The organism is uncultured Corynebacterium sp. (genome assembly GCF_947253065.1).
Classification (GTDB): Bacteria; Actinomycetota; Actinomycetes; order Mycobacteriales; family Mycobacteriaceae; genus Corynebacterium.
Window position 1 is genome coordinate 115217 of the sequence record NZ_CAMXWS010000001.1, and the last position, 57671, is coordinate 172887.

Annotated in this window: 50 protein-coding genes and 4 tRNA genes (1 of these 54 cut by a window edge); 21 read left to right on the forward strand and 33 right to left on the reverse strand. The window is 58.4% G+C overall.

Annotation, left to right across the window (positions count from 1 at the left end):
* The 7 genes from Q0X21_RS00535 to Q0X21_RS00565 all read left to right on the forward strand — a co-directional run.
* Positions 1–792, forward strand: the 3' portion of a protein-coding gene (locus Q0X21_RS00535; protein ID WP_297849739.1) for an ABC transporter permease. 156 nt of this gene lie to the left of the window's left edge; the window shows 792 of its 948 coding nt (coding positions 157–948); its start codon lies off the left edge, out of view; the stop codon is at positions 790–792.
* Positions 792–1832, forward strand: coding sequence for an ABC transporter permease (locus Q0X21_RS00540; RefSeq protein WP_297849740.1), 1041 nt, complete (start codon positions 792–794; stop codon positions 1830–1832). Before Q0X21_RS00535 ends, Q0X21_RS00540 begins: the two co-directional genes overlap by 1 nt.
* Complete coding sequence (locus tag Q0X21_RS00545; RefSeq protein ID WP_297849741.1) at positions 1829–3553, forward strand: ABC transporter ATP-binding protein; 1725 nt, start codon at positions 1829–1831, stop codon at positions 3551–3553. Before Q0X21_RS00540 ends, Q0X21_RS00545 begins: the two co-directional genes overlap by 4 nt.
* 65 nt (positions 3554–3618) lie before the next feature.
* The gene (locus tag Q0X21_RS00550; protein WP_297849742.1) at positions 3619–5382 is read left to right on the forward strand and encodes a choline/carnitine O-acyltransferase; all 1764 of its coding nucleotides are present in this window, start codon (positions 3619–3621) and stop codon (positions 5380–5382) included.
* A gap of 32 nt (positions 5383–5414) precedes the next feature.
* Positions 5415–6011: a dephospho-CoA kinase gene (coaE, locus tag Q0X21_RS00555; protein WP_297849743.1), complete on the forward strand. Its 597-nt coding sequence runs from the start codon at positions 5415–5417 to the stop codon at positions 6009–6011.
* Between the two features lie 61 nt (positions 6012–6072).
* Entirely contained in the window at positions 6073–6426 is a 354-nt protein-coding gene (locus Q0X21_RS00560; protein WP_297849744.1) for a DUF4259 domain-containing protein, read from the forward strand.
* Positions 6427–6495: 69 nt separating this feature from the next.
* Positions 6496–7620: a TRIC cation channel family protein gene (locus tag Q0X21_RS00565; protein WP_297849745.1), complete on the forward strand. Its 1125-nt coding sequence runs from the start codon at positions 6496–6498 to the stop codon at positions 7618–7620.
* Here the strand turns inward: Q0X21_RS00565 and Q0X21_RS00570 are convergent.
* Together Q0X21_RS00570 and rpsA are read right to left on the reverse strand one after the other, a co-directional pair.
* The gene (locus Q0X21_RS00570) at positions 7617–8675 is read right to left on the reverse strand and encodes an HNH endonuclease signature motif containing protein (RefSeq protein ID WP_297849746.1); all 1059 of its coding nucleotides are present in this window, start codon (positions 8673–8675) and stop codon (positions 7617–7619) included. The genes Q0X21_RS00565 and Q0X21_RS00570 overlap by 4 nt on opposite strands.
* Positions 8676–8772: 97 nt before the next feature.
* Positions 8773–10245, reverse strand: a complete 1473-nt coding sequence (rpsA, locus tag Q0X21_RS00575; RefSeq protein ID WP_297849747.1) for a 30S ribosomal protein S1 — start codon at positions 10243–10245, stop codon at positions 8773–8775.
* Positions 10246–10611: 366 nt separating this feature from the next.
* Here rpsA and Q0X21_RS00580 point away from each other — a divergent pair, with 366 nt between their 5' ends.
* Positions 10612–11907: a hypothetical protein gene (locus Q0X21_RS00580; protein ID WP_297849748.1), complete on the forward strand. Its 1296-nt coding sequence runs from the start codon at positions 10612–10614 to the stop codon at positions 11905–11907.
* 54 nt (positions 11908–11961) lie between these two features.
* Here the strand turns inward: Q0X21_RS00580 and polA are convergent, their stop codons facing one another.
* Together polA and Q0X21_RS00590 are read right to left on the reverse strand one after the other, a co-directional pair.
* Positions 11962–14628 carry a DNA polymerase I gene (gene polA / locus Q0X21_RS00585; protein ID WP_297849749.1) on the reverse strand — a complete coding sequence of 889 codons (2667 nt, stop codon included), beginning with the start codon at positions 14626–14628 and terminating at the stop codon, positions 11962–11964.
* Positions 14629–14733: 105 nt separating this feature from the next.
* Positions 14734–14807 (reverse strand) — tRNA-Leu (locus Q0X21_RS00590).
* 92 nt (positions 14808–14899) lie between these two features.
* Here Q0X21_RS00590 and Q0X21_RS00595 point away from each other — a divergent pair.
* Positions 14900–15352: a MarR family winged helix-turn-helix transcriptional regulator gene (locus Q0X21_RS00595; protein ID WP_297849750.1), complete on the forward strand. Its 453-nt coding sequence runs from the start codon at positions 14900–14902 to the stop codon at positions 15350–15352.
* Between the two features lie 17 nt (positions 15353–15369).
* The gene (locus Q0X21_RS00600) at positions 15370–16566 is read left to right on the forward strand and encodes an MFS transporter (protein WP_297849751.1); all 1197 of its coding nucleotides are present in this window, start codon (positions 15370–15372) and stop codon (positions 16564–16566) included.
* On the opposite strand, the gene Q0X21_RS00605 is transcribed toward Q0X21_RS00600, so the two are convergent.
* Complete coding sequence (locus Q0X21_RS00605) at positions 16563–18125, reverse strand: sodium:alanine symporter family protein (protein WP_297849752.1); 1563 nt, start codon at positions 18123–18125, stop codon at positions 16563–16565. The two genes, Q0X21_RS00600 and Q0X21_RS00605, sit on opposite strands and share 4 nt — an antisense overlap.
* A gap of 280 nt (positions 18126–18405) precedes the next feature.
* Here Q0X21_RS00605 and Q0X21_RS00610 point away from each other — a divergent pair, with 280 nt between their 5' ends.
* Positions 18406–19275, forward strand: a complete 870-nt coding sequence (locus tag Q0X21_RS00610; RefSeq protein ID WP_367172604.1) for a phytoene/squalene synthase family protein — start codon at positions 18406–18408, stop codon at positions 19273–19275.
* 2 nt (positions 19276–19277) lie between these two features.
* A complete protein-coding gene (gene crtI / locus Q0X21_RS00615; RefSeq protein ID WP_297849753.1) occupies positions 19278–20849 on the forward strand; it encodes a phytoene desaturase family protein in 1572 nt (523 codons plus the stop codon).
* A 41-nt stretch (positions 20850–20890) separates the two neighbouring features.
* On the opposite strand, the gene Q0X21_RS00620 is transcribed toward crtI, so the two are convergent.
* Positions 20891–21799: a cutinase family protein gene (locus Q0X21_RS00620; protein WP_297849754.1), complete on the reverse strand. Its 909-nt coding sequence runs from the start codon at positions 21797–21799 to the stop codon at positions 20891–20893.
* 197 nt (positions 21800–21996) lie between these two features.
* On the opposite strand from Q0X21_RS00620, the gene Q0X21_RS00625 reads away from it, so the two are divergent.
* From Q0X21_RS00625 to Q0X21_RS00640, 4 genes are all read left to right on the forward strand, one after another.
* On the forward strand, positions 21997–22362 hold the full coding sequence (locus Q0X21_RS00625) for a hypothetical protein (RefSeq protein WP_297849755.1): 366 nt from the start codon (positions 21997–21999) through the stop codon (positions 22360–22362).
* Between the two features lie 87 nt (positions 22363–22449).
* Positions 22450–23349, forward strand: coding sequence for an ABC transporter substrate-binding protein (locus tag Q0X21_RS00630; protein WP_297849756.1), 900 nt, complete (start codon positions 22450–22452; stop codon positions 23347–23349).
* Between the two features lie 2 nt (positions 23350–23351).
* Positions 23352–24290, forward strand: a complete 939-nt coding sequence (locus Q0X21_RS00635; protein WP_297849757.1) for an amino acid ABC transporter permease — start codon at positions 23352–23354, stop codon at positions 24288–24290.
* A gap of 2 nt (positions 24291–24292) precedes the next feature.
* Positions 24293–25075 (forward strand): amino acid ABC transporter ATP-binding protein, encoded by a 783-nt coding sequence (locus tag Q0X21_RS00640; RefSeq protein WP_297849758.1) that lies wholly within the window; start codon positions 24293–24295, stop codon positions 25073–25075.
* Between the two features lie 6 nt (positions 25076–25081).
* Here the strand turns inward: Q0X21_RS00640 and Q0X21_RS00645 are convergent, their stop codons facing one another.
* Genes Q0X21_RS00645 through Q0X21_RS00675 form a run of 7 tightly spaced genes read right to left on the reverse strand, consistent with a single transcriptional unit; the run spans position 25082 to position 32265 of the window.
* Positions 25082–25837, reverse strand: a complete 756-nt coding sequence (locus Q0X21_RS00645; RefSeq protein ID WP_297849759.1) for a sulfite exporter TauE/SafE family protein — start codon at positions 25835–25837, stop codon at positions 25082–25084.
* Positions 25834–26313, reverse strand: a complete 480-nt coding sequence (coaD, locus tag Q0X21_RS00650) for a pantetheine-phosphate adenylyltransferase (RefSeq protein WP_297849760.1) — start codon at positions 26311–26313, stop codon at positions 25834–25836. The genes Q0X21_RS00645 and coaD overlap by 4 nt, the downstream gene beginning before the upstream one ends.
* 30 nt (positions 26314–26343) lie before the next feature.
* Positions 26344–26928 (reverse strand): 16S rRNA (guanine(966)-N(2))-methyltransferase RsmD, encoded by a 585-nt coding sequence (rsmD, locus tag Q0X21_RS00655; protein WP_297849761.1) that lies wholly within the window; start codon positions 26926–26928, stop codon positions 26344–26346.
* 26 nt (positions 26929–26954) lie between these two features.
* The gene (locus Q0X21_RS00660) at positions 26955–29084 is read right to left on the reverse strand and encodes an ATP-dependent DNA helicase RecG (protein ID WP_297849762.1); all 2130 of its coding nucleotides are present in this window, start codon (positions 29082–29084) and stop codon (positions 26955–26957) included.
* A 3-nt stretch (positions 29085–29087) separates the two neighbouring features.
* Positions 29088–30632 (reverse strand): DAK2 domain-containing protein, encoded by a 1545-nt coding sequence (locus Q0X21_RS00665; RefSeq protein ID WP_297849763.1) that lies wholly within the window; start codon positions 30630–30632, stop codon positions 29088–29090.
* Positions 30633–30643: 11 nt separating this feature from the next.
* Positions 30644–31288 (reverse strand): uracil-DNA glycosylase, encoded by a 645-nt coding sequence (locus tag Q0X21_RS00670; RefSeq protein WP_297849764.1) that lies wholly within the window; start codon positions 31286–31288, stop codon positions 30644–30646.
* Positions 31285–32265 carry a thiamine-phosphate kinase gene (locus Q0X21_RS00675; RefSeq protein ID WP_297849765.1) on the reverse strand — a complete coding sequence of 327 codons (981 nt, stop codon included), beginning with the start codon at positions 32263–32265 and terminating at the stop codon, positions 31285–31287. Before Q0X21_RS00675 ends, Q0X21_RS00670 begins: the two co-directional genes overlap by 4 nt.
* Before the next feature lie 56 nt (positions 32266–32321).
* Here Q0X21_RS00675 and Q0X21_RS00680 point away from each other — a divergent pair, with 56 nt between their 5' ends.
* Positions 32322–33341, forward strand: a complete 1020-nt coding sequence (locus Q0X21_RS00680; RefSeq protein ID WP_297849766.1) for a DUF3515 domain-containing protein — start codon at positions 32322–32324, stop codon at positions 33339–33341.
* Here Q0X21_RS00680 and Q0X21_RS00685 read toward each other — a convergent pair.
* Positions 33313–34377, reverse strand: coding sequence for a D-alanine--D-alanine ligase family protein (locus Q0X21_RS00685; protein WP_297849767.1), 1065 nt, complete (start codon positions 34375–34377; stop codon positions 33313–33315). The genes Q0X21_RS00680 and Q0X21_RS00685 overlap by 29 nt on opposite strands.
* 20 nt (positions 34378–34397) lie before the next feature.
* The gene (locus Q0X21_RS00690) at positions 34398–35396 is read right to left on the reverse strand and encodes an NAD(P)H-dependent glycerol-3-phosphate dehydrogenase (protein ID WP_297849768.1); all 999 of its coding nucleotides are present in this window, start codon (positions 35394–35396) and stop codon (positions 34398–34400) included.
* A 119-nt stretch (positions 35397–35515) separates the two neighbouring features.
* On the opposite strand from Q0X21_RS00690, the gene Q0X21_RS00695 reads away from it, so the two are divergent.
* Positions 35516–36523 (forward strand): bifunctional NUDIX hydrolase/histidine phosphatase family protein, encoded by a 1008-nt coding sequence (locus tag Q0X21_RS00695; RefSeq protein ID WP_297849769.1) that lies wholly within the window; start codon positions 35516–35518, stop codon positions 36521–36523.
* On the opposite strand, the gene leuD is transcribed toward Q0X21_RS00695, so the two are convergent.
* Entirely contained in the window at positions 36520–37110 is a 591-nt protein-coding gene (gene leuD, locus Q0X21_RS00700) for a 3-isopropylmalate dehydratase small subunit (protein ID WP_297849770.1), read from the reverse strand. The genes Q0X21_RS00695 and leuD overlap by 4 nt on opposite strands.
* A 27-nt stretch (positions 37111–37137) precedes the next feature.
* The gene (gene leuC, locus Q0X21_RS00705; RefSeq protein WP_297849771.1) at positions 37138–38568 is read right to left on the reverse strand and encodes a 3-isopropylmalate dehydratase large subunit; all 1431 of its coding nucleotides are present in this window, start codon (positions 38566–38568) and stop codon (positions 37138–37140) included.
* A 145-nt stretch (positions 38569–38713) separates the two neighbouring features.
* Between leuC and Q0X21_RS00710 the strand changes: the two genes are divergently transcribed.
* Both Q0X21_RS00710 and Q0X21_RS00715 read left to right on the forward strand, forming a co-directional pair.
* On the forward strand, positions 38714–39430 hold the full coding sequence (locus tag Q0X21_RS00710) for an IclR family transcriptional regulator (RefSeq protein ID WP_297849772.1): 717 nt from the start codon (positions 38714–38716) through the stop codon (positions 39428–39430).
* Positions 39431–39444: 14 nt separating this feature from the next.
* Positions 39445–39879 (forward strand): carboxymuconolactone decarboxylase family protein, encoded by a 435-nt coding sequence (locus Q0X21_RS00715; protein WP_297849773.1) that lies wholly within the window; start codon positions 39445–39447, stop codon positions 39877–39879.
* A 70-nt stretch (positions 39880–39949) separates the two neighbouring features.
* On the opposite strand, the gene Q0X21_RS00720 is transcribed toward Q0X21_RS00715, so the two are convergent.
* From Q0X21_RS00720 to Q0X21_RS00760, 9 genes are all read right to left on the reverse strand, one after another.
* A tRNA-Glu gene (locus tag Q0X21_RS00720) sits at positions 39950–40022 on the reverse strand.
* A gap of 65 nt (positions 40023–40087) precedes the next feature.
* Positions 40088–41152, reverse strand: coding sequence for an ABC transporter ATP-binding protein (locus tag Q0X21_RS00725; protein WP_297849774.1), 1065 nt, complete (start codon positions 41150–41152; stop codon positions 40088–40090).
* The gene (locus Q0X21_RS00730) at positions 41152–42762 is read right to left on the reverse strand and encodes an iron ABC transporter permease (RefSeq protein ID WP_297849775.1); all 1611 of its coding nucleotides are present in this window, start codon (positions 42760–42762) and stop codon (positions 41152–41154) included. The genes Q0X21_RS00725 and Q0X21_RS00730 overlap by 1 nt, the downstream gene beginning before the upstream one ends.
* Before the next feature lie 39 nt (positions 42763–42801).
* Positions 42802–43860, reverse strand: coding sequence for an ABC transporter substrate-binding protein (locus Q0X21_RS00735; RefSeq protein WP_297849776.1), 1059 nt, complete (start codon positions 43858–43860; stop codon positions 42802–42804).
* An 82-nt stretch (positions 43861–43942) separates the two neighbouring features.
* Positions 43943–44500, reverse strand: coding sequence for a hypothetical protein (locus Q0X21_RS00740; RefSeq protein WP_297849777.1), 558 nt, complete (start codon positions 44498–44500; stop codon positions 43943–43945).
* A gap of 66 nt (positions 44501–44566) precedes the next feature.
* Positions 44567–44639, reverse strand: a tRNA-Glu gene (locus Q0X21_RS00745).
* A 46-nt stretch (positions 44640–44685) separates the two neighbouring features.
* A tRNA-Gln gene (locus tag Q0X21_RS00750) sits at positions 44686–44757 on the reverse strand.
* Positions 44758–44911: 154 nt separating this feature from the next.
* The gene (gltX, locus tag Q0X21_RS00755) at positions 44912–46402 is read right to left on the reverse strand and encodes a glutamate--tRNA ligase (protein ID WP_297849778.1); all 1491 of its coding nucleotides are present in this window, start codon (positions 46400–46402) and stop codon (positions 44912–44914) included.
* Positions 46403–46427: 25 nt separating this feature from the next.
* Positions 46428–47516 (reverse strand): PHB depolymerase family esterase, encoded by a 1089-nt coding sequence (locus Q0X21_RS00760; RefSeq protein ID WP_297849779.1) that lies wholly within the window; start codon positions 47514–47516, stop codon positions 46428–46430.
* A 224-nt stretch (positions 47517–47740) separates the two neighbouring features.
* Between Q0X21_RS00760 and Q0X21_RS00765 the strand changes: the two genes are divergently transcribed.
* Positions 47741–48856 (forward strand): isochorismate synthase MenF, encoded by a 1116-nt coding sequence (locus tag Q0X21_RS00765; RefSeq protein WP_297849780.1) that lies wholly within the window; start codon positions 47741–47743, stop codon positions 48854–48856.
* A gap of 3 nt (positions 48857–48859) precedes the next feature.
* Here the strand turns inward: Q0X21_RS00765 and Q0X21_RS00770 are convergent, their stop codons facing one another.
* From Q0X21_RS00770 to Q0X21_RS00800, 7 genes are all read right to left on the reverse strand, one after another.
* The gene (locus Q0X21_RS00770) at positions 48860–49651 is read right to left on the reverse strand and encodes a fumarylacetoacetate hydrolase family protein (RefSeq protein WP_297849781.1); all 792 of its coding nucleotides are present in this window, start codon (positions 49649–49651) and stop codon (positions 48860–48862) included.
* A 61-nt stretch (positions 49652–49712) separates the two neighbouring features.
* Positions 49713–51248, reverse strand: a complete 1536-nt coding sequence (locus Q0X21_RS00775) for a cell wall-binding repeat-containing protein (protein ID WP_297849782.1) — start codon at positions 51246–51248, stop codon at positions 49713–49715.
* Positions 51249–51258: 10 nt separating this feature from the next.
* Positions 51259–52305: a 3-isopropylmalate dehydrogenase gene (locus tag Q0X21_RS00780; RefSeq protein WP_297849783.1), complete on the reverse strand. Its 1047-nt coding sequence runs from the start codon at positions 52303–52305 to the stop codon at positions 51259–51261.
* A gap of 11 nt (positions 52306–52316) precedes the next feature.
* Entirely contained in the window at positions 52317–53924 is a 1608-nt protein-coding gene (gene serA / locus Q0X21_RS00785; RefSeq protein ID WP_297849784.1) for a phosphoglycerate dehydrogenase, read from the reverse strand.
* A gap of 49 nt (positions 53925–53973) precedes the next feature.
* Positions 53974–54897: a hypothetical protein gene (locus Q0X21_RS00790; protein ID WP_297849785.1), complete on the reverse strand. Its 924-nt coding sequence runs from the start codon at positions 54895–54897 to the stop codon at positions 53974–53976.
* Complete coding sequence (locus Q0X21_RS00795; protein ID WP_297849786.1) at positions 54894–56699, reverse strand: DUF262 domain-containing protein; 1806 nt, start codon at positions 56697–56699, stop codon at positions 54894–54896. Before Q0X21_RS00795 ends, Q0X21_RS00790 begins: the two co-directional genes overlap by 4 nt.
* A 25-nt stretch (positions 56700–56724) precedes the next feature.
* Positions 56725–57651 carry a cation diffusion facilitator family transporter gene (locus Q0X21_RS00800; RefSeq protein WP_297849787.1) on the reverse strand — a complete coding sequence of 309 codons (927 nt, stop codon included), beginning with the start codon at positions 57649–57651 and terminating at the stop codon, positions 56725–56727.
* Positions 57652–57671 lie beyond the last annotated feature (20 nt).

Below are 57671 nucleotides of genomic sequence, written 5' to 3' on the forward strand. Positions count from 1 at the left end.
GCAGAGATGAACCTGGATAAGAACCCAGTCGAGCGTTATTTCCTTTGGCTCGGCGGTGTGCTCACCGGTGACTTCGGTACCTCCACCACGACTGGTGGACCGGTTTCCGAGCTCCTCGGTGAACCACTAGTCAACTCTCTCGTCTTGATGGCGCTTGCCGCGGTCATCGCTATTCCGCTGGGCATCCTCGTCGGTGTCTACGCCGCGTGGTGGCGAGGATTCCGTCGCGACCAGGCGATCACCTGGGTGACCTTGGTTCTTGCAGCAATGCCGGAATTTGTCATCGGTATTTTGCTGGTCACCGTGTTCGCTACCTCGGTCTTCCAGGTTCTGCCTGCGGTGACGATGTCGCCTCCAGGTACCTCTGTGTGGTCGTTCCCGTCGCAGCTCATCCTGCCGACATTGACACTGGCTCTTGTGGTCAGTCCGTACATCGCACGCATGACTCGCGCCACCATGATCGAAACGCTTGATTCCGGCTACGTCGAAATGGCGCGCCTGAAGGGTGTGCCGGAGCGTCGCGTCATCTTCCGTCACGCTCTCCCCCACGCCATCGGACCGATCGCACAGGTCGTGGCCATCCAGCTGGCATGGCTCGCGGGCGGCATCGTCGTTGTCGAGTACCTGTTCCGTTACCCGGGCCTCGGTGTCGCAATGATCGACGCCGTCAACTACCGCGATGTCCAAGTCGTGCAAGCAGTGACGCTTTTGATCGCAGCGGTTTACGTCGTGGTCAACCTGCTTGCCGACGTCATCGGCATCATGGCCAACCCCAAGCTAAGGAGCAACTAATGACCCAGCCAACTAACACTGGTGCGGGGGCAAACGCGGGCGTCGATAAGCGTGCTCCTGAAGATGTGCGCACCGGCGACGAACTGAAAGCCTCACTGTCCAAGCCCGACCCGTTGCTCAAACGCATCTGGGCACAGCCCGAGGGCAAAGTGGGAATGGTCCTTTCCGGAATCGTCCTGCTCGTCGCTCTCGTCGGCTATTTCTTCGCCGAGCAGCTCACGGGCCACTCCACCACCGAATTCATCGGTCTGCCCTTCGTCAATGACGGCGTATTCGGCACCGACAACCTCGGCCGTTCCGTGACCTCGCGCTTCATCGGCGGCGGCCTGATCCTTCTGATCACCGCATTCCTGGCCACCGTCCTCGGCATGGTCCTGGGCGCAGTGCTCGGCATGATCGCTGGCTACACGGGCGGCAAGACTGATGCCGTAATCATGCGCATCAACGATGTTCTGCTCGCCTTCCCGCAGCTGATCTTCGCCATGCTGGCCATCGTGATCTTCGGCCCGTCCGCGACCGTGCTCGTCCTCGTCATCGGTCTGACCCACGCGCCGCGCATTGCACGTGTTGCGCGTTCCGCAACCCAATCCGTGACCAACGAGGACTACATCCGCGCCGCACAGATGTACTCCGTGCCGCACTGGAAGATTCTCACGCAGGAAGTCCTGCCCAACATCACGGGCCCGCTGTCCGTCGAAGCAGGTCTGCGTCTGACCTACTCCATCGGCGCGATCGCCTCACTGTCCTTCCTTGGTCTCGGCATCCAGCCGCCCGCAGCGGACTGGGGCCTCATGATCAACGAGAACCGCATCGCCCTGTCCATCCAGCCGTGGGGCGTGGTCTTGCCGGTCATCGCCATCGCGATTTTGACCATCGGCACGAACATGCTTGCCGACGCCACCGCCCGCGCCACCGCCACCACCGCCACCCCGATCAAACGCACCGGCCAAACCGTGCCGAGCGACCGCCAGGACAAGGTCGAACCCATCATCAACGAAGACACCCGCAGTCGCGGGACTTCCCCGAAGGAGAACGCATGACTACCTCGATGAATGCGGACGGAACGCAGCCGAAGAGAGACTCGCTGTGGTCAACAACCGGCGGCTCCGGTGAATATGTCCCGCCAGTGCGTAACGACGACACCCTCGTCCTCCGCATCCAAGACCTCCGCATGGCTACGTACAGCGGAACCGAGATTCTTCACGGTGTGGACATCGACCTGTACCGCGGTGAGATCGTCGGCCTCGTCGGCGAATCCGGCTCCGGTAAAACCACCGCAGGGCTTGCTGCTCTTGGCCACGTGCGCACCGGTCTGACAATCACCGATGGCACCGTCACGCTGCACACCCGCGACGGAGCCACCACCGATGTGCTTTCGCTTAGCGAAGACGATGTGCGCGACTTGCGCGGCGCCCGCGTCGCCTACATTCCGCAGGATCCGGCCCTCAGCTTGAACCCCGCCATGCGCGTCGGCGATCAAATCCGGGAAGTGCTGGACATCCACCGCTTCGGTGACAGTGCCGCTGAACGCGAAGAACGTGTCCGCGAAGTGATGCGCGACGTGGACCTTCCCGACACCGACGAATACCTTGCCCGCTGGCCGCACCAGCTCTCTGGTGGTCAGCAGCAACGCGTCGGCATCGCCATGGCGTTCGCCATGTTCCCCGACGTCCTGATCCTCGACGAGCCGACCACCGGCCTCGACGTGACCACCCAAAACCACGTGTTGAAGACCATCCGGTCAATGACCATGAAGAACGACGTCGCGTCGCTCTACATCACCCACGACCTCGCGGTCGTCGGTGAGCTCGTTGACCGAGTAATCGTCATGCTCCGAGGCGACATCGTCGAAGAAGGCCCCTACAACGCGGTGCTGTACAACCCGAAACACGCATACACCCGCAAGCTACTCGGGGCGATTCCGGACCTCGAAGGCCACAAGGACATCGCCGGAAACGACCGTTGGACAGATTCCTGGGGCGAGGTCTACGGCTCCGCAGCAGATGCCGACGTTCCTCTCCTCCAGGTCCGTGACCTCGGAATGGCTTATGGCGACAACAAGGTGCTGCACGGCATCGACCTCGCTATCGAAGCCGGTGAGTCTACGTTGTTGCTCGGCGAATCCGGCTCCGGCAAGACCACGCTCGCCCGCTCCATCGCGGGGCTCAACCCCGCCTACACAGGTGATGTGCTTTTGCGCGGCAACGAACTTGCACATTCGAGTCGCGACCGCACCCTCGAGCACCGCAAGGACGTCCAGTACATCTTCCAGTCACCCTTCTCCTCGCTCAATCCGCGACGCACCATCGGTGAGTCTATGAGCGTCCCGTTGGTCATGGCTGGCGAGCTGTCCAAGGACGAGCAGCGCCAGATCGTCGAAGAAACCCTCGAATCGGTCCAGCTGGACCGGAGTTTCTACGACCGACGCCCCGGCGACCTATCCGGCGGTGAGCGTCAACGCGCCGCGATCGGACGTGCCCTTGTGAACGCGCCGTCGGTACTTGTCTGCGACGAGATCACCTCAGCGCTTGACGTATCTGTCCAGGCGTCGATTCTGCAGCTCCTCGCCGAACTGCGCTATGAACGCGGGCTGTCTCTGCTTTTCGTCACGCACAACATCGCGCTGGCGCGACACATCTCCACGCGCGTAGCTGTGCTGAACAAGGGAGTCATTGTCGACGACGGTCCCGTTGACGACGTTCTCGAGAACCCCCAACACGAATACACAAGGAGCTTGCTCGCGAATATCCCTTCGCTCTAATCGCACACTCCGCTGGGTAGGGTGGGAAGTGTATATCCGCTGGCGAAACACAGGAGGAACACGCCGTGGCATTTCCCACCCCGCACCCCGCGACGACCGACCTCAAAACGCTCCCGGTCCCGCCACTCGACGACACGCTCGACGCGTACAGCCACGCGCTTGAAGCGGTGCTCGACAGCAGCGAATTAGCTCATGCCCGCAGCGTCGTCGAGGATTTCCGTACGGGCGCTGGCCCGCTTCTCGACGCCAAGCTGCGCGAACGGGCCTCCGAGCGCGAAGCCTCCGGCACCAACTGGCTTAACGACGAATGGTATTCCTCCTACCTCACCACCCGCGACCCTTTGACGTTGACTACAAACGTAGGTTTCCAAATCGCTCTTCCTGCAGCTGAGAACACCGGCCTGGACCGTGCTGTCGAGTTCATTCAGCGCGCCGCTACTGTCCATTTGGCCGCCGCAGCCGGCACGATCGAAGAGGATGTCGATGGCCGTGGCAACCGCATCACCATGAACCAGTGGTTCGTTTATGCCGGAGGAATCCGCCACCCGGAGAAGACTGAAGATACCGTCATCGCAACTGATCTAGGCGCTGAGAACCGTGAGATCGGTGTGTTCGTCAACGGTCGTCTCTTCGCACTGCCGATCAGTGACGCCAACGGCGCGATCCTTCCTGCCGCAGCTCTCCGCGCTGGACTCGAAAAGGCGCAACACCTCGCAGCCGGCAACCCTGCGGGTCTCGATTTCAACGCCCCGTCCCTCCTCGGCTCGGCTGCGCTCGCAGAGCTCCTTCCCACAATTCTCGAGCAGGGTGACAACCGCGCGACCTACGCACGTCTGCAGGACATGCTGTTCACCATCGACCTGCAAAACGGCCCGGGCACCCCGGACACTCCGGACAGCGACCGCATTCGCGAAGCCACCTTCTCCCCTCGCGGCGCATGGGTGTACAAGCCGCTGAGCTACCAGGTCGGCCTGAACAGCGACTGGATCGCAGTCCACGTCGAGCACTCCTGCCAGGACGGTGCGACCCTGGTCACGGCGATTACGCGGATGCAGAACGCCGACCTCGAGGTAGCCACAACGACTAACTCAGCTATCAGTCCGACAGAACTCACGTGGGATCTCGACGAGGCCACCACCCAGAATCTCCACGAACAGCTCGACGCATTCAACGCTGCAGCGCAGAAGCTTGAGACCGACATCATCACGGTTCCGCACAATCTCCCTGCCGACCTGCCTTTCAAAGTCAGCCGTGATGCTTCTGCACAGTTGACCATGCACATCGCTCAGCAGCTGACGTATGGGCACGTGCGGGCGGTGTACGAGGCCGTCGATATGCGCGAATACCGCGCGGGCCGCACCGAGTGCCTGCGCGCAGCCACCCCAGAAGCGGTCACCTTCGCAGAGAAGCTTATCGACGCCACCGCCACCCAAACCGACCTCCAAGCCGCCCTCGACGCCCACCGTGGCTGGGTCAAACGCTGCAAGTCCGGCAACGGCTTCGACCGTCACATCCAGATGATGGCCACCATCGAAGACCCAGAATCCGGCTCAGCTGGAACCGATGCGTTCTTCACCGACCGTCTCGCCACCGCAGCGCGCCGGGACTTCCTGTCCACGACATCCATCGGTGGACCAAACCAGATCGTGCGCTACTGCTTCGCACCGACGTTGCCAGAGGGCTTCGGCATCTCGTACACGCCCCTTCCTAGCGATGCTGAATACTGCGTCTCCTGGAACACCGACACTGCTGAAAAGCCCGCAGAGTTCCGCGCGAACCTCACGCGCGCCTCAAAAATGCTCTGGGACTTCTGCGCTGACTTGGTCTAAACACAACCGATTGCCACTAGCCTAGGTACACGATGAAGAAAATCGGACTAACCGGAGGCATCGGAAGCGGCAAATCAACGGTTGCGCGCCTGCTCAACGACGCAGGTATCGCAGTTGTCGACGCCGACCAGATCGCCCGCGAAATCATGGAGCCCGGCTCCCCCGTTCTCGACGACGTCGCAGAAGCATTCGGCGCTGATCTGATCCGCAACGATGGTTCGTTGGATCGGGCGGGATTGGCGGGAAGGGCGTTCGTCGATAAGCAATCAACTGAAAAGCTGAACTCGATCACCCACCCGGCAATCCGTGCAGAGTCCGAGCGTCGCTTCGCCGCAGCCGAGGAAGCTGGCGAGAAGGCGGTGGTCTATGACATGCCTCTGCTCGTTGAGCTCGGCATGCACAAAAACATGGACCTGACTGTCGTTGTTGATGTCGATGTCGACGAGCGTGTCCGGCGCCTTGTGTCCACGCGTGGACTCGATGAAGCTGACGCACGCGCCCGCATCGCCCAACAGCTCGACGCGGCAACGCGCAACGCTGCAGCCGACGTGATCATCGACAACAACGGCGATGAAGCTGCCCTGAAACCACAAGTCAAAGCCCTCATCGAGCGAATTTTCGCCCAATAGACCCATAACGTTCAAAAGCACGCCACACCCCATTAACCTGCCCACCATAATGTGACACGGCATGGGGACATGGGACATCGGGCCGTTCGACAACGACCCAGCAGTAGACGCCGTCGCAGCACTTGCCGACGGCTCCTTCCGCATGGACCAATTCCGCTTCGACTGCGGCCGCGGACCCCTCGGCACTGACGAAGCAGAATCCGTCATCGCTTTAGCCGCTGTCCTGAATGGACACGTTCCATCCGATGCCCTAGCCGCAGCTCTGCGTTACCCCTTCACCATCGACGACCGTCGCTGGATCCGCCACCGCGCAACCCAAGCGATCCGCCCTGGCGCATCTGAACTCTACGACCTGTGGGAAGACGCCGGCGAGCTGGACACGTGGCTCGCCGAAACGAAAAAATACGTCGCCTAACTCACGCGCACGCAGTCGGACCCCCTCCCGACACGGATTCGCAAAAGGCCCCTTCTACAATTTTGACTTATGTCTGTGGACCAGGTCGACCCGCTCATCACCTCTATCTACCAATGGATGGATGTCTCCGGTGTGCTGCTGATGGGCATCATCGGCGGCACCCTCGCCCGTCACCGTGGCTACGACATCGTCGGCTTTTTCTTCATCGCGATGCTCTCGGCGCTTGGGGGCGGCATGCTTCGCGACGTCCTCATCAACCAAGGCACCGTCGCCGCCATGAGCCAACCCGAGTACTTGATTCTCGCATTCACGGGCGCGATCATCGCTCGCTTCACCTACTTCAAAGGTCGTGCGTGGGAGTTCCTTGAATCGCACGGCGATGCGCTCGTTTCAGCTCTGTGGGCCGCGACCGGCGCCTCCAAGGCAATTCAGTACGGACTGCCGATCTTGCCCACGATCATGATGGGTGTTTTTACCGCAACAGGTGGTGGCATGATCCGCGATGTTGTCACCGGTCGCGAACCCAGTGTTTTCGGCGGTAACCAGCCGACAGTGATTCCAGCGGTCGTATGTGCGGTAATCGTCTTGATCGGTAATGCGACAGGCTTCCTCGCGGCCGCCATGGTCGCGGGGCCGATCGCCAGCTTCATTCTGTTTCTCCTCGGCTACTACGCTAATTGGAGAGTCAGCCAAGACCCAGAATTCGCCCCCGTCAATGCAACTGTCAATGCGACGGCAACGCAGGTCGCATATCTTGCTCGCAAGGCAGAAGACCGTTCTCGTGCCGTCGCACGTGGCTTGGAGCCGAAGAGCGTGCGGTCGTGGCGCCATAAGCAGATGGAAAAAGCACTGCAACGCCGCATCGAGGCAGAGATTCGAAAGGGCAAGCGTCCTGCGGAGGCCCGCAACGCTGCCGACGAATTCCTCGAAGAATTCACCACCCAGTTCCCTGCCATCGATTCTGAAATGGTCAACGCTGCCAACGCCGAGACCCCCACTGAAGACGAAGGCATCCTTGAAGGCATTGGTGTGGACCTCAGCGGTGATTCCTACGACGAGGACACCACCGAACCTGACCCAGCTGAGACCGAGGCCATGCATGCGGACATGCTGGATATCATCCTCTCGGACGCCAAACTAACCGACGAGCTCATCGATCGACTCATCGAACGCTACAAGCAGAAAGATGCCTAGCTGCCAAACAAAAGGTGCATGGCTCCGTACCGGTGGGTGTTATTCGGCACCGGTTTTCCGCGTGGTGATACCCAGATTGGGCTGCCGCGTCGCCTTCGTATGCGACCCCGGTGTTGTCGCCACGGGTCATCATCATTAGTCCGGTTGTGATACCTACACACCGGCGCCAAATTGGCCATATTCGTCTCACCACCATGCACCCAGGCAGTGATGTGGTGGATCTCGCAATGATCCGCAGCATGCCGGCACCCCGGCACCGGACACGTCGTCATTGTTGCCCGGGCTAGGTCTCTTTGCTTGCTGTTGGCAAAACGCTGCGTGCGGTACAGGTTCACCGCACCTTCCGCCGGGTGGAACAACGCCACCTCAAGCTCAGCACCATGGAGCTGCGCAAGGTATTCCGCACCAGTCATCGTGGTGCCATCCGACAACCCAAGGATCGTCTCATCGCCGCGGCCACCAAGGATGGAAATATGGTCTGCCAGCGGGACGACCACCAACGGCCGCGGCACCGCAGAGGCCACCCCACCACCAGAACGCAACAGGCGAGCAAACGCCTCATACATCTGCGGACCCTCCGGCCGGGTGGCATCCAGGTTCTGGCGCAGGGCGTGTTCAAGGGCAGCGATATCACGCTCAGAACCCGTAGCAGTAAACGACCGCTTACCTTTACGCGATTTGGTAAACCGCACCGATGTTTTCGGGGCAGGCTTGTCGGGGACTTCGACGATGTCTTTTGCGCGACGCTTCAACGTCGCGTAGTTCCCCTCCACCGACAACAGGGCCAAACGCGTCTTCCACGGATCCTTGGCCTTTTTGACCTGCTGCTCAATAAACACCAACTGATCCAACGACTTCGACGTCGAACGCGCAATACGTACAGCATGAGCCTGCTGCCGGGAGTACCTGGTTTTCCCGTAATAAGCCTCATGAACACTGGCCCACTCGGTAACACGGTTGGGGTTAGCACCGGCATCGATAAGCAGCTGGGCATCGAAACTGCCCAGCGAGTCGATGGCGTTGGTGGCACCAACATAAACCGCGAAATCGTTCATGCCCCAAAACCTAAACCGACGAGGACCCCCAAGAAAAGCGCACAACAAAACCCCTGTGGACAAACCGAAGTTATCCACAGGGGCAGTTTATGTGAGGTTAGTTACCTGCAAGCTTCTCGCGCAGAGCAGCAAGCTGCTCGTCGGAAGCCAGGGAGCCACCCTGCTCAGCCTCACCAGCGGACGGAGCTGCCGGAGCTGCAGCCTCGCCGGAGGTGGAGCTGTAGTTGGTCTCGCCCTCGCCGGCTGCCTCCGCCTCTGCAGCGGCAGCGCGGTGACGCTCGATCTGAGCTGCGTGAGCCTCGTGCAGGCGGGCAGCCTCAGCGTAGCGAGCCTCCCACTCCTGGCGAGCCTCGTCGTAGCCTTCCATCCACTCGTTGGTCTCCGGGTCGAAGCCCTCCGGGAAGATGTAGTTGCCCTGCTCGTCGTAGGAGTCGGCCATGCCGTAGCGGGACGGATCGAACTCTTCGGAGAAGTCCTCGTCAGCCTGCTTGAGGGACAGGGAGATGCGGCGACGATCCAGGTCGATGTCGATGACCTTGACCATGACCTCTTCGCCAACATTGACGACCTGGTCCGGGACCTCCACGTGGCGCTGTGCCAGCTCGGAGATGTGGACGAGGCCCTCGATGCCCTCTTCGACGCGAACGAACGCACCGAACGGGACGAGCTTGGTGACCTTGCCCGGGACGATCTGGCCCACAGCGTGGGTGCGGGCGAAGACGCGCCACGGATCTTCCTGGGTTGCCTTCAGGGACAGGGAGACGCGCTCGCGGTCGAGATCGACGTCGAGAACCTCGACGGTGACCTCGTCGCCAACGGTGACAACCTCGGACGGGTGGTCAATGTGCTTCCAGGACAGCTCGGACACGTGGACCAGGCCGTCGACACCGCCGAGATCGACGAACGCGCCGAAGTTGACGATGGAGGACACGACACCCTTGCGGACTTGGCCCTTCTGCAGCTGGTGCAGGAAGTCGGAGCGAACCGCGGACTGGGTCTCCTCCAGGTACGCGCGGCGGGACAGGACGACGTTGTTGCGGTGCTTGTCCAGCTCGATGATCTTTGCCTCGAGCTCCTGGCCGATGTACGGATCCAGGTCGCGGACGCGGCGCATTTCGACGAGGGATGCCGGCAGGAAGCCACGGAGGCCGATGTCGAGGATGAGACCACCCTTGACAACCTCGATGACGGTACCGGTGACCGGCTGGTCGTTCTTCTGCAGCTCTTCGATGGTGCCCCAGGCACGCTCGTACTGAGCACGCTTCTTGGACAGAAGCAGACGACCTTCCTTGTCCTCCTTGGTGAGGACCAGTGCGTCAATCTCATCGCCGATTTCGACGACCTCATCCGGGTCGACGTCGTGCTTGATGGAGAGCTCGCGGGTCGGGATGACACCTTCGGTCTTGTATCCGATGTCGAGGAGGACCTCGTCGTGGTCGACCTTGACTACGGTGCCGGTGACGATGTCGCCATCATTGAAGTACTTGATGGTGGCGTCAACTGCGGCGAGAAAATCCTCAGCGCTGCCAATGTCGTTGATGGCAACCTGCGGGGTAGTAGAAGTGGGCATAGGTTATGTTGCTCCGAAATGGATAGGAGATAGCAAATGGACATGAGCGCATCTCTCGAAAAGCCATGCTTAAGCTGGTATTTCGATCTCGCTTTCGGTGTGGGTTAGCCCTCCTATTACGGCCGCGCCCGCACTGGAAGCGTAGATACGCCTAAGCGAGATTAGTCCATTTGTGCAGCTCGAGCAAACTTTGGCCTGGGCGTGTTCCGTGGCGTGTCGCTGTGTGGGTTAGCGCGCATGACCGGCAGTTTTGCTGGGTGGAGGGGTACGGGGGGCGTCGGCAAGCGAGTACTCGATGCAACATCTCGCATGCATTGGCACTACCGTTATATACAGACATTCAAATTTTATATAGGTGGTGTTTTTATGTTGAAACGCGGTATCGGAATCGGTTTCGCGTTCATTGGCGTCGTTGTTGGCGCCGGTTTTGCATCAGGTATGGAGGCGTTTCAGTACTTCGTCTCCTATGGCGACATGGGTATGTGGGGCATTGTCCTCGCCGGTGTGGTCATGGCTTTTGCCGCTGTGGCATTTCTGACGTTCGGTTCGTATTTCCAAGCTAATGAGCACACTCGCGTTTTCGGTGAGGTGTCCGACGGTTTGTCTTCGCGCATCATGGACTGGTCTGCGATCGCGTGTATGTTCAGTGTCGGTTTTGTGATGTTCGCGGGCGCCGGCTCGAACCTTGAGCAGGCGTATGGCTGGCCGATCTATGTCGGCGGTGTGGCCATGCTGATCATCATGCTCTTGGTCGGCCGCCTGGATGTGGACAAGATCTCGATGGTTTTGGGCCTGGTCACTCCCTTGCTCATCATCTTCGTCTTGATTGCTTCCATCTGGACGTTCACACACGCAAACATTGATTTCGCTGCGCAGAGCGAATGGACTCAGACGAATGTTGATGGCGCTACTGGCGCCCCGACGTGGTGGCTGGGTGCGTTGAACCACACTGGCTTGAACGCGCTGTGCACGGTGTCAATGGCGATCGTGATTGGTGGCGACAACTTTGACAATAAGTCGGTGAAGATCGGCGGTCTGATCGCTGGTTTCCTGTATGCCGCTATGTTGGCGTTGCTTGTGGTCACCCTGTTCATTACTGCGCAGGATGTCAATGGCAACGATCTTCCGTTGCTTGAGGTGCTCTTCGGTGTCCACCCGGTGCTGGGCCAGATCATGACGTGGGTCATCTTCCTCATGGTGTTCAACACCTGTCTCGGCATGATTTACGCTTTGGCGAAGCGTTTGACCCGTAACAACCCGAGCCGTTTCTATCCGGTCTATGTCGTCGCATGTCTGGTTGGTTTTGTGCTGTCGTTCATTGGCTTCAAGCCGCTGGTGGCAAACCTGTACCCGGTGCTTGGCTACTTGGGTCTGTTCGTGATCGCGGTGCTGGTATACCAGTATTTCCGTTACCGCGATCGACTGGACCGTGAGGGTGAGCTGCGTACCGCCGCAGTGGACCTTGTCACGGACGAGGAGAACTTGGATCCGGACAGCGAATTCGCGGACATGTCGCTCGAGGAGCTCGCCGAGGAGTCCATGCTTGACGACGACGACTTCCAGGAAGCCCTCGAGTCCGAGGTCGAGGAACAAGACGAGGACGCAGATGAATCCGAAGCTACTGATAATGCAGCCTCGGATTCTGGCAGTACCAAGATCTAGTGCAAGCGCACACCTAGTCCCTTTTAGCCCGGGAGCGGATCATTCCGCCCCGGGCTAATGTGCTGCTTCGTCCCAGTTGGTGCCGGTGCCTGCAGAAACTTCGAGGGGCACGCGCAGGCTGATCGCACGGTCCATTTCAGATTCGACGATGGACCGGACTTCTTCAAGCTCGCCGGGGGCGACTTCGACGACGAGTTCGTCGTGAACTTGGAGGAGGACGCGGGATTTAAGGGATGTGTTGTTAAGCGCGGCGTCGACGCGGATCATGGCGACCTTAATAATGTCTGCGGCCGTGCCCTGAATCGGCGCGTTGAGTGCAGCACGTTCGGCATTCTCACGGGCGACGCGATTGTCGGAGGTGAGCTCCGGCAGGTAGCGGCGACGCCCGAAGACAGTGGATGTGTATCCGTCGCGACGTGCTTGTTCGACAACTTCGTCGAGGTAGCGCTTCACACCGCCGAAACGTTCGAAGTAGGATTCCATAATCTTCTTCGCTTCACCGGCGGGAATACCCAGTTGGTTGGACAGGCCGAAGGCACTCAAGCCGTAAACGAGGCCGTAGCTCATGGCCTTGACGCGGCGACGCAGCTCGGGGGTGACTTCGTCGATAGGTACGTCGAAAACGCGTGAGCCGACGAAGTTGTGCAGGTCCTCCCCTGCTTTGTATGCCTCGATGAGTCCGGGGTCTTCGGAAAGGTGTGCCATGACGCGCATCTCAATCTGCGAGTAGTCGGCGGTAAGCAGGCAGTCAAAACCTTCGCCGACTGTGAATGCGGAGCGGATGCGGCGTCCTGCTTCAGTGCGCACCGGAATGTTCTGCAGGTTCGGCTCAGTGGAGCTGAGACGACCGGTGGATGCGACGGTCTGGTTGAAGGTGGTGTGAATCCGACCGTCGTCGTGGACAGTCTTGATCAGCCCTTCAATGGTGGTCTTGAGCTTTTGCCATTCGCGGTGCGCGAGCAGCTGGTCCAAGAATGGGTGCGGGTTCTTCGCGGCAAGGGCTTCGATTTCCTTCGCGGCGGTGGAATAGCCGGTCTTGGTTTTCTTCGTCTTTGGCAGCTCGAGCTTGTCGAAGAGGACGACGGAGAGCTGTTTGGGGGACGAGAGGTTGAGGTCGGGTTCGTCGACAAGCGTGCGGGCCGTGTTTTCTGCGTCGGCGACCTTTTCCGCAATTTCGGAAAGCTGTGCTTGAAGCACGTCCAAATCGACAGCGATGCCGACGTCTTCCATTTTCGCGAGGATGGTCACAAGTGGCAGTTCGAGGTCGGCGTAGAGCTCATACGAGTCAATCTCGCGGAGGTCTTCGCTCAAGGCTGCGGAGAGCTCGAGGATGGCGAGGGCGGAGTCGAGGTCGGCGGTATCGTCGTCAAGCAGGCTCAGCTGGTCGCTGTTCGTGGTGAGCTGACGCTGTAGGTGACGCTGGTAGACATCAGCAAGATCGTATGTGCGCTGGCCAGGGCGCAATAGGTATGCGGCAATGGCGGTGTCGTGCGCGATGCCGTTCAGCGTGATTCCGCGGCCACGCAGCATGTGCCATGCGGCTTTCGCGCTGTGCAGGTACTTCGGGGAGTCAGATTCAAGCCATGTCTTCAGCGCGGTGTCTTCAGAGGGTGTGAGGTCGCTCAGTTGCTTGGCTACACCGTGGCGCTGCTTATCGACGACCCCCACTGCCCATGCGTCCCCACCCGCCGGCGTGGCGTCGCCCTGGATGAACACGGCAAGGCCTTGCCCCTCGCGGGCTTTAAGCCATGCATCGAGCGGTTCGTCCTCGACGGTGAGTTCCGGAAGTTCTTCTGCTGCTGTCTCGGGCGCTGCGCCATCGGTAGGCACTGCTGCGAGGACGCGCTCACGCAGGTTGACGCCAAATTCGAGGTCATCGAAAGCTGTCGCTACCGCGTTGACGTCGGCGGGCTTGAGCTCGAGTTCATCCGGCCCGACGGGCAGCTCAAGGTCGCGCACCATTTGGGTGAGTTCACGGTTGAGCTGGACTTGCTCGATGCGTTCGCGGAAGTTGTCGCCGGCCTTGCCCTTGATCTCGTCGGCGTGCTCGATCAGGCTATTCAAGTCGCCATACTGGACAATCCACTTCGTGGCGGTCTTCTCCCCCACACCTGGGATATTCGGAAGGTTGTCGGACGGGTCGCCACGCAACGCCGCGAAGTCCGGGTATTGGGCTGGGGTGAGTCCGTATTTCTTCTCCACTTCCTCCGGAGTGAAGCGGGTAAGCGTGGACACCCCGCGCGTGGGGTACAGCACGGTCACCTTGTCATTGACCAGCTGCAGATAATCACGGTCACCAGTGACGATGACGACTTCATAATCATCCTGAGCCTGCGTGGTCAGCGTAGCCAGGATGTCGTCTGCTTCGTAGTTCTCCTTGGTCAAGGTGATAATGCTCAGATCCCCCAGCACGTCCTGGATGATCGGCACCTGGCCCTTGAACTCCTCCGGTGCTGCCGCACGCTGCGCCTTGTACTCCGGGAAACGCTCGGTGCGGAACGTCTGCCGCCCAATATCGAAAGCCACCGCGACGTGGGTGGGCTGCTCATCAGCGAGAATATTGGAGAACATCGACAAGAAGCCGTACACCGCATTCGTGTGCTGGCCGCCGGAGGTGGAGAAATTCTCCGCCGGCAGAGCGTAGAAGGCACGGAAGGCCATCGAGTGGCCGTCGATAAGCAGCAGGCGTTTCTTTGCAGAGGAATTATCAGCGGAAGTCACGCTGTCCCACTCTACCGTTCACCGCATTGCCTCCGGCACCGCATTGAGAAACAGGAAAAGCCCTGGCACACCGCATAAAAGCAGCGTGTCAAGGCTTTCGCATCGTGCCCCAGGTGAGACTCGAACTCACACTGGACGGGTTTTGAATCCGTTGCCTCTGCCAATTGGGCTACTGGGGCGCGCTTTGGAAAGAATAGCGCACTGCTGCCCTGGGACTGAAATCAGGAACCCCCAAAACAGGCATTACATAGGTTGGATATATAGTTCCCCTATGCATTCTGATGAGACGCTATCTCAGCTTGCCATCGACTTGGTCGCGGCAGGAACCCATTTCTCCCGCGCGACTTTTCGGGCTGCGGGCAGCGAGTTGTCGTATGTTTCTCTTCGCGTTTTGGCTGCGCTACAGCGTGAACCCGGACTACGCGTGGGGGAACTTGCACAACGCGAAGGCATCGCCCAGCCGTCGATGAGCCAGGCGGTCAAGAGGCTAGTCGGCGAGGGGCTCGTGTCACGAACGCCTTCGCTTGACGACGCCCGCGCCTCCGAGCTCACCATCACCGACGCCGGTTGTGACGTTGTCAGCGCTTTCCGTACAGCATCGGTGCGCGAACTTGTACCGGTATTCCACGACCTCTCCCCCGGCGATATTGAGACCCTCATTCGAGCGGCTGAGATTCTCCCTTCTCTTTCAGAACGGCTCCGCGAAAACCATAAAGACGACTAGAAGTCAGGAGGAATTGAATGACTGAAAGCACTTCAGAGAGCTTCTTCAAACAACCAATCGCTGTGTGGGCAATTGCATTTGCCTGCGCGGTGTCTTTCATGGGCATTGGCTTAGTCGACCCGATTCTTCCGGCAATCAGTCGTGACCTGGATGCATCGCCAACCCAGACAATGCTGCTGTTCACCAGTTATCTGCTCATCACCGCTGTGGCGATGTTCTTTAGTTCCTTTATTTCTTCGCGCATTGGTGTGAAACGCACATTGCTTACAGGACTGGCACTCATCGTTATCTTCGCGTTCTGCTCAGGAGCAGCTGGGTCAGTCGATGCGATCATCGGCTTCCGTGCTGGCTGGGGTTTGGGTAACGCTCTGTTCATTTCCACCGCACTTGCTGCAATTGTGGGGGCGGCAGCAGGGGGCACAAGCCAGGCCATCATTCTCTACGAAGCAGCAATGGGCATCGGCATGGCTGTTGGGCCATTGCTCGGCGGTCTGTTGGGAGAAATCAGCTGGCGTGGCCCGTTCTACGGCACGGCAGCACTCATGGCGATTGGTTTCCTTGCCATCGCAGTCCTGCTTCGCAAACCGGCAAGCAAGCCAGAACCGGTATCGTTCACCGCTGGTTTCGAAGCCCTGCGCGAACCGGCTCTACTCACGCTTGGAGCAGTCGCGTTCTTCTATAACTACGGCTTTTTCACACTGCTGGCCTATTCCCCATATCCCATCGATGAAGCCGCTGCTGCAGCTGGACGCCCTTTCGGCGCGACCGAACTCGGATGGGTGTTCTTCGGTTGGGGTCTGGCACTCGCACTGTCTTCGGTATTTTTGGCACCCCGGCTCACAAAGAGCTTCAAGCTCTTCCCCGTGGTTTGCTCAGTGCTTGCCGGATTCGCTGTGTTGCTCACTGTCCTCGGCTTCACGGTTGAGCATCTGACTACGCTCATCGTGCTCGTCATCATCGCTGGTGTTTTCATCGGTGTTTTCAATACCGTTCTCACTGAAGCAGTGATGGAAGCCACCGATCTGCCACGCAATGTCGCTTCCTCAACCTATTCCGGTTTGCGCTTCCTTGGCGGTGCTGTGGCCCCTGCAGTCTCCGGATCTTTGGCAACAGCATTTGGCGTCGGGGTGCCCTATTGGGCAGGAGCAGCAGCGCTCATTGTCTCGCTGCTCCTACTCTTCTGTGGCCGAAAGACCTTGACCAGAATTCTTTAGGACTGGGGAGATTCGGGGATTGGAGCGCCGTCGATAAGCTTCGCGTCATTCCAGGTGCCCTTCGCGACCATCTCTGCCTTGCGCTCGACCCAGAAATCGGCGTTTTTGATGCCGAGGGCTTCGGGATCGAACTGCGGCTCGAGGCCGGCTTTCTTCTGGCGACGGTAATCCCACAGGCACTTCATGGCGGGGACCTGGAGCACGAGGATGGCCAGGATATTCAGCCATGCCGTAGTACCCACACCGATATCGCCCAGTGCCCATGCGGTGCCCGGCGTGGTGGTCGCACCGACCCAGACGGAGACGAGGATGAGCACGCGCAGGAACCAGATCACGATTGTGCGGACCTGCTCGCTCTTGATCCAACGGTTGATGTAAGTGAAGTTCACCTCAGCCATGTAGTAGTACGCGACGATTGTGGTGAACGCGAAGAACAGGATGGCCAGTGCGATGAAACTTCCGCCAAGGCCTTGGACGTAGGAATCAAGACCGGACTGGACAAAGCCAGGGCCGACTTCGACTGAATCAGGAACAGCGCCGGTATAGCGGGCCGGACCATCTTCCGTGCCGTTCTCGTAGACGCGGTACATGTCGGTGGAAATGATGATGAATGCGGTCGCGGAGCAGACCAGAAGGGTATCCACGTAGACGGCGAAAGCCTGCACGAAGCCCTGCTTGGCTGGGTGGGAAACCTCGGCAGCCGCGGCGGACTGCGGGCCAGTACCTTGACCGGCCTCATTCGAGTAGATGCCACGCTTCACGCCCCACATGATGGCGGTGCCCAGCAGGCCGGAGAATGCAGCTTCCTTATCGAACGCGGCGCGGAAGATCAGGCCAAAGACCTCAGGGATCTGAGAAGCATTAGCAAAGAGAATGGCGATCGCAATGACGATGTAGATGACCGCCATGAACGGAACGACCATCGTGGCAAACCATGCGATGCGCTTAACACCACCAATGACGATGATGCCCAGCAGAATCACCATGCCAGCCGCAGTCGCCCACGTAGGCACCGACCACGCGTGCTGGACCGACGTCGCCACACCATTTGCCTGGACACCAGGCAGGAAGTACGAGGTGGCCAGAATCATCGACACCGCGAAAACAACCGCGTAGACCAATGCGAAAGGTCGCGCCTTAGTGTGGCGGTAGGCCTTCTCAATGTAGTAGGCCGGGCCACCACGGTATTCACCGGTGTCCTGGTCCTTCTCCTTGTAGATCTGTGCAAGGCAGCACTCGACATAAGAAGTAGCGGAACCGAGGAAGGCCACGATCCACATCCAGAACACCGCGCCAGGGCCACCGAAGGCGATCGCTGTCGCAACACCTGCGATGTTGCCCACACCGACGCGGCCGGCGAGCGAGATCATGAGCGACTGGAAAGAAGAAATGCCAGCCTCAGAATCCTCGTTGGATTTGAGCTGGCGAATCATGTCCGGAAAGCAGCGGACCTGCAAGAAAAGTGTGGTGAGTGTGAAATACACACCAGCACCGAGGCATAAATAAACGAGCCAGTTCGACCAGATCGCGTCATTGACGCTATTGATGATGTCTTCCATGTGGGAACTCCCTCTATTCCGGGTGCCATCGGCCATCTGTTTCATGCATGCGGTGGATAATTATCATCCACTGCCATGGGCCCAGATTGACGGAATGTACTGCTAGACGCACCATCACTCATCAACGATAAGTTTGGTTGCCCTGAATATACTCCTTGGAAGGACACAACTTTCGCGTTTCAGGAAATTTTCTTGCTGGGACTTTCAGCTGAATCGAAGCACCAATCCACGGACATGGCTGGTTGGTTCGTGCCCAACAGGGCAGATTAGGGTGGTGAGCGTGACACCGCGGACGAAACACTGGCTGCGGCGGTACGACCAGATGTGTGATGCCGCCGCTGGCACGGTCATCGGCGAATATTCAACGAGCTTCAGCCTCGCGACAAAGCTTCTACCTACGCGTGAGCGCCGGGATATTCGCAATCTTTATGCAGTGGTGCGCATCGCCGATGAGATCGTCGACGGCACAGCCACTGAAGCTTCCGTGACAACACCGCAGGACGTTTTAGACGCATACGAAAAGCAAGTCCTTAATGCACCTGAGATTCGGTTCCACACCGATCCAATCATGCACGCCTACGCGGCGACTGCGCGCCGGTGTGGATTTGCAGCCGAGCACATTCGAGCATTTTTCGCCTCCATGCGCCGTGATCTCCACCAGAACGATTATTCGCACCGGGATTTGGACGCTTATGTATATGGTTCGGCTGAAGTGATCGGCCTTCTTTGTCTCAATGTTTTTCTGGCAGACCGACACATTTCTGATGCTGAGCGTGCAGAAATGGAAAGCGGAGCGCGTCGTTTGGGAGCCGCTTTCCAGAAGGTGAATTTCCTGCGTGATCTGGAAGAAGACACAGCAGAGCTCGGGCGGTCGTATTTCCAGTCTTATGGCGCGATCAACGAGACGACAAAGCAAGAAGTTGTAGACGAGATCCGCGATGACCTCGCCGCAGCTGAAAAGGCAATCTGGCTCCTGCCTTTTCAGGTGCGCGCTGCGGTACTTGCCGCGAAGAATCTCTTTGGTGAATTGACGGAAATGATCGCTGAGACACCAGCAGAAGAATTGGTGCGCACTCGCGTCAGCGTGCCCGCCCATCGGAAGGCAGTGCTCACTGTTCAAGCAGTCGCACAAGCCACGGGGAGAAGATGAACATGAAGCAACAGAACTCACGCACCGCACTCGTGATCGGTGCGGGTGCTGCCGGGCTGGCCACCGCTGCTCTTTTGGGGCGTGAGGGCTACGCAGTCACAGTCGTCGACCGCATCGACCAAATCGGTGGTCGCGCGGGTGAACTCGTCGTTGACGGATTCCGCTTCGACACCGGCCCCTCGTGGTATCTCATGCCGGATGCCTTCGACCATTTCTTCGCGCTCTTTGGCAAACGCACCGAGGACATGCTTGAGCTCGTGGACCTCTCCCCCGCCTACCGGCTGTTCCCGGAGGGGCACGAGCTTGTCGACGTCCCGTCCAACCCCACCGCAGCAGTCTCCCTCTTCGAATCAATTGAGCCCGGCGCTGGAAAGCAGTTGGAGCAGTACCTTTCTAGCGCCGGTGAGACTTATGAGTTCGCGGTCAAGTATTTCCTTTACACCACGTTTTCTTCCCCACGGGCTTTCTTTGTTCCGGAGATTCGTGCCAATTACGGCAAATTGCTGAAGATGTTGACGGTGGGGTTGGAACGGTTCGTCGATAAGCGATTTGTTGATGTGCGCTTGCGGCAAATGCTGTCTTACCCGGCAGTGTTCTTGTCTTCGCACCCGGCGCATACCCCGGCGTTGTACCACCTGCTGAGTCATACGGATTTAGTGCAGGGAGTGAAATATCCGCAGGGCGGGTTTACCGCGGTGATGCGTGCGCTGGAAACGGTCGCCCGTGAACAGGGTGCTGAGTTTGAGCTCGGCACTGAGGTCACGCAAATCTGCACGCGCGATGGGCATGCGACTGGTGTGAAGGTACGTCGGTCCGATGGAACTGACGATGTGTTGGCTGCAGACATCGTGGTCTCTACTGCGGACCTGCAGTTCACTGAGACTCAATTGCTTGCGCCTGAAGAGCGTACGTACGACGAAAGCTATTTCACGCGCCGTAATCCGGGCTTGAGCTGTGTGCTGGTCATGCTGGGCGTCGAAGACAAACTCCCGGAGCTCAAACACCACAATCTGCTGTTCAGCAAGGATTGGTCGGAAGATTTTGATGCTGTTTTCGATGGTCCTTTAGACGCACGCCCGCTGGGTGCTTCCCGCTCCATCTATATTTCGAAGCCTTCGGCGACCGATCCTTCCGTCGCCCCTGATGGGGATGAGAATCTCTTCGTGCTGGTACCTACGCCTGCTGATCCCGACCTTGGGCATGGAGATGCGTATTTCGCGTCCGCTAGTCAACGCGTGGATGCCATCGCTGATGCAGCCATTGAACAGATCGCTGCGTGGTGCGATGTCCCTGACCTGAAGGACCGGATCCGCGTTCGCCGCACGCTCGGGCCTGAAGATTTTGCCACGCGCTACAACTCCTGGTCGGGTGGGGCGATTGGTCCAGCCCATACCTTGCGGCAGTCAGCTTTCCTGCGTGGACGCAACACTTCGAAGAAGGTGGACAACCTGCTATACGCGGGCGGGACCACACTGCCCGGTGTCGGCGTGCCCATGTGCTTGATCTCCGCAGAGAACGTGATCAAGCGTTTACGGCAGGACACCTCTGCCGGTCCACTGCCAGAAACACTGTGAGCCTGGTGAATTAACAGCAGGCTCACATCAGTGCGTTTGATTTAACGCTCTTGCGTTCGACGCGGCTCCTCCGACGGCTTCGGCTGCGCCGGGCGAGCCGGGGCGTGACGCTCAAGAATCCAACCAGCAGCTGGGCCCAGTAGACGTGGGCCGTACATTCCGTGGTTACGGACGCTGAGTAGCAGCGGGATGGTTGTCGGCGATCGCTTTGCCACGATTGTGGCGAATTCAGATACCGGAACCCGGCCGCGCAGCGTAGCCATGCGCAGCATCGGATCGACGTGCACGCGCCACTCATGCGGAAGCGCGCAAATCGGATCGTCGGTGCGGCAGACATCAAGCACGCGGTCGCTGAGCTCGCCGTAGCCGCCATCAAGACGCTCAAGCGCGCCACGCGTCTCCTTGGTCGCGCCACCTGCAAAAGCGCCGCCATTGTCCGCGAGGTGCGGATTGGAAACAAACACTGCCGAATTGATCTTGTGCGCCGGCAGCGGGCCACGACCTTTACCCATATTGTTCACAAGCTTCGCCCCGATATCCGCACCCTCGGAGTAGCCGACGATGCTGAACTGAGCCTTCGGACACATACGTGCTAAACGACGCATCGTCGCAGACGTCTCCCGGTATCCCGAGCGCGAAGAATCGGTATACGTAGACAGCGTGAACGGGGTGGAGTTATATCCGATCCACACCGGCTGAATGCTGCCACGGCTCTGGCGATAAGTGTCCAGAGCGATTTCCTTCACCATCGCGCCGATCGGCATCTTCTCCGGCATGAAAGAGGTGGTGCCGCCACCACCAGGAATAGCGATCAAGAATTCACTGGAGCACGTCGTCACATTCGGCGATTCAATCAACGAACGCAGATCTTGCGCCTGTGCTGGCGCGGCAGCAGCACTAGCGAGACCGATGACGGCAGCGGTGGCCGCGACAATTTTCTTCCACACCATGGGGGATCAAAGCTCCTCGGCTTTAAAAAATTAAATTAAAAAATGCTCAGAAAGTTCTATGCAAACCCTGCAACATCCTAAGCCATTTTTGGTTTCCCGCCTAACTATTCGGGTTTGATCCTGGTCACTTTCTCAGGGTGAAAATTTGTCACTGCAATGATTATTCCTCGCCTCAAGCTACGGGTAGTATCTCCGCCATGCGTAAAAAGATTGCTTCTTCCGTCCTCGCTGCATCGCTTGCTTTGACCACTGTTCCGGCTATTGCCCCAGCCCCTGCTACCGCCCAGACGGCCCAGGCTGAGGCGCAACTGCCTGATACTGCCGTCGGTCGCGGCATCGAAAATGCCTTTGATCCAAAGGTGGCTTCTTCCATGAAGGAAGACTCCTTCAAGGGCTTCTTGGAGATGGCTTTCCGCCCCTACTCCCTGCTTTTCAAGGGTGAGAACACCGAGCAGCGCGTGCAAGGCGCGACCCAGCTGGTGATCAACTACGCCATCATTGCTGCTGTCGTGACCGTTCTGGGTCAGGCAGTGCAGATCGTGATGTCTAATCTGCCGCGTTAATTCGCCACTTTCTCCCTTAACTTTTGGCCACGTGACATACGTGGCCTTTTTCAATTTTTCATCTGGGAGCATAGTATGCTCAGCCCTATGTTCACCCGTGTAAAAACTGCCGCTGTCGGCACATGCCTCCTTCCGGTGGCTATGCTCGCTGGCTGCGTCACTAACGCCGAGGGCGGCCACCCGGAGGGCTGGGAGGAAATCACCCCGGCTGAAGTCCCGGAAATCGCCGCTATGGTTCCGGAAGATATTCAGGCATCCGGAAAACTCTCCATCGGTGCCAATCCACCTTTTGCTCCCTTTGAGTTCAAAGACTCACAAGGTCGCATCATCGGCATGGAAATGGACCTGGGTCGTGCGGTAGCAAGCGTGATGGGTCTTGAGTATGACGCGCAGGAGCAGGACTTCGCCATGATCTTGCCCGCCGTTCAAGCCGGCACCCTTGATGCAGGCATGTCCGGTTTCACTGACACCCCTGAGCGTCGTGAGAATTTCGACTTTGTGAACTTCCTCTACGCCGGCATTCAGTGGGCCGCCCAGCCAGGCGAGGACATCGATCCGGAAAACCCGTGCGGACTGACCATTGCTGTCCAGCGCACCACGGTCTCTGAAACCGATGATGTGCGTCCGAAAGCCGAAAAGTGCGCTGAAGAAGGCAATCCCATCACCGTACTTTCCTATGACACTTCGGATAATGCAGCGTTGGCTGCACTGGTCGGGCGTGCGGATGCCCTCAGCGCTGACTCCCCTGTCACCGCGTGGGCAGTGAATAGGTCCGACGGACAGCTAGAACTCATCGGCGACATGTTCGATGCGGCACCGTATGGCTTCGCAGTTCCGAAGGATTCGCCTCTTGGTCCAGCAATGGCCGCAGCAATGCAGCACCTCATCGATACCGGTGAATACGAGCGCATTCTGTCCCAGTGGGGCGTGGAAACAGGCCTGCTTGAGCAGGCACAGATCAACGAGCAGCCTGTAGGAGGGCAGTAACCATGAGCACCACAACGACAAAGAGGGGTTCTTCGGGGAAACCCGAGCGGATCGAGGCTAAACCGCTGCGCCACCCAGGCCGTTGGATCACTGCTGCTGTGCTCCTTGTCCTGTTCGTCCTGTTCATCTGGGATGCTGCCAACCGTGAAGCTTATGGTTGGGGAACCTACTGGGCGTACCTGTTTGATACTCGGATTCTCACGGCTGCTGGCCACACTCTGGCTATCACTGTGTTGTCCATGATCATCGGTGTTGTGCTCGGCGTGATCCTCGCCGTGATGCGTATGTCACCGAACCCGGTATTCAAGTCCATTGCGTGGCTGTACCTCTGGGTATTCCGTGGCACCCCGATTTATGTGCAGCTCGTGTTCTGGGGTCTGCTCGGTGCGATCTACCAGTCGGTGAATCTCGGTTTCACTCAGGTCTCGCTCGAGGCTCTCACCTCTTCCGCTTTCGCTCTCGCAGTGATCGGTCTCGGTCTGAACGAGGCTGGTTATATGGCGGAGATCGTTCGTTCGGGCATCAATTCAGTTCCGGAGGGCCAGATCGAGGCGTCGAAAGCCTTGGGCATGGGCTGGAGCATGACCATGCGCCGCACGGTGCTCCCCCAGGCAATGCGCATCATCATTCCGCCGACTGGCAACGAGTTCATCTCCCTGTTGAAGACGTCTTCGCTCGTGGTCGCTGTTCCCTATTCGTTGGAGCTCTACGGCCGCTCGCAGGATATCGCTGCTGCGCTCTTCGAGCCGGTGCCGATGCTGCTTGTGGCAGCTACTTGGTACCTGGTGATCACGTCGATCCTGATGGTCGGCCAGTTCTACCTCGAGCGCTATTTCGACCGAGGTGTCACCCGCGAGCTCACTGCCCGTCAGCTCGCCGCACTTACCGATGCCGAAGGCAAAGCTCCCAATAACGTCACTGTCGTGGAAAGGAACCGTTAACCATGACTAATTCCTCCGTCTCTTCCACCCCGATGGTCCAGGCAGTGGATGTGTGGAAGTCCTTTGGCACCCTCGATGTTCTCAAGGGCATCAACCTCGAGGTCCAGCCTGGTGAGGTCACGTGTCTTATCGGACCTTCCGGTTCAGGCAAGTCGACCTTCCTGCGTTGTGTGAACCACTTGGAAAAGGTCAGCGCTGGACGTCTTTATGTCGATGGCAATCTGATCGGCTACAAGGAAAAAGATGGTGTGCTGCACGAGATCTCCGAGAAGGAAGCCTCCTTGCAGCGCCGCGATATCGGCATGGTCTTCCAGTCCTTCAATCTTTTCGGACATCGCACGGTGCTGGAGAACATCATTGAGGCTCCGATTCACGTCAAGGGCGAAAAGCCTGAGGACGCGAAGAAGAAGGCGATGCAGCTGCTCGAGCAGGTCGGCCTCGCCCACAAGGCCGAGGCGTTTCCTGTCCAGCTTTCCGGCGGCCAGCAGCAGCGCGTCGCCATCGCACGTGCGGTGGCAATGGACCCCAAGCTCATGCTTTTCGACGAACCGACCTCTGCTCTCGACCCCGAGCTCGTCGGCGAGGTTCTGCGAGTCATGAAAGAGCTTGCTGCCAGCGGCATGACCATGATCGTGGTCACGCATGAAATGTCCTTCGCACATGAGGTCGCGGACACTGTTGCATTCATGTCCGGTGGCACCATCGTCGAGCAAGGTACGCCCGAGCAGGTATTGGATAATCCTCAGCACGAGCGCACCAAGGAATTCCTCTCGTCGATTTTCTAAGGGCTCCTACCCCAGCAGCCCGGTGGCACCGTGGATCAAAGCGGTGCAACCACCAAGTGCTGCGAGCAGTAGCGCGATCTTGTGCGCTACGTCGCGGGATATCTTTGGCGAAAGTTTGGTTCCCACCCAAATGCCAAGGATCATTCCCGTTGCACCGGCCAGCCAGATCCACGGGTCAACCCCGCTGAGATCAGCTGCGCCGGTGAATTCTTTGATGGCGAAGGACAAGACTCCACTGACCAGAAAGATCGGCTGCAGGGTGGCTGCGTAGATGCGCTGTTCCCACCGCGCAGCTTGGGTATAAACCGTGATCGCTGGGCCAGCGATTCCGGCGAGGGTATTCATGAATCCCCCGGCCATGCCTGCCGTGATGGCAGGAAGCACTCCATGAGGCTCTGGTACGAAGCGACGGCCGAATGTCACAAGCGCTAGAGCAGCCAGCAAGAGCGCACCAACTAAGACGAGCACGACATTTGGTTCGACCGCACGGATCAGAAGCGCACCGGGGATCGCGCCGAAGACCAGGGCGGGCGCGATGAGACCAAATTTCCGCCAGTCGATATCAGCACGCATATTGATGCTGGTGATCAGCGCATTCGTCGCAGCCAAGACGTTGACCACGAGAATACCTTCGACCGGCCCGAGGAACAGCGAGAGAACAGGGCCGGAAAGCAGTCCCACACCCATGCCGGCGATGCGTTGAAAGCACGCACCGACACCAACGGCGAGGAAGACAATCAGGACGGTAAGGGTGATACTCATCCCTTGTACTTAGCGTTCATTGCTTCAACAACGCAGTCCGGAACAAGTCCGCTCACATCGCCACCGTATTTGGCCACTTCCTTGCACAGCGAAGAGGAAATATAGCCGTACTTTTCATCAGTCATGAGAAAGAAGGTGTCCACACCAGACAGATGGCGGTTCATCTGCGCCATTGGCAATTCGTAGTCATAGTCCAACGAGGAACGCAGCCCCTTGACCAGCGCGCCGACCCGGTGTGCCGTGGTGTAGTCCACCAGCAAGCCACCCCAGGTGTCCACAGTGACATTCGGAAGATCACGCGTGACTTCACGGATGAAGTCCATGCGCTCTTCAATAGTGAAAAGACCAGTCTGCTTATTCGGGTTCGCAGTCACCAAGACAATCACCTCGTCGAAGCTGCGCGATGCGCGGGTGAAGATGTCTAGGTGGCCGTTGGTGACTGGGTCAAAGGATCCCGGGCAGACCGCTTTCGTCATCGTGATTCTTCCTTGCTTTTCTAACTGGCCTTAGTCGTGGTCAGCGATGTCTTCGCGTGAAAACGTCGCCATATCCATACGAGCTATACCGTACAGTCGCTTCTTCAGCTTCTGCCCAGTCGGGGTGAATCCTTTTGGCCACGCAGTCTCTGGGCTGTCACGGTGGCGTTCAATGACTACGGCTGCTTCATCAGCGAGAAGAGGTACCAAAGCTTGGACCATCTCTGCGATGTCCTCGTCGGCCAAGTCATACGGAGGATCGGCCAGCACCATGGTGAAGTGCTCTTTCGGCGCACGTGGCACATAGGCAGAAACCTTGGCCTGTTCCACGGTGACGTGCGGGTGTCCCACCACTTTCATGTTGTGGCGGATGATCTCTACAGCATCGGCATTGGACTCCACCAGCACGACTTCGTCTGCTCCACGGGAGGCTGCTTCTAGGCCCAGTGCGCCAGAACCAGCGAAGAGATCCAGGACTTTCTGGCCGGCAAAGCCAAATCGGACCTGCAAAGACGAGAACAGTCCTTCACGCGCTCGGTCAGACGTGGGACGCGTGCCCTCCGGGGGAACTTTGATGGTGCGTCCGCGGGCTTCACCAGAAATGATTCGGCTCATGGGGCACAGTTTAATGCGCGCGGGCGCTAGCTCTTTTCCAGGTATTCGAATTCTTCAAGAATCTCGGTGTCGGTGACCGAGCGGGCAAGCTCTGGGTCGGCTGCGACTATTGCTTCGGCGTCGTCGTAGGCGCGTTGAATGATCTCGTAGTCTTCAACCAGATTAAGAAGCTTTAACTGGCGCTCATTGCCCGACTGGTGTGTGCCCAGCACATCGCCCTCCTGGCGGTTCTGGAGGTCAAGCTCTGCGAGCTGGAATCCGTCTGTGATCGCTGCGATTTGGGAGACACGTTCGAATTGCGGAGTATCGGGACCAGCAAAGGTGTGGAAGAGGCATAGTGATTCAAAGCCACCGCGCCCGACGCGACCACGCAGCTGGTGCAGCTGCGAGACACCGAAGTGCTCAGATTCTCGCACCATCATCACGGTGGCATTAGGCACGTCAACGCCGACCTCGATCACCGTCGTGGAAACCAGCACGTCGATTTCACCGGCAGCGAATGCTGACATCACAGCGTCCTTGTCTTCGCCCTTCATCCTGCCGTGGAGTATTCCGACAGTGAGTCCCTTGAAGTGGGTTTTTCCTAAAATGTCTGCGATTTCAAGGACACCGCCGGGTCCGTCGATACGCGGGCAAACAATATAAGCCTGGTGTCCGGCGTAGACCTCTTCTTTGATTTTCTCCCATGCTCTTTGAATCCAGGCGTCTTTGAATTCGGGCACGATCGATGACTGAATCGGTTTACGCCCTCCCGGTAATTCACGCAGTGTCGATACCGCGAGGTCGCCAAACACCGTGATGGCGATGGTGCGCGGAATCGGCGTTGCGGTCATGACCAGCAGGTGCGGGGTGGACTCCCCTGCTTTATCGCGCAGGCGATCGCGCTGCTCCACACCGAAGCGGTGTTGTTCATCAACCACGACAAATCCGAGTTTGAAAAAGTCGACGTTGTCTTGAATGATCGCGTGCGTTCCCACGATGATGTCCGCCTCGCCAGAGACGATCGCCAGCAATGCTTCTTGTCGTTGCACTGTCGACATGGAACCGGTCAGTGCAACGACGCGAGCATGAACCCCTGTGCGCATGAGGGTTTTTCGCAGGGATTTCTCGTGCTGAAGCGTCAAGACTTCCGTGGGAGCCAGAAGCGCACACTGCATCCCGTTGTCCACAGCTTGGAGCATTGCCGCCAAAGCGACGATGGTCTTGCCGGAGCCGACTTCGCCTTGCAGCAGACGACTCATCGGGGCAGTGCTTCGCAGGTCCCCGGATATCTCTTCAAAAACTTTTCTCTGCCCAGCAGTGAAAGCAAACGGCAGATTGGTCAGCATCTGCTCTTGGGAAGCTCCCTCCACGCGCGGCAATGCTGGCGCGGTCCGGTGACTAGAGTCCGCCCGGCGTAGAGCCATGATCAGTGCAACGCGCAGCGCCTCGTTGTATTTGAGGCGTTCGCGCGCAGGTTCCGGCCCAGCCGTCGTCGGATTGTGGATTTGGCGAATAGCTTCATCGAGCGAGACGAAGCCTTCCGGGGTGAAACCCAGCGGTTCTTCGACGGGCGGCAGAGTGTCCAGCACCGCATTGACCGCACCCATGAGCGTCCAGGTGGACAAGTTCTTCGTGGCCTTGTACACCGGCAGCCACTCGCGACCGGCAAGGATCTCATCGGGATCGCCAAAGACTGAAAGTTGCTTCATCGAGCCAGTCGCCCCGCCTTTCGGCGTGGGGCGCCGGCCATCCTTGTCTTTGAATTTCGGGGCGTCCAGAATAAGGAAGTCTGGGTGCTGGAGCTGGGGCTGACCGTTGAAATAGCTCAGCTTCCCAGTGAACATGGCACGCACACCTTCGTGCAGCACACGCGGGGCGTATTTCGCACTGAAGAATGTGGCGTCGATATTGCCGTGACCGTCCGTGACACGCACTTTGAAGATCGGCCGCTTGCCTTGAATCATCCTGGTTGCCACGACAGTGCCAATGAAAGTGATCCGGTCATCAGGCAAGGCCCCTTCGAGTGCGCTGGCATTGCCGTAACGGAGATATTTGCGTGGGTAGTGCTCGAGCAGGCCTTCCGCGGTCTCAATCCCGAAAGCCTTCGCAATCGCGCGGGCCGGACGCGTGGGAATGATCAGGTTCAGCGGCGTGGTGTAGTTAAGCCCCAGCACTGCTTATTCCACCCCGATTTGGCCGAGCATGCCCATGCCGTCGGCAGGATAGATCAAAATCTCGGCATCCAGGCTTGCTTCGAGTTCAGCGACGTCGACGGCGCTCGCGGCTTCGGTGGCAAGCAAGAGGGTGATCAGCTCGCCGCCGTCGGCAAGCAATTTCGCGCATGCCTTATCGACGACTTCCTGAACCGACTCTCCTTCCGCGAGTACCCCATCAGGCGTTGTCGCGGTGAGACGACCTGTTTCGCTGCGAACGATATCTGCTGCACGCATATCTGCGGCAGCTTCATCCATGTGCGCTACTGCTGCGTCGAGTGGAAGTCGTGGATCATGCACCGCGAGCGCTGCGATTCCCCCGACCAACCTGGTTGTGTGCAAGACCGCGATGTGCGCACCAACTGCCACCGCGGCCTGCTCAACGTGTGAAAGCTGCACGCAGTCCGTTTGGCCATTCGGAAGAACAATGACGTCTTCTGTCCCGTTTGCGGTAACGCATTGAGCTACCTCACTGGCCAGCTCCGCGCCTGGGCTGTAAACGGTGGCTCCGGCTTGGCGGTACAGTCCCGCAACTGCCCCTTCGGGAGCAAGCGCGATGATCAGTCGGTCTGCGGTGATGCCAGCGACTTCCTCGTTGGGGTCGGGGAGAATTTCCAATCGCAGATCGGTCACGGCGCCGAGACCATAAGCCTGTTCAATGACCGTGCCTGCTTGCAGCGAATGGATATGAATCTTCGCCTCAGTGTCCGAAACACGTGCGGTGACCAGACTGGTGCCTAAAGGCGCGATCGCAGATTCAAGCTCATCGACTGGACCAGAGAACATGAACATGATCTCCAGCCAGCCAGTGTGACCGTGGGAATCTTCCTCAGATACAAAAGTGAAACTGTCAGTCGCAGTAGATCCCTGAACCTGTGAATCATCGGAGATTCCCGAAACTTCATCACGCAATGCCGCCAAGATCAGGACCAGGCCACGACCGCCGGCATCGACCACGCCGGCATCCCGAAGCTCGGCAAGCTGGGATGGCGTCTTTTCCAATGCTGCTTCCGCAGCTGCGACGGCAGCGGCAGTCACACCGACAAGACCTTTATCCACGGCGAGCGCATCTTTCGCAGCTTGGGCAGCTTCGCGCAGAACAGTGACAATCGTTCCCTCGACCGGCTCATTGATCGCACGGTCAACGTAAACGACCGCATTGGACAGTGCTTCAGCGACATTCGCACCATCCAGATCGCCTTCTGTCGCTGCCTGTGCAACACCACGCAGAACCTGTGAGAGCACCACGCCGGAATTCCCGCGTGCACCCTTGACGCTGCCAATAGCCAAGGCCGAGGCGATATCTGGGCAGGTTGCCCCTGGTTCAAGGCTTTCTGCCTGTGCAACTGCCGCAGACATCGTGTGGGCCATATTGGAGCCCGTATCGGAATCCGGCACCGGGAAAACGTTGAGGCTATTGATTTCCTCACGGTGCATCTCTAATTTTTGTGCGGTGCGACGAGCCCACGACAGAAGTCGTGCGCCATCGATCACCACGGGATTAGTCATGGAGCCTTACTCTACAGTGCCCAGTCGACACCGTCCGCGCCCTGCGCACGGAGTGCCTCATTAGCACGGGAAAACGGACGCGAGCCGAAGAATCCTCGGTGCGCAGCCAGCGGAGAAGGGTGGGCGGACTCAATGCAGGGGGTATCACCCAAGAATCGCTTCGTAGTTTGCGCATCACGGCCCCACAGAATGGCAACGAGTGGTGCGTCACGGTCCGCGAGCGCGCGAATCGCCGTTTCAGTGACTTCTTCCCAACCGACGCGACGGTGAGAACCGGGCTGACCAGGAGCTACCGTGAGCACTCGATTAAGCAACAGGATTCCCTGGCTGGCCCATGAAGACAAATCACCGTCTTGGCGAGGTGGGATGCCTAGATCATCCTGCAGTTCCTTGTAGATATTCACCAGCGAGCGCGGGGCAGGAACGCCAGGTTGAGTGGAAAAACTCAGCCCCATCGGGTGTCCGGGCGTCGGGTATGGGTCCTGCCCCACGATCAATACCCGGACGTCATCAAAGGGGTCAGCAAAGGCGCGCAAGATATCGTTGCCCGCCGGCAAGTATGCAGGCTGCTCGCGCAGGAAATTCCCGATCGTATGGATTGTGTCTTCGACCGGTGCCAATGGTTCTTGCCATGAGGGGTGCACAGGCAAACTCATGCGAAGCTCTCCCATCCTTGGCTGTACTTCGGTGCCTGGCCATCGACCTTGACGCCTGGTTCCTCATCGGTGCCGAGCTTGGACACAGACCCGATCGTGCGGAAGCCAACGGGTGCTTCCCCATTAAGCGTGCCCAATAAGGTGTGGTCTTCTCCCCCTTCGCAGACCCACTGCCACGGGTCGTGCGACAAGAATTCGCCGGCACGCTGAAGGAGTTCATCGGGAGCCACCGTCGCGGAGTCCAGATTGATCCGCATCCCGGAGCGCTCAGCAATCATCCGGAGATCGTGCAGCAGACCATCGGAATTGTCAGTCATGCTCGTTGCCCCCGCTGAGCGTGCGACCACGCCAGCACCCGGAGTGATCGTTGGGGCTTGGTAGGCCTGCACGAGTGGCTCGAATTCGCTTGGGATGTCCAGCCCGGATTCCAGCAACGCTAGACCAGCGGCCGAGTAACCGATCGCGCCATGCGCAACGACGTTCTGGCCAGCGCGAGCACCATCCAGTGTCAGTGGCGGACGATTGCCACCGAGGGATCCAATGGCGGTGATCGACATGACAAGACTGTCGCCTGATGTGACATCACCACCAACGAGCTCGGCGGCGTATTTCTCTACTTCGTGCCCAATCCCCTGAGCGAGGTCTTTGACCACAGCAACAGGCAGGTGTTTCGGTGCGGATAGCGAGAGCAATGCCGCGATCGGGCGTGCCCCCATGGCCTCAACATCGGCGAAATTTTGCACAATCGCTTTTCGGCCCACGTGCCACGGAGTGGTCACATCCCATCGAAAATGGCGCCCTTCAACCAACATGTCGGTCGTGGCCACGACCCGGGAATTCGGTGAAGAGCGGTGCAGAACTGCAGCATCATCGCCATTGACAGCGGATGGAGTCGCCTCTGTGATTGCCGCAATCACCGCGTGTTCGCCGACGTCCCCGAGCGTGGGGCCGTCCGTTGGGTAACCGATCTGGATCACAGTCCTAAAAGGGGCCTTTCCGTCGTATTCGACATTGACGCATAAGATGAGCCGCTATGAGCACCAGGCACACTACCGATGAACAGCATGTCAGCCACAGTGAATTCAATCAGCACAATGGCGGGACCACAGAACAGACAGGTGTCATGCGTCGTCCTCTGATTGTGCTCAGCTTGGTGCTTGCTCTGTTGCTCGTCGCCGGTGTGCTGGTCGGCTCGAAGTTGTACCTTCAGAAGCTTAACAATCAGCCTGTCGCGCTAGCAGAGTTGCCATCGCCCGAAGCAGATAGCCCACAGTGCGCCGAGCTTATCGACGGCCTCCCGGACACAGTCGCCGGCCACTCCCGCGCAACCCTGGCAGATCCTGCACCAGCAGGAGCCGCCGTGTGGCAGACGTCTTCCGCCCAACGCGTGACACTGCGCTGCGGTGTTGATGCACCATTGCAGTACACGGAGCTAACGCAGACACACGAGCTCGGTGGTGCGGAATGGATAAAGGTCACGGACCCGACACCGGGGTCGAACCTGACCACGTGGTTCACAGTGGACCGTTCCCCCGTCGTCGCTGTGACAGCTGACGATGCAGCTTTGGTCAATGATGACGCCCCAGTCGCGGACCTGAATCTCAGTGGTCTACCAGAGGAGTCCGTGGATCCGCATCGGGCGCCATTGGCAGATGTGGCGTCGATAAGCAATGCTTCAGCCGCAGATGCTGCTTGCCGCGAGCTTATGGCGCAGCTGCCTGATGAAATCGCTGAAGACTACAGTCGCCTGGATGTCACGGCGGTACATGGACTGGAGAGCAACGCCGCAGCGTGGGGTGCTGATGGCAAGGACCCACTCGTGCTGAAATGCGGTGTCGAGCCTCCTGCACATTACGAGCCTGGTGCGCAGCTCACGCAGGTCAACGACGTGCCATGGTTTGAGGATGCTGGCAGCGACAATGCCTCGCAATCCACCACCCTGTATGCCCTGGGGCGGACGACCGATATCGCGGTTTCCGTACCTGCTGGGGTGGGCGAAGGCGCTCTCACCCAGCTAAGCGAGCTTATTGCTCAGCACGTGCCAGAGCAGTAGCGATCAGCGTTTTCAACAGCTCGCCGTAAGTCATTCCTGCGGCGAGAAAGACCTGCGGGAACATCGAAATCGACGTGAACCCAGGCATGGTATTCACTTCGTTGAGCATCGGGCCGGATTCCGTGACGAAGAAATCGACGCGCGCCAGACCCTCGCAGCTCAAAGCGCGGAAAGTCTTCAGAGACAGCTCCGCGAGCTCATCATTGAGCTCATCGTCGTAGCCTGCAGGAATCGTCGCGGTGACCACATTGTCGAGGTACTTCGTTTCAAAACCGTAGAAGCCCTCATCCGAATCGGCCGTGCCGTTGAGCTTAGCCGGCGGTGACGCGACCAGCTCACCGTCCGGACGTTCAATAACGCCGACCTCGACTTCATCGCCGACGAGCTCAGCCTCAATGATCACCTTGGAATCGTAGAGGCGAGCAAAACGCACCGCGTCTTCGAGCTTGTCCCAGCTTTGCACCCGGTTAATGCCGATCGAGGATCCTCCGCGAGCCGGCTTAACAAAGACGGGCAGCCCCAAGTACTCGCGCACGTCCTCATCGATGTCTGCGAAATCCGCGTGTTCATGAAGAATGAATTCACGCGTCACCGGCACGCCTGCTGCACGCACGATCGTCTTGGTGAACTCCTTGTCCATGGAGCACGCCGAAGACAGCACGCCCGTGCCCACGTATGGCACACCTGCCAGATCGAGCAAACCTTGGATCGTGCCATCCTCACCATTGGTGCCGTGCAGCACGGGGAAAACGACATCTACAGTCGCCAGCACTTCACCAGTATTCGGGTCAAAGAACTCTCCACGACGAGCAGGATTCACCGACAGAGCCACTTCCCTGCCACCTTCCACACTGGGCAACTGCGAATCCTTGACTGGATCCGTTTCCCCAACGACCCACGTGCCATCTTGGGTAATACCAACCGGGAAGATCTCATATTCATCCCGAGGTAGTTCCGCCATGATGGCGCCAGCAGAGATGCAGGAAATGGAATGCTCGGAAGACATTCCACCGTAAATAACGGCGAGTGTGATCATGGGAACCACACTACAAGCGTTTACTCCGATTTCTTGGAGCGCCCCATCAGTGAGGCGATCATTTCATTGACATGCATGTCTCGGTGGCACACGGAGTAAACTGCTTCCGTCAAAGGCATATCTACGCCCTGCTCCAAAGCCAGCTGATAAATACTCTTTGAGCTGATCACACCCTCAGCGACCTGACCGTTCGTCGCTTTTCGTGCCTCTTCCAGCGTCATGCCTCGACCGAGACGCTCACCGAATGTGCGGTTACGCGACAGCTTCGACCCACATGTGGCCACGAGGTCGCCCAGGCCCGCAAGACCAGCGAAAGTCGGTTGCTCTGCCCCGAGCTGCATACCAAGGCGTGTGATCTCCGCCAGGCCTCGAGTAATAAGCGTGGCCTGTGTATTCTCCCCCATCTCCTTGCCAGCGGCCATACCACAAGCCAGAGCAATGACATTCTTGCAAGCACCGCCGATCTCACATCCAATGACATCGGTATTGGTGTACGGGCGAACGTATGACGTCGCACATGCAGCCTGAACGAGCTTGGCGCGATTCAAATCAGTACACGCAATGACTGTTGCGGCTGGCTGTTCATCAGCGACCTCGCGCGCCAGGTTTGGTCCCGTCAGCACAGCGATTCGCTCAGGATCAATCCCAGTGACCTCCGTGATCACCTCGCTCATCCGCTTATACGTGCCTGCTTCGATGCCTTTAGAGATCGAGACAATCGTCGAATCCGTAGGAATATGAGGAGTCCAGGCTGCAAGGTTCTCACGCATTGTCTGACTAGGCACTGCAGGGATGACAATCTGCGCAGAATCGATCGCTTCAGCAGCATCATCAGTTGCTTCAATAGTCTCCGGAAGAACGATGCCGTCGAGGTAATCCGCGTTAATGTGCGTTGTCTGGATCGCCTGCGCGAGCTCGGTGCGGCGTGCCCAGAGGCTCACGGAATTACCGGCATCAGCGAAGACTTTCGCCAGCGCTGTTCCCCATGAACCTGCGCCAAGGACTGCCACCTTGACCATACGAGCCCGCCTTTCGTTTCACTTTCGCCTGTCGAATTTGTGTCGGTCACAGTGTAGAGCACTGCCCCATTCAAAACTGGGTTATGCGCGCCCGCGTTAGATGCGAGACAATAAAGACCATGGGCAAAAAGTCGAAGATGCACGAAGACGATAAAGACCTCCAGGGCGAGAAGTTTCTTACCGGCCGCCACCAGGAGATTCCCTCAAAACCAGCCGATGAATTCGCATCCACCACGTTGGCTGCAGGTGCTGTTTTGTGGCGTGGCGATACTGAGGATCCAAGCCAAATTGAGGTCGCATGCATCCACCGCCCACGTTATGACGACTGGTCGCTAGCCAAGGGCAAGGTTGACCCGGGCGAATCGATCGTGGTCACGGCAGTGCGCGAAATCAAGGAAGAAACTGGCTATGACGTGCGCTTGGGCAAGCTGCTCGGCAAGACTGTGTACCCGGTGAAGGATTCGACCAAAGTCGTCTACTACTGGACTGGCGAGGTCACTGGCGGAGAATTCGAAGCCAATGAAGAGGTCGATGAGATTCGTTGGCTCCCGTTGACCGAAGCCAAGGAAATCATGTCGTATGACTTGGATCGCCAGGTGCTTGAAAAAGCTGAGAAGCGTTTCGGGCTACCGACCACCGCGCGCATTTTGTACGTCCGCCACGGTCGTGCCCATGACCGCAAGAAGTGGGCGGGCGACGATAATTTGCGTCCGCTGGATAAGAAGGGGCGCCGTCAGTCGGAGATGCTTGTGCCGATGTTGGCGCCGTTTAGTCCTGACCGCATCTATTCCGCAGTTCCGGCTCGTTGCCAAAGCACTATTGCCCCGCTTGCCGACGAATTGAATCTGTCCGTCGAGGTGAACAAGCTCTTCGGTGATAACGGTTGGCTAGAGGACATGGTGGGAGCCCAGAAGGCATTCATGGATGTCGTAGCCGAGGGCGGCGTCAGCGTGATCTGCTCCCAGGGCGACATCATTCCAAATATGGTCGCCTGGCTGTCTGCGAATGGTCGCTTGCCCATCGATGAGGAGATCAAATCGAAGAAGGGATCTGTTTGGGTGCTCTCCTTCAACGACGGCAAGCTCACCGGTGCCGACTATTTGCCGTCGGCACTGCCGGTGCGTTAGCTAATCGACGGCTTATAAGCCGGGCGCGAGGACTCGAAGTTCTCGATGGCATCCTCGTCCCGCAGCGTCAGCCCGATGTCATCGAGGCCTTCCATGAGGCGCCAGCGAATGTAGTCGTCGATCTCGAAGGTGTAGGTATTCTCACCAACGGTGACTGTGCGGTCTTCGAGCGAAACCGTGACCTCAAGGCCTGGCTCCTGCTCGAGCTGCTTCCAGATCAGCTGGATATCCGCATCCGTCATCTGGCCTGCCAACAGTCCTGCCTTAGACGTATTGCCACGGAAGATATCAGCGAAGCGCGGGCTGAACACGGCCTTGAAGCCATAATCCATCAAGGCCCACACTGCGTGTTCGCGCGATGAGCCAGTGCCAAAATCCGGTCCGGCGAACAGCACAGAACCATCCTTGAACGCTTCCTGATTGAGCACGAAATCCGGCTCATTGGTGCGCCAGTTGGAGAACAGGCCGTCCTCGAATCCGGTGCGCGAGACCCGCTTCAGGTAAACAGCGGGAATGATCTGGTCAGTATCCACATTCGAGCGGGTCAGCGGGACGCCAACGCCGGTGTGGGTGGTGAACTTCTCCATTATTACTCCTTGACTTTCCTGCTCGAATTAGTCCAAATCAGCGGGGCTGGACAGGTGGCCGGTAATCGCGGTCGCCGCAGCAACCAGCGGGGACACCAGGTGAGTGCGCCCGCCAGGGCCCTGACGGCCTTCAAAGTTACGGTTCGACGTGGATGCGGAGCGTTCGCCCGGCTTCAGCTGGTCCGGGTTCATACCCAGGCACATCGAGCAGCCCGCGGTACGCCAATCTGCACCGAAGTCACGGAAGATCTGGTCCAGGCCTTCTTCTTCCGCCTGCTGCTTCACCATCGCTGAGGACGGCACGACCATCATGCGGGTCTCCGGGTGGATCTTCTTGCCCTTGATCACATCAGCTGCTGCGCGCAGATCCTCAATACGAGCATTGGTGCAGGACCCCAAGAAGACAGTGTCGATCTTGATGTCGCGCAATGGTGTGCCCGGCTCCAGGTCCATGTACTTCAGAGCCTTCTCGGCGGCAGCCTTCAAGGTGTCATCGCCAAAGGATTCCGGGTCCGGAACAGACTCAGCCAGTGGCAGGCCTTGGCCTGGGTTGGTGCCCCACGTGACAAACGGGGTCAATGCCGAACCATCGATTTCCACGACAGTGTCGAATTTCGCGCCTTCATCGGTGGGCAAGGTCTTCCAGTAGGCAACAGCCTCGTCCCAGTCTTTGCCCTTCGGTGCGAATTCGCGGCCCTTGACATATTCAAAAGTCTTCTCGTCTGGGGCGACCATGCCTGCACGCGCACCGCCCTCAATAGACATATTGCAGATGGTCATACGAGCTTCCATGGAGAGCTTCTCAATGGCCTCCCCACGGTATTCAATGATGTGGCCAGAACCACCATTGGTGCCGATCTTAGCAATGATGGCCAGGATCAGGTCCTTCGCGGTCACGCCCGGCTGCAGCTCGCCAGAGACCTCAACAGCCATGGTCTTGAACGGCTTGAGCGGCAGAGTCTGGGTCGCCATGACATGCTCAACTTCAGAGGTGCCAATGCCCATGCCAATGGAGCCAAACGCACCGTGCGTCGAGGTGTGCGAGTCACCACATACAATGGTCATGCCTGGCTGAGTAATGCCCAACTGCGGGCCGACTGTGTGAACGATGCCCTGCTTCACATCACCCATGGAGTGCAGGCGCACACCGAATTCCTCACAGTTCTTGCGCAGCGTGGACACCTGGGTGCGTGAAGTCAGTTCCTCAATCTCGAGCAGGTTGCCCGACCTGATCCCCACGGTGGGCACGTTGTGATCCTCAGTAGCGAGGTGCTGCTGCGGACGGCGGATCTTTCGGCCGTTCATGCGCAAACCATCAAATGCCTGAGGGGATGTAACCTCGTGGAGAAGCTGGAAGTCGATATAGATCAGATCGGGGTCTCCATTTTCACCCTTCTTGATCACGTGATCGCGCCAGACTTTCTCCGCCAGCGTCAACGGTTGTTCTTGTTGCGCCATAGTCGTTTCCTCCTCAGGCCCCAGCAATTCCGTATTGCGGGATTACAGTTTCCATTTAGTGAGACAGCTTAATACATGCCTGCACCTTCCCGCACACCGACTCCCCACATTCCCGGTCGGCCAGGCGACCATATAGTGAGATGCTATGATCCACCCTGTGGGAAATTCTGTAGAAAAGTCGGCTACCGACACCAGCTCTGGCATTAAGGTCCTCGACCGCTCGATCGCGCTTATCGACGCCGTCGCCACCGGCGACAAGACGCTCTCCGAATTGAGCGCGGAGACTGGCCTGCCACGTGCGACGACGCACCGTCTCGCCACGGCTTTGGAGATCCATCAGATTCTTGTCCGCACCGAAGCTGGTGCATGGACCATCGGGCCGGCACTCGCCCGCTACGCGGCATCCGCCCCATCGCAAATCATTGATGCAGCGAAACCGATCATGGCGGAATTGGTCGACCTGACGAATGAGTCAGTTCAGCTTTACGAGCTCACCGGCACGACTCGCACCTGCGTCGCCGCAATCGAGCCACCGAGCGGATTGACCCATACCGTGCCGGTCGGCTCGCAACTGCCTCTTGATCGCGGTTCCGCAGCCAAGATCTTTGCCGCCCACAAGCTTGTCGACGCCGCTTTCCCCGACAAAGAAATGGTCACCGTCCGCTCGACTGGTCTTGCTGAATCCGTCGCAGAACGCGAAGTCGGCCTCGCTAGTGTCTCCGCCCCGATCTACGGCCCAAACGGTGCAGTACTAGCAGTGCTTTCCATTTCCGGGCCCGTTGAAAGGCTCAAGCCGTCCCCTACCGATAAGTGGGGAAAAGAACTTCAGGCTGCAGCTCAGCAGCTAAACCAAACAATCTGAATAGGTTTCACATCATGACCAATGCAGACGCAACCGACCCACAATCCACCACGCAGTCGCAGACCGACGGCCGCTTCGACGCTGGCATTCAGATCCGTCGCGAAGTCATGGGCGATGATTTCGTTGACGCGGCACTGAGCCGCAATGCTGGCACCGATGGCGAGGAACTCCAGGAGCACGTCACTGCCACTGTTTGGGGCTCTGTTTGGACGCGTGACGGTTTGAGTCGTCGCGACCGAAGCTTGCTCAATATCGGCATGCTCGTTGCACTCCGTGCCACCGAGGAACTTCGCGGGCACGTCCGTGGCGCACTCAATAATGGTCTGACCCGCGAAGAAATCACCGAGGCGATCATCCATGCCTCGGGTTACTGCGGCGCACCCGCAGCGCTGTCCGCGATGAAGGTAGCGCAGCAGGTGCTTGAGGAAGAGCTCGGCCCTAAAGCTTGATGCTGACTTAAGTAGCAAAAAATCCAGCCCCACATTTTCGTTGTGCTGGATTCTCCGCTGTATTTCTTTGTACCCCGTACGGGATTTGAACCCGTGTTACCGCCGTGAGAGGGCGACGTCCTAGGCCGCTAGACGAACGGGGCGCGCTCGCTATTGAATGCGACCAGCTAACAGTAAATGACGCACGCCATCAAAACAAATCCCTTGGTCAGAGGGCCTTTTTCAAATAGACCAAAGGCCTTTGAATCTTCACTTCAACCCGATCGCCGACCTCAGGTTTCGGATCCACCGCCATCCGGGCACGGAATTCCGTCCCGTCGCTCTCAAGCGTTACCGAGTAGCTGGTCACTTCAAACAGCACCGAAGTGACCGTCGCCGTCACCATGGCCCCTTCCGCGCTACCTGCGTGCACCGCAGCCGGGAGCACCGCTACGGTCACCTCTTCCCCATCAGCCAGTACATCAGTGCCGGGACCACACTCAACTTCAGCAGTGCTCCATTTCAGCGCTGGCTTATCGACGACAACCTCACCACCCCGCACCACACCATCGAGCACTGTGGCATCTGCGATGAACGATGCCGTCCACGCCGTCGCAGGACGTGTCACCACTGTATGAGGAGTGTCGAATTGCTCAAGCACTCCATCGTGAAGCACAGCAATTCGATCAGCGATCGCGATCGCTTCCTTCCTATCGTGAGTGACATGAACCGTGGTCAGCTGTTTCTTCGACGTCAACGCCACGATCTCACGGCGTAGCGCATCACGGAGGGGCTCGTCGAGGGCGGACAGGGCTTCGTCGAGAAGCAAAACGCGTGGCTCCGCAACGATCGCGCGAGCTAGTGCCACACGTTGACGTTGACCACCTGAAAGCGTGTCTGGCTTGCGTTTGCCGTAGCCCGCAAGTCCGACCATCTCAAGCGTGCGCTCCACTCGCTGATTCGCCTCAGCGCGCTTGATCCCCGCTCGCCGCAGCGGATACGCCACATTGTCCGCAACACTCATGTGCGGCCACACCGCATGCTGCTGAAAGACCATGCCCATGTGGCGCTTCTCGGGAAGCGTCGAAGAGACGTCCTCTCCCCCGAGCGTGATCGTGCCTTCCGTCGGCTCGATAAAGCCCGCAATTGTCCTTAACAACGTGGTCTTGCCCGAACCAGACGGGCCCACGAGCGCAACAAATTCACCGCTTGGAATATCCAGCGAAATATCCTTCAACCCTTGCGTGCCATCCGGGAATGTGACGCCGAGGTTCTCGATGCCGATATCGCTCATTATCGCTCCTTAGCGGGGTTGCGCACCGTCGGCGCGAGCGCAGCGATGCCGATCACCACGAACATGAGCGCCAATGCAGATGCTTGATTATAATTGCCGGATTGCTGCAGGTTGAACAACTGAACACCGATCGTTGTCGTGCCCGGAGAGACCAGAAGAATCGAGATGGTCAACTCGCGCACTGCTGTCACAGCAACAAGAACCGCGCCTGACGCGACAGCTGGTAAGGCCATCCGCCCGGAAGTGTCCCACAGGGCACGAAGACGACTTGCTCCAGAGATTTGCGCGGCTTCCTCCACGCTGGTGGGAATCTTGCCCAAGGGGGCGCGCACAGCCTGCAACACCATCGCTGTGAACGCGCAAATATACGCAAGCAGAATCACCCAACCGGTGTTGTACACGCCTGTGTAGCGGCCAACGATCACCCAACCCACACCAATAATCAGACCCGGCAGCGCATTCGGCAGCAGGGTCAATAGACTCAGTGCTGTATTCGACCGTGCGCGCGTACGAGTCACCAGGATGCCGATCGCCCAACCGAAAAGCGCACACCCAAGCGCAGCTCCCGCCGCGAGCAGAACAGAGTTGAAGAAGCCGTCCTGGACACGAGGATTAGTCAGCGTGCTGGTGAAATTAGCAAAGGAAATATTCTCCAACGTGAACGGAACACCAGGTGCCGGCAGCAATGCACGGTACGTCAACCCCAAAACAGGACCGAGCGTGATCGACAGCGCGATAATCCACGTCACAATCGTTACCGGCCATTTCGCACGACCCAAGGACAGCTTCATCGTGCCACTACCAGAAACCGCGGTGGAGCCACGACGCGACACCAGATAATCCGCAACCACCGCGGCGATGCCCAACAGCATCAGCACAGTGCCAACGGTCGAAACCACCTGCAGCGGATTGTCCACCGTCCCGGACTCCATGAAGCGGTAAACCATCGTCGCCAATGTCTCGAATCGCACAGGCGAACCCAAGATCGAAGGAATACCGAAATCAGCCAAATTGGCCACAGCAGTCAACGTGAAAGCGCTCAGGAATGCCGGCCCCAAAAGCGGAATCGTCACCGTCCGCAGAACCGTTGCAGTTCCCGCACCACCGATTCTCGCGGCGAGCTCTAAGTCCGAAGGAATAGAACGCAAAGCCGCAGCCACGATGACATAGACGATCGGGTACGAGTGCAACGTCATCAGGAAGATAATGCCGTCCGCACCATAGATATCCCAGAGCGGCTCACTGAAGATGCCATTGAGCCCCTGGTTACGGCCAAAAAGCTGCAACCAAGAAATCGCGCCAACAAAAGGTGGCACCAGCAAAGGCGACAGCAAAAACAACCTCAGCACGGTTGAGCCACCAATATCGGTGCGCTCCAGAAGGATCGCTACGGTCGCACCAATCACGACAGCGGCTATCGACGACAGCAGCGTCGTATAGACCGAATTCCACGTTGCTGTGGCAAGTCCTTGCTCAATGAGAACGGGAAATTGGTTGCCGCCGAGCGCAAGCGAGATAACCATCGCCAGCGGCGCGATCAAAATCGCCGCGGCGACCAACCAAATTCCGATACGGGCAATAGAGATCCCGGGCGTAAAACGTGTGCCCACTATGAAACTGAAATCCAGACGGTGAGGGAGGTTCGGTGACTACTTGACGGAGTTCTGGAAGAAGTCGACCGAACGCTGGCGGTCGTTGGTCAGCGTCTCCTGATCCACGGTCATCAGCTCAATATCGTCAAGCTTCGGCGCATCACCAGGGGTGCCCACAGACTCAAGCACCGGCAGGTAATTCTGTTCCACAGCAAGCTTCTGAGCCTTCTCGGACAAAATGAAGTTGATGTAGCGCTGGGCCGCTTCCTTCTTCTCCGAATCCTTGAACACACCGATCGGCTCAGTGATGTACGGGGAACCTTCCGTTGCGTAGACCTCCTTGATCGGCGAACCCTTCGCAGCCAGATCACGCACGAGGTAATCCACAACAACGCCGACCGGGTGACCACCGCCAGCAATCTCCTGAGAAGTCGGTCCATTCGAAGCCGCGATCATCGGCTTATTCTTGCCCAGGTCCTCAACCCAGGTTTCACCGAGCTTCTCGTTATTCATCCACACAGTCGCATTGAATGCCGCTGCGCCAGAGACAGCCGGATCTGGCATGACGATCTTGTCCATGTATTTCTCATCCGTCAGATCAGCCCACGACTTCGGCGCATCTGCCTGATCAATGACATCGGTGTTGTACGCGATCACGGTCGGAATCAGACGGGTGCCCACGTAGTAGCCGTCCTCATCAACGACCTCCTCGAGCACCTCATCGGTGGTGACTGCGTCGAATTTCGAGAGCAGATCCTGTTCCTTGAACTCCTCAAAGGTCGGAGCATCTGCTGCCCAGATGAGGTCGCCTTCGACCTTGCCCGAAGACTTCTCAGCATCAATACGTGCCTTCAGATCGCCGGTGCCGGCACGGTACACCTGCACCTCGACGTCCGGGTTCTCCTCGGTGAAGGCCTGGTTGATCTGGTCGACCTTCTCCTCCGGCTCAGAAGTGTAGACAGTGATCACTGTCTTGTCACCTGACTGCTCGGCCGCGCCGTCATTTCCCCCATGTGCTGCGGAATCGTCAACGTCTGGTTCAGAGCAGCCGGCCAGAGTAAGTGCGGCAGCTCCGAATACAGCGACAACAGACAAAGATTTACGGGAAATGCGCATGACGAAGGAGGTCCTTTCAGTTTTTCTCAAATCGGGCTCACCGTAGCACCGACTCTGAAGTCTTGCTGGATGAAGCGTGAACCTAGCTCTCGCGCAGCTTGGAACGACGCATATCAAGCGCCAAAGCGATCCCGATCACTGCTGCATGAAGGTTCTGATCAAGCCCCTCTTGGAACACGAGACGGTAGTTCGTCTTCCCCATCAATGCTCGGCCGAACCCCGAATATTCGGCATCCACTCGTGCGAGCGGATGGCCTCCAGCAGAAAGCTGGTAGTTCAGCTGGAAGATCTCACCATCGATATTCACCGGTGGGTATCCCGCAATGTCAACGTCATATTTCGCGCCAATCCAGGCGAATTTCTTCTTGATGTGGGCTAGCTCTGTCTGTGCGCCTGTGTGTGGGTCCGCACGGTGGACGATGTAGGTGTCCCAGAACAGGTTCACCGGATCCTCGATGACGAGTACGAGATTGCCGGCTTGATCAAAGACCTCTACCCCGCGTGAAGCCTTGACCAGGTCACTCAATTTCAGCGTCTGACGGGCAGTTCCGAGGACCTGCCCCGCACCATTAGTGATGGTGAACTCATCGCGACCGATCGCTTTTGTTTGGGACACAGTGAGCATATTTTCGCGCAACATGGCCACCACGATAACGAAAAACCTCCGGCCAACTTCGTGTGAAGCGAACCGGAGGCATTCTCTTTGTACCCCGTACGGGATTTGAACCCGTGTTACCGCCGTGAGAGGGCGACGTCCTAGGCCGCTAGACGAACGGGGCATAAGGACTTTTTGTCCTGCAGAGCGCTATTGCTAGTTTTCTGCAGCTGGCCTACCAGGACTCGAACCTAGAATGACGGTACCAGAAACCGTAGTGTTGCCAATTACACCATAGGCCATCGTTTACTCAGCGCTTCCGGTGAAGTTCCGGTTGCTCTGAACAACGACGATTACTATAACCACACCGACGATACGGCACCAAATCAGCAGGTAGAAGCACTTAAAAGATGCCTTCAAATAACGCCGATGTGATTACTAATCGTTCAAAGGGAGCTACTCTGCTGCCGGAGCGAACGGAGTGACCTCCCGTGCTGCACGGAGGCGAGCCAGAGTGGACTCGCGGCCGAGCAGCTCCATGGACTCAAACAGTGGCGGCGAGACTGCTGCACCAGACACAGCGACACGGAGAGCACCGTAGGCCTTGCGCGGCTTGAGCCCCAGATCGTCGATAAGCGCGCCGCTGAGTGCGCTCTCGATATTCTCGGTGCTCCACTCCTCGATGCCCTCGAGCGCCTTAATGCCAGCCTCGAGCGGCTCAATCGCATCTTCCTTGAGATTCTTACGCGCTGCCTTCTCATCGAGCGTGAGCTCTGCATCCGGCGTGACGAGGAACTTCAACAGGCCGTATGCGTCACCCAGCATCTTGATGCGGGTCTGCACAAGATCCGCCGCGATAGCGAATTTGTCCGCCGGGTAATCAGCCGGGAAGTCCGTGTACTCGCTCAGGTAATCGCGCAGACGGTTCTTGAAGTCCTCCGGCTCGAGCATGCGGATGTGATCCGCATTGATTGCCTCAAGCTTCTTTTGATCAAAACGTGCCGGGTTGCCCAGAACGTCCTTAATGTCGAAGGCCTTAACGAATTCATCGACAGAAAAAATGTCCTGATCCGCCGAAAGCGACCAGCCCAGAAGGGCCAGGTAGTTGATCATGCCCTCCGGAATGATGCCGTTATCGCGATGGTTGAACAGGTTGGATTCCGGATCACGCTTGGACAGCTTCTTATTGCCCTGCCCCATCACGAACGGGAGGTGACCGAATTCCGGCGTGAAATCGGTGACACCAATACGCTGCAGCGCCTCGTACAGAGCGAGCTGGCGCGGAGTGGAAGACAGCAGATCCTCGCCACGGAGGACATGAGTGATGCCCATCAGCGCATCATCAACAGGGTTCACCAGTGTGTAAAGCGGTGCGCCATTGGAGCGGGCGACGACGTAGTCCGGCTGGGTCGCAGACTTGAATTCCACTTCGCCGCGGACAAGGTCATTCCACTTCCAATCCTTATCCGGCATACGCAGACGCCACACCGGCTCACGACCTTCTGCCTTGAAGGCAGCGACCTGCTCTTCGGTCAGCTCACGGTCGAAATTATCGTAGCCGAGCTGTGGGTCACGGCCAGCAGCGATGTGACGCTCCTTGACCTCTTCGGCAGTGGAATACGCCGGGTAGACCTCGCCAGCCTCAATCAGCTTGTCAAGGACGTCTTTGTAGATGTCCATGCGCTGGGACTGACGGTACGGCTCATGCGGGCCACCAGTGAGAACTCCTTCGTCCCACTCCATGCCGAGCCACTTCAGGGAATCAATGATGGCCTGGTAGGACTCTTCCGAGTCTCGGGCAGCATCGGTATCCTCAATGCGGAAAACCAGTGTTCCGCCGGTGTGCCGAGCTTGCGCCCAATTGAAAAGCGCCGTCCGGACCATTCCCACGTGGGGTGTTCCGGTCGGCGACGGGCAGAAACGTACGCGTACGGGTGCATCAGTCATGCACCCAACTTTAGCGCGCAGTCTCCTACTTGCTCACGCGGGATAGCACTGCCCACATGTCGTTCGCGGTGGACGGGTCGTACCACCAGAAGTGATTCGAGCCGTGAACCTTGATCACCTGCGTCGGCTTCTTGCATCCCGTACCAGAAACACGGGTTGCATTACGGCCCACTGGCGAGGTGTGAATGCGACCGACATTGCAGCCATTGCGCTTCTCATAGGAGTTAAACAGCTGCGGTACACCCAGGTAGCGGGTCCCGTGACGGACACCGCCGTTGTAGCGTGTCAGGGTATCGCCAGTGCCGTGGTACGCCAGGAAAGCGACCGGAATGTTCTGGCAGTTCGCATTCGTTGGCCAGTAGTACGCACCGGACACGCCAGCTACCCCGGCGAACAGATCAGCCATGTGGCATGCCGAGACAGCAGCCATACCGCCACCGGTAGACATGCCGGTTGCGTAGATGCGCTTGCGGTCAATGTTGTAGTAGCGCTGCACATCGTTGATCATTGCGCGGACGAACTTGATGTCCTGGCCTGGACGGGACGAAGCGGTCGGCGAGCCTTCCCAGGAAGCACCAATGGCGCGCGGGTACACAATAATCGCATCGCGGCCGACAGCAGATTCACGCAGACGCGAGTAGTTGCGAAAATTCTCGGTGGAATCCTGGAATGCGGAGTACCCAACCATGACCGGGATCGGGCGGGACGGGTTGTAGCTGCGCGGCACCCAGATCAGATAGGAGCGATTGCCTACGCGAATCTCACCGTTGTGTCCCGGTGCGACAGGGCGACCAGCGGTCGGACGCCAAGCACCCGAAGGTGCCGGCTTCGGTGCGGTACGTGGGGCTGCCTGAGCAGGTGCCGGAACCGGGTTATACGGAACGGAGGAACCTGCCCCCTGCGGGATCGCGCCATTGACCTGGCGAGCGACGTCATTCCATGCACGGTTGACATCATTTGCCACATTGCCGGCTGCCTGGCTGGATTGTGCAGCATATTTGTTCAGGTCCGGCAACGCCTGCGCATCAGCTGGTGCGGATGCCAGTCCAGCTACCATCAAGACACCTGCTGCTGCACCGGCGAAGCGACGGTGCCACGTATTTCCAATTTTCATTTTTAGCCTTTCAGCAAAAGAAGCCAAGCTCACGCGGGCGAAACAGCGCTAAACCCTAATAGTCACTTGCGTAACAATAGATCCATTTACTTGCTTCCTCAACAGAAGATGTAAGAAAACTGCCTTTTCTCTGAAAAGCTGAGAGCAGCGGGCACGTGCCGAATCAATCTGCGACGACCGCCCCAGCACCGCACCATTTTTCTTGGGCATTAGAATCGACGATCATGCCCACAACCAGACCAGCGACCGCGCCTGACTTTTTGCTGTCCCGTGCACATGGCTCCATCCGCACCCAGGGCGCAAAAGCCAGCTTTACCGACGTCTGGGATGCTGTGAATGCATTAGAACGTGGCTCGGTCGAAATGGTCGTCGGCGCTCTTCCTTTCGACCGTGATGCTCCGGCTGCGCTGACCGTGCCCGAATCAATCATCCGTGAACCAGGCCCGCTTGAGCCGCACTCGTATTACCGGATCGGCGAAGGCTCACACCTTTCCGCACGGATCACTGGCTACGACCCGGAACCACACGAACATCTGCGACGCATTGAAGCAGCTATCGCAACGATTGAAGACTCGCTGCTGGAAAAGGTCGTGCTCGCTCGCGCCGTAGATATCGCTTTCGACCCACCGGTCGATCCACTTCTTGTCGCGGCTCGACTCATTGACCTTTCGCGCACACGCGATGGTTTCATTTCCGATCTGACTCCCGCTGGCCAGCAAGGACATATGTTCGTCGGGTCCTCGCCGGAACTATTGCTCAAGCGCGAAGGCCTCCAGATTTCCTCCTACCCACTCGCGGGTTCCGCGGCACGTGTATTCAACGATGCATCTGCCGATGAGGCTGCAGGTCGTGCGTTGGCCGAATCAACAAAGGATCTTGATGAGCACGCCTATGTCGTCGAGCACATTCGGGAGATCCTCGCGCCGCTGTGTAGCGAACTGAGCATTCCTGATCGCCCGATTCTGACCAAGACGAATGAAATGTGGCACCTGGCAACCCCGATCACGGGTGTCTTGCGTGAGCCAGCACCCACAGCTCTCGATCTCGCCGCACGTCTCTACCCCACCCCGGCTGTCTGTGGCACCCCGCAGCATGCAGCAGAGGCGCTGATCACCACAGCCGAAACTGATCGTTCTTTTTATGCCGGCGCCGTTGGTTGGTGCGACAGCTCGGGAGATGGCGAATACATGGTCGCGATTCGTTGCGCCGAGGTCAACGGCGATGGCACCGCTGCCCGTGCATGGGCTGGTGGCGGCCTCGTCGCAGCATCCAACCCCGAGCAAGAACTCGAAGAAACAACGGCCAAGCTGCGCACCATCCAGCGCGCGCTCGGCCTCTAGCTCTTAAGCCCGTTCAACCGGGTTCTTCAGGGAACCGATTCCCGGAATCTCCACCTCGATGGTGTCGCCCGGAACCATTTCCGCGGTACCAGCTGGTGAACCAGTGCAAATGATGTCGCCTGGCAGGAGGGTGTAGGCCGAGGTAATGAACTCGATGATCTTGCCCAGCTTCCAGATCATTTGGTTCGAATTCGAGTCCTGCTTCGTCTCAGTCACACCATCGTGAGTCAGGTGGGCCTTGATGGGCAGATCGTCGAAGTTGAACTTGTCCAGATCGGTCTCGATCCATGGGCCCAGCGGGCAGAACGTGTCAATGCCCTTTGCGCGTGCCCACTGACCGTCGGTGAACTGGAGGTCGCGCGAGGAGACATCGTTCACGATGGTCACGCCACGAACAACAGACTTCCAGTCTTCAGCCTTGACGTTCTTGCAGGGCTTGCCAATCACCAAAGCGAGCTCGCCTTCAAACTCAACACGGGTGGCAAAATCCGGGATCTTGATCGGCGATTCCGGGCCGATCACTGCTGTCGGCGGCTTGATGAACAGGGTGGGCGGAAGGTGCTCAGCCGACTGCTTGAACACCTCGGCAACGTGGTCGGCGTAGTTACGGCCAATTGCTACTACCTTGCTGGGAAGCATCGGGGCGAGCAGGCGTACGTCCTTTAGCGCCCACTCCTTACCCGTGTACTCCGGCTCCGTGAAAGGAGTCGCTTTAATCTGCTTCGCAGTCGTCGCATCGTCATCGATGACCGCGAAGGTCATTCCCTCAGGTGTGGCAATTCGTCCAAAACGCATGTGAACGAGCATACGCCACGGCCCTAGCCAATGGGCTTAGGTTCAACTAATCAGTCTCAGATTATTGATAGCTGACAAACCACGGGCGCGGATTGACGGTGTTGTACGTCTGATCCGGGGTGAACATGGGCTTGTCCTCATCAATGAAGTTCTTCCAAGCCATGAAGAATTCCGGCTGAAGATTCTCCCGCATGACATTCCATGTATCGAATTTCTCTTCAGCCGTGCCATGGCCATCGGCGTGGAGAATGAACGAGAGCTCCGGCGCCGTGGTGTTGATATTCTCACGGTCCGGCAACATCGCCAGCTGGAACTGGTGAACAATCAGTGCCTTTTGCGGGAGGTTATTTTCCCGAGTCAGCTGTGCCAGCCACTCAGTCACTTCATTGATCTCGGCAGCGTCGGCAGCACCCACCTGTGCTGCGGGCGTCTGCCCCGGCTTCAATTTCCACTCCGCGTCAAGTGCCAGACCCACATTCGGGCGCTTGAGTAATTCTTCATAGCGCACTGCCTGTTCCTTGAAAGTGGTCAAACCGGGCTGCAGATCGATGACTGCGTAACCGCCAGCTTCGGTGATGGCGTCGATGTACGGGACCAATTCCTCCGGATCGGACTCGTTGGTGAAGTTGCCATCGTCGCCCGGCTCAGAGGACGCCACGGTGGCGATGACTTCAAAGGCCGGAATGACCTTCTCGTCAGTCAGTTCTTGGTACTGCTTGACCCATTCCTTGACCACATTCACAGCTTCAGCCGGTGGCTGCTCGCCCATCTGTCCAAGGGCAGGGCCCGATGGATGACCGTATGTCGCGATCATGCGACGGCCCGGGAAAACAAGGCCACCGCCACCGGGTAGCTCGCCATTCTTGGCCAGCTCGATGGTGGATGCGAAGCGCTCGGATGAGCCGAACTGCTGGCCAAGAGCAATGGCCTTCTTCCCCTCCACCTGCTTGATGGAATCCGAGGTCACTCGGGGATCGGCATAAGACAACACCGTGACAGGCAGTCCGCTAGCGCCAGCTGTTGCTGCCGCAGCAAAGGACGTCAGCTCGGTGGCAAAGACGGGCACTTCCCCACCGGCATCAGCGCCACCAGCACCAGACTTATCGACGATCGAAGCAATCTCCTGACCCTTATCCGCCGCAATGGGCTCGGTATCGGAGATGAGCTTCAGATCTTCTTCGTCTTCTTCCGCACCGGCTTTCTCCCCCACGTTGACCACACGGTCCGCGCCAAGGCGCTCGATCTCCGCATCAACAGCTGCGTTAGCTGCTGCTGAGCCATAGCGGATCAGCATCGGGGCATCGAGGTCGAGCGCGATCGCTGCAGCTTTCAGCTGACTCTCGCGATCAGGTGAACTGACAACGACTGTGTCAGCTGCTTCAAAGAATTTCTGGGAGACTTCTACCCCCGTGCCGTCTGGATCCGCGATCACCCGTGAACCATCACTCACAAGTGATGCGGCCAGACCATTCGCGCCCGAGGCGACGGAGGAATCTGACTTCCCGTCACCACCCCCAATTGCTGAGCAACCAGTGAGCAAGAGCATGGTGGATGTCGCCACTGTGGCAACGGTGGTGAACCGGGAAGTGAAACGCATGTGGCAAACCCTACTGCAGAGCGGCCGCGATTCGGGTTCCGACTCTTTCAGTAAAGCTTCCATCCTCGGCGCCAGTGGCACCTGCGGCATCCTTGTCTCGGCGCGCCGACACATCCGCCGCCACTGCTTCCTCAATGCGTGTGGCGCTCGCATCGTCGTCAAGCCAGCGCAGCATCATTGCAACCGACAGAATCATCGCAGTCGGATCCGCAAGCCCTTTGCCGGCGATATCCGGCGCTGAACCGTGAACCGGCTCGAACATCGACGGGTTAGTGCGCGAGGCGTCGATATTGCCGGAGCATGCCAAGCCGACGCCACCAGCGACAGCGCCAGCCAGGTCGGTGAGAATATCGCCGAACAGGTTGTCAGTGACGATCACGTCGTAGCGGCTCGGATCGGTGACCATGTAGATCGTCGCGGCATCGATGTGGTTGTAGTCCACTTCGACCTCTGGGTATTCGGTGGCCACCTCATCGACGGTGTTCTGCCACAGCGCCCCGGCATTGGTCAGCACATTCGTCTTGTGCACCAGCGTGAGCTTCTTGCGGCGCTCCATTGCGGTTTCAAAGCCGTGGCGGACAAGACGCTCAACGCCATAACGAGTGTTCTGCGAAACCTCGCAGGCCACCTCAGCAGGCGTGCCCTGGCGCAAGGTGCCACCGTTGCCCGCATACAGGCCTTCGGTGCCCTCACGCACGACTACGAAATCGATCTCACCCGGATCAGCAAGCGGGCTCACTGCCGTCGGGTAGAGCTTGGACGGACGAAGGTTGACGAAATGGTCCAGTTTGAAGCGCAACGGCAGCAAGAGACCACGCTCAAGCACACCAGCCGGCACGCGCTCGGGATCACCGATCGCGCCGAGCAGAATCGCGTCGTGCTCGCGCAAGCTGGCCAGATCCTCATCGGTCAACAGCTCGCCATTGCGCAAATAACGGCGCGCGCCCAGATCGTATTCGGTGAGCTCAATGTCATCACGCACTGCGCGCAAAACCTTGAGGCTTTCTTCCATGACCTCGGGGCCGATCCCGTCCCCGGCAATAACAGCGATCTTCATACCTGTCACCCTTAGTCCAGAACGAGCTGGAGGCAATCAGCCTCGATCGACTTCGCAACAGCATCCTGGAGATCCTGCGGAACCTCAGATTCCACACGCAGAATCAGGAATGCGCCATCGCCCTTTGACGACTGGGTGAGAGCAGCAGCCTCGATATTGATGCCTTGAGCACCCAGCTGCGCACCAACGTGGCCGAGAGCGCCCGGCTTGTCGGTGTAGGACAGGAAGAGGTTGCGGCCCTGCGCACGCATATCCACGCCGCGGCCATTGATGCGCACGATCTTCTCCACGCGCTCCAGGCCAGTCAGTGCGCCCTCAACCGTAGCGGTCTCACCATTCGCCGAGACGACCTGCACCTCAAGTGCAGCACGGTGGTCGCGCGACTCATTAGCCACGCCCGTCTCAACCTCAAGGCCGCGCTTCTCAGCGATAGACGGAGCATTGACAAAGGTCACCGGCTCCTCAACGATGCCGGAGAACAGGCCACGCACAGCAGACAGACCCAGCGTTGAAGGATCCTCGCTGGACAGCTCGCCACGCGCCGTCACGCGCAGGGACACCGGCGCATCATCAAGCAGCTTGCCGGCAACCAGACCGAGCTTGCGTGCCAGCTCAAGCCACAGAGCGACTTCCTCGCCCACAGCGCCACCAACAACGTTGACAGCATCCGGAACGAATTCGCCAGCCAGTGCCTTCAGCACGGAACCAGCGACATCAGTGCCCGCACGGTCCTGTGCCTCGCTTGTCGACGCCCCCAGGTGCGGAGTCACCACAACCTCCTCAAGGGCGAACAGCGGAGAATCCGTGCACGGCTCAGTCGAGTACACATCGAAACCGGCACCGCGGATCGGGCCGTTCACAATTGCGTCGGCAAGCGCCTGCTCGTCAACAAGGCCGCCACGTGCGGCGTTGATGATGATCTGACCTTCCTTGGCCTTGGCCAGCAGCTCGGCATTGAACATGCCCTGCGTTTCCTTGGTCTTCGGCAGGTGAATGGTCACGAAATCGGCGCGAGCAACGAGCTCTTCCAACTCAACGAGTTCAACGCCAAGCTGTGCAGCCCGAGTCGGGTTCGCATACGGGTCGTACGCGATGATCTCGGTCTCAAATGCCGCGAGACGCTGCGCGAACAGCTGACCGATGTGGCCGAAGCCAACGATGCCGACAGTCTTACCGAAAATTTCGACGCCCTTGAACGAGGAACGCTTCCACTCACCATCGCGCAGGGTCTTATCTGCAGCCGGAATCTGGCGTGCGGTGGAAAGCAGCAGCGCAATAGCGTGCTCACATGCGGAGTGAATATTGGACGTCGGTGCGTTGACCACCATCACGCCACGCTGCGTAGCAGTGTCCACATCAACATTGTCCAGGCCGACGCCTGCACGACCGACGATGCGGAGGTTAGGTGCAGCCTCGAGGACCTCGCTGTCTACCGTCGTGGCGGAGCGAACCAGCAGAGCCTGCGCCTCCGGAACAGCGGCGAGCAGCTCCTCACGGTTCGGACCGTCAACCCAGCGCACCTCCACAGAATCCCCCAGTGCATCGACGGTGGATTGAGCGAGCTTGTCGGCGATGAGGACGACTGGCTTTGCTTCGGTGTTGGACGCTGGTGTGGTCACAGTGCACATCTCCTACTGTGTAGTTAAAGGGGTATTGATTCATTAAACCTTAATCCGGAGATTGAGGAAGTGAGGAAATATTATTTAAATCACCCGGACGAATTGCCCCCTCAGCCTCTTTAATACGTGCCGCCAATTCCTGATCCGAGCCGAATGCGCCGAGCGCAACCAATGGTTTATCTGACAAACCAGCGGTGAGAACCAGTGTCTGATGGCTCTGACGCGGATCTGCTTCATCAGTGACATAAACATTTGCTCCGAATGCGCGCGCAGTAGCGACCGAAGCAATAGAGGTCGACGGCAACGCGATCACCTGCGGAGCCATCTCTGCATCTTGGCGGGAACGGACCGGAACAACGTCTTCCTTCGCATCCTTGGAAATGTGCTGCTTCGGGCCATATGTGGCTCGCAACCACGTCGGTTCCAATTCGTTCAAACTGGCCACGGCACGTACTGCCTGCTCAGGATCTGCCACCTCTGCTTCTTCGAAGCGCAATGCAGTGGCCTTCTCTAAAGCTTCGAGCCCACCAGGATCCTTGATCACCTTCAGCTGCTCGGTATACCCCAACACCGGTACGTCCCCGACGGCAAAGACCGTGTGGGTCGCCATTCTTTCGATCTCGCGGATCACCTGTGCGTGCTGGTGGCTGTGATAAATGATTAACGGAGCATGCGTCACCACTGCCAGGGACGCTGCACGAAGCTGCGCTTGCGGTGTGTCATCCGCAAGGATCAGTACCTCTGAAGTGGGAAAAAATAGGTCCGCACTAGCAAAGCCATCTGGGTCGTCGAGCACCACCGGGTGTGCATCGAAACTCTCGGAGACATGGCGCGACTGGTTCACGCTGCGTGCCTCTTGCAGCACGCGATCAACGGCAGGCGTCTTTTCCTCTGCCCCTTCGCTCGCGCAACCAGCCAGGGTCAGTGCAGCAACTGTGAGGAGCGCCCCTACTGCTTGATGGACGCTCGTCACTGTTCCTCTTCTTCACCCTCATCTGGGGCTTCTGGTTCAACCTCGAAACCAGCAATGATGTCCTCATCACGACGGACCTTCTTGTCCATTGCGTATTCGATGATGCCGACGAAGCGGTCCCTGCGATCAATGAAGAACGCTTGCCAATTCGACGTGAACAAGTAGTCCGGTTCGATCTCATGCGTCGCAATCGTCGCGTCGAATTCGTCATCTTCCATGATCGCCTTCGACTGCAAACGCGACAGATAACGCTTCGGATCAGCGTTTTCCATCACCGCTTCAGTGCGCTTGCCCAAAGGGGTGCGGTTGAGCACAGACTGCGCCAGCTCCGGATCCACATCGTGGACACGGCAGAAACCTGCCGGGAAGACCTGATGGAATCCAGGCTGCAGTTCTTCAACAGTCTCACGAGTGAACTGCTTACCGGTCCGCCAATCCCTGGCCCCACGAGCCATAAGCAGCGAGAACATACCGCGATACACACCGGAATCCTCGCGCGCAGTGATTAGACGGGATTCATGGAAGAACGCATCCTGCACCGTCTTAGGCACCACATCTGTCTCTCCTTTTGCCCACGGTGTCACCTGATCAACATCAGAGCCCGCACGGATCGAAGGGGCATGCGCGCCGTAGAGCTCGCCGAACACACCATTCCAGTACCACTGGTTAATGCGATCCCAGGTGTCCTGCCCAATGGCTTCTCCATCACGCGTCAGGCGCGCGAGAATGACTGCAAGCGGAACCAACTGGTGCGAATACGGCACCTGATCGACGGTGAAAATGCAACGGTCTGACAAGAATTGCGCCGCATGAATGAATCCGCCGAGAAGTTCGCGCGATGCCCACAGGTAATCATGCAAGTCCAGGTTCAAAATATCGCCGCGGTGACCGCGCGCCGAGCCGCGGCTACCGGTAACCAGCAAGGAGACACCACGCAAAAATCGCACACGGTCGATCTCGTCGAGCGCCGGATATTCACGCAGTACTTCTTCGCATTCATTCCAGTGCTTGGCGAGTGAGAATTCCGGATCCTCCAGCGCGAAAACTGCCGTGAGCAATTCAAAGACATCCATGGACACGCCCGAAGAATTCGCCTGAGCGAAAATCTGTCCAACACCGATCTGCGATGTATCACGATCCAAACGCGTCATCGGCATGTCATAAGCAGCGAGCGGCCGGAGAATCCGACGATGGAATTCCTTCACATCTGCGCGTACCGATGCATCATCAGTGTTCGCCGCCATATCGAAGAGCAAGTCATTGCCCTCTTCCCACAGCAGCGATGACACGGGCACGACAAAGTTGTCCACCATCGTCTGACGGTCGGTGATTCCGCCCTCAATCTCAGGGCCAAAGTGGGAACGCACTACCCCATCATCGTCGACCGCGAAAATCGCTTCCGAAGGCATCGGGTCAGCAGAAACCGCCGCCCGAACGTCGACGAAGAAACGACGAAAGATACGCCGACCACGGAAATCAAGCACCTCGATACGCCCGTCCGACTGCATGGACAGGTAGAGAGATGACAGCCTCTGCTGCCCGTCGAGAAGCAATAAGCCCGGATCCGCATCGGTGCTCGGCGCGCCCGGGAGCGGACGCGGACGGAAACGCATTGGCTCGTTTCGAGTATCGAGCGCCAGCAAAGTTCCGATTGGGTAGCCACGCAGCACGGAAGACAGCAGCGTTCGCGTGCGGTCCACATCCCATAAATAGGTGTGCTGGAAATCAGGGATTTGCAGTTCGCCCCGCTCAGCGCGTGCGAAAAGATCTGTCAAAGAGTAGCTCGGCGTTGTAAAGCCCATGAGCCCAACCTTAGATCACCACGGATTACTCAGCACGGCTCTGTGGAGCGCAGTAGACCTCATGCTCATAATGCCCAGGACCTTCAATCTGAATGGTCGCATGCTCACAACCGAGCTCACGGAGCAATGCCTGGGCACGATCAAGCAAACGGCCGTGATCTGCCGTAGTGATCAAGTGCACACTGCACAACACATCCGTGCCACCAGACGACCACAGGTGCAGGTCATGGATTGCATCGACCCCCTCGAGCGCTTCCAGCTCGTCTGCAACTACATCAGGGTCAATGCCTTCAGGCACACGTTCAAGCAAGACGCTTATCGACGTCCGCAGCAACCCCCACGCCCGTGGCAACACCAGCCCAGCAATCACAAGAGAGGCGACCACATCTGCCCCGGTGAATCCTGTCAGCATGATCACCACACCAGCAATGATCACCGCGACTGAGCCCAACAAATCCACAAGGACATGCAGGAAAGCGCCTTCAATATTTACCGACTGTTTGCGCTGTGAATGCAACACCGCGGCCGAGGCCACATTGGCTACCAAGCCGATGACAGCGATGATGATCATCGTTCGGGTCTGAATCTCTTCAGGACTACCGATGCGCCGCATCGCTTCCACGACAATCCAAATGGAGATCACCGCGACCGTCACAGCATTGATGACGGCTGCGAGAACTTCGACTCGTCGATAGCCGAATGTGGCATAACGCGATGCTGGCCGACGCCCGATTGCGACTGCAATTAAGGCGATCATGAGCCCAGTCGCATCAGACAACATGTGCATGGCATCAGCCATCAATGCCATCGACCCGGAGAGCCATCCACCGATCAACTCAGCGAAGAACACCACACCGGTGATGCTCAGCGCCGTGGCCAAGGCCCACAGCGGTGCATCGGCTTTGCCGTGATCGTGGTTGTGACCGTGCCCGTGGGCCCCAATTTCCGTCATGGTCACCACACTACGACAGA

Excerpts from the sequence above, each read along its gene's own strand:
- Q0X21_RS00545 (WP_297849741.1), top strand. The coding sequence starts at position 1,829 with ATGACTACCTCGATGAATGCGGACGGAACGCAGCCGAAGAGAGACTCG.
- Q0X21_RS00775 (WP_297849782.1), bottom strand. The coding sequence starts at position 51,248 with ATGCGTTTCACTTCCCGGTTCACCACCGTTGCCACAGTGGCGACATCC.
- Q0X21_RS00770 (WP_297849781.1), bottom strand. The coding sequence starts at position 49,651 with ATGCGTTTTGGACGAATTGCCACACCTGAGGGAATGACCTTCGCGGTC.
- rpsA (WP_297849747.1), bottom strand. The coding sequence starts at position 10,245 with ATGCCCACTTCTACTACCCCGCAGGTTGCCATCAACGACATTGGCAGC.
- Q0X21_RS00695 (WP_297849769.1), top strand. The coding sequence starts at position 35,516 with ATGGGCAAAAAGTCGAAGATGCACGAAGACGATAAAGACCTCCAGGGC.
- Q0X21_RS00685 (WP_297849767.1), bottom strand. The coding sequence starts at position 34,377 with ATGATCACACTCGCCGTTATTTACGGTGGAATGTCTTCCGAGCATTCC.
- Q0X21_RS00640 (WP_297849758.1), top strand. The coding sequence starts at position 24,293 with ATGACTAATTCCTCCGTCTCTTCCACCCCGATGGTCCAGGCAGTGGAT.
- Q0X21_RS00635 (WP_297849757.1), top strand. The coding sequence starts at position 23,352 with ATGAGCACCACAACGACAAAGAGGGGTTCTTCGGGGAAACCCGAGCGG.
- Q0X21_RS00735 (WP_297849776.1), bottom strand. The coding sequence starts at position 43,860 with ATGCGCATTTCCCGTAAATCTTTGTCTGTTGTCGCTGTATTCGGAGCT.
- Q0X21_RS00600 (WP_297849751.1), top strand. The coding sequence starts at position 15,370 with ATGACTGAAAGCACTTCAGAGAGCTTCTTCAAACAACCAATCGCTGTG.
- Q0X21_RS00595 (WP_297849750.1), top strand. The coding sequence starts at position 14,900 with ATGCATTCTGATGAGACGCTATCTCAGCTTGCCATCGACTTGGTCGCG.
- Q0X21_RS00605 (WP_297849752.1), bottom strand. The coding sequence starts at position 18,125 with ATGGAAGACATCATCAATAGCGTCAATGACGCGATCTGGTCGAACTGG.
- Q0X21_RS00795 (WP_297849786.1), bottom strand. The coding sequence starts at position 56,699 with ATGGGCTTTACAACGCCGAGCTACTCTTTGACAGATCTTTTCGCACGC.
- gltX (WP_297849778.1), bottom strand. The coding sequence starts at position 46,402 with ATGACTGATGCACCCGTACGCGTACGTTTCTGCCCGTCGCCGACCGGA.
- Q0X21_RS00740 (WP_297849777.1), bottom strand. The coding sequence starts at position 44,500 with ATGTTGCGCGAAAATATGCTCACTGTGTCCCAAACAAAAGCGATCGGT.
- Q0X21_RS00570 (WP_297849746.1), bottom strand. The coding sequence starts at position 8,675 with ATGAACGATTTCGCGGTTTATGTTGGTGCCACCAACGCCATCGACTCG.
- Q0X21_RS00645 (WP_297849759.1), bottom strand. The coding sequence starts at position 25,837 with ATGAGTATCACCCTTACCGTCCTGATTGTCTTCCTCGCCGTTGGTGTC.
- Q0X21_RS00765 (WP_297849780.1), top strand. The coding sequence starts at position 47,741 with ATGCCCACAACCAGACCAGCGACCGCGCCTGACTTTTTGCTGTCCCGT.
- Q0X21_RS00710 (WP_297849772.1), top strand. The coding sequence starts at position 38,714 with ATGATCCACCCTGTGGGAAATTCTGTAGAAAAGTCGGCTACCGACACC.
- Q0X21_RS00725 (WP_297849774.1), bottom strand. The coding sequence starts at position 41,152 with ATGAGCGATATCGGCATCGAGAACCTCGGCGTCACATTCCCGGATGGC.
- Q0X21_RS00690 (WP_297849768.1), bottom strand. The coding sequence starts at position 35,396 with ATGGTCAAGGTGGCAGTCCTTGGCGCAGGTTCATGGGGAACAGCGCTG.
- coaD (WP_297849760.1), bottom strand. The coding sequence starts at position 26,313 with ATGACGAAAGCGGTCTGCCCGGGATCCTTTGACCCAGTCACCAACGGC.
- rsmD (WP_297849761.1), bottom strand. The coding sequence starts at position 26,928 with ATGAGCCGAATCATTTCTGGTGAAGCCCGCGGACGCACCATCAAAGTT.
- Q0X21_RS00715 (WP_297849773.1), top strand. The coding sequence starts at position 39,445 with ATGACCAATGCAGACGCAACCGACCCACAATCCACCACGCAGTCGCAG.
- Q0X21_RS00630 (WP_297849756.1), top strand. The coding sequence starts at position 22,450 with ATGTTCACCCGTGTAAAAACTGCCGCTGTCGGCACATGCCTCCTTCCG.
- Q0X21_RS00625 (WP_297849755.1), top strand. The coding sequence starts at position 21,997 with ATGCGTAAAAAGATTGCTTCTTCCGTCCTCGCTGCATCGCTTGCTTTG.
- Q0X21_RS00565 (WP_297849745.1), top strand. The coding sequence starts at position 6,496 with ATGTCTGTGGACCAGGTCGACCCGCTCATCACCTCTATCTACCAATGG.
- Q0X21_RS00800 (WP_297849787.1), bottom strand. The coding sequence starts at position 57,651 with ATGACGGAAATTGGGGCCCACGGGCACGGTCACAACCACGATCACGGC.
- Q0X21_RS00560 (WP_297849744.1), top strand. The coding sequence starts at position 6,073 with ATGGGGACATGGGACATCGGGCCGTTCGACAACGACCCAGCAGTAGAC.
- leuC (WP_297849771.1), bottom strand. The coding sequence starts at position 38,568 with ATGGCGCAACAAGAACAACCGTTGACGCTGGCGGAGAAAGTCTGGCGC.
- coaE (WP_297849743.1), top strand. The coding sequence starts at position 5,415 with ATGAAGAAAATCGGACTAACCGGAGGCATCGGAAGCGGCAAATCAACG.
- Q0X21_RS00680 (WP_297849766.1), top strand. The coding sequence starts at position 32,322 with ATGAGCACCAGGCACACTACCGATGAACAGCATGTCAGCCACAGTGAA.
- Q0X21_RS00665 (WP_297849763.1), bottom strand. The coding sequence starts at position 30,632 with ATGACTAATCCCGTGGTGATCGATGGCGCACGACTTCTGTCGTGGGCT.
- Q0X21_RS00760 (WP_297849779.1), bottom strand. The coding sequence starts at position 47,516 with ATGAAAATTGGAAATACGTGGCACCGTCGCTTCGCCGGTGCAGCAGCA.
- Q0X21_RS00620 (WP_297849754.1), bottom strand. The coding sequence starts at position 21,799 with ATGGTGTGGAAGAAAATTGTCGCGGCCACCGCTGCCGTCATCGGTCTC.
- crtI (WP_297849753.1), top strand. The coding sequence starts at position 19,278 with ATGAAGCAACAGAACTCACGCACCGCACTCGTGATCGGTGCGGGTGCT.
- Q0X21_RS00780 (WP_297849783.1), bottom strand. The coding sequence starts at position 52,305 with ATGAAGATCGCTGTTATTGCCGGGGACGGGATCGGCCCCGAGGTCATG.
- Q0X21_RS00540 (WP_297849740.1), top strand. The coding sequence starts at position 792 with ATGACCCAGCCAACTAACACTGGTGCGGGGGCAAACGCGGGCGTCGAT.
- Q0X21_RS00670 (WP_297849764.1), bottom strand. The coding sequence starts at position 31,288 with ATGAGTTTGCCTGTGCACCCCTCATGGCAAGAACCATTGGCACCGGTC.
- Q0X21_RS00580 (WP_297849748.1), top strand. The coding sequence starts at position 10,612 with ATGTTGAAACGCGGTATCGGAATCGGTTTCGCGTTCATTGGCGTCGTT.
- leuD (WP_297849770.1), bottom strand. The coding sequence starts at position 37,110 with ATGGAGAAGTTCACCACCCACACCGGCGTTGGCGTCCCGCTGACCCGC.